The 56,518-nt window shown below is 70.4% G+C and carries 47 protein-coding genes, 8 tRNA genes and 1 riboswitch (2 of these 56 running past the window's edge); of the genes, 25 read left to right on the top strand and 30 right to left on the bottom strand.

Annotated features, from left to right (window positions below; genetic code table 11):
• Both ACFVXC_RS37610 and ACFVXC_RS37605 read right to left on the bottom strand, forming a co-directional pair.
• On the bottom strand, window positions 1-1,218 hold the start of the coding sequence (locus tag ACFVXC_RS37610) for a BTAD domain-containing putative transcriptional regulator (RefSeq protein WP_389915145.1). It extends 2,016 nt beyond the left edge of the window; only the first 1,218 of its 3,234 coding nucleotides appear in the window; the start codon lies at window positions 1,216-1,218; its stop codon lies off the left edge, out of view.
• Between the two features lie 79 nt (window positions 1,219-1,297).
• Entirely contained in the window at window positions 1,298-3,394 is a 2,097-nt protein-coding gene (locus ACFVXC_RS37605; RefSeq protein WP_389915142.1) for an asparagine synthase-related protein, read from the bottom strand.
• Between the two features lie 700 nt (window positions 3,395-4,094).
• On the opposite strand from ACFVXC_RS37605, the gene ACFVXC_RS37600 reads away from it, so the two are divergent.
• From ACFVXC_RS37600 to ACFVXC_RS37585, 4 genes are all read left to right on the top strand, one after another.
• Window positions 4,095-5,561 carry an MFS transporter gene (locus tag ACFVXC_RS37600; protein ID WP_389915139.1) on the top strand — a complete coding sequence of 489 codons (1,467 nt, stop codon included), beginning with the start codon at window positions 4,095-4,097 and terminating at the stop codon, window positions 5,559-5,561.
• A 174-nt stretch (window positions 5,562-5,735) separates the two neighbouring features.
• A complete protein-coding gene (gene lhgO / locus ACFVXC_RS37595; RefSeq protein WP_389915136.1) occupies window positions 5,736-6,938 on the top strand; it encodes an L-2-hydroxyglutarate oxidase in 1,203 nt (400 codons plus the stop codon).
• 262 nt (window positions 6,939-7,200) lie between these two features.
• Entirely contained in the window at window positions 7,201-8,022 is an 822-nt protein-coding gene (gene trmB / locus ACFVXC_RS37590; protein ID WP_389915133.1) for a tRNA (guanosine(46)-N7)-methyltransferase TrmB, read from the top strand.
• Between the two features lie 43 nt (window positions 8,023-8,065).
• Complete coding sequence (locus ACFVXC_RS37585) at window positions 8,066-9,451, top strand: PrsW family intramembrane metalloprotease (protein ID WP_389915130.1); 1,386 nt, start codon at window positions 8,066-8,068, stop codon at window positions 9,449-9,451.
• On the opposite strand, the gene ACFVXC_RS37580 is transcribed toward ACFVXC_RS37585, so the two are convergent.
• The 8 genes from ACFVXC_RS37580 to ACFVXC_RS37545 form a co-directional block, all read right to left on the bottom strand.
• Window positions 9,448-10,392 carry an aldo/keto reductase gene (locus ACFVXC_RS37580; protein WP_389915127.1) on the bottom strand — a complete coding sequence of 315 codons (945 nt, stop codon included), beginning with the start codon at window positions 10,390-10,392 and terminating at the stop codon, window positions 9,448-9,450. The two genes, ACFVXC_RS37585 and ACFVXC_RS37580, sit on opposite strands and share 4 nt — an antisense overlap.
• Before the next feature lie 173 nt (window positions 10,393-10,565).
• The gene (locus ACFVXC_RS37575) at window positions 10,566-11,657 is read right to left on the bottom strand and encodes a M23 family metallopeptidase (RefSeq protein WP_389915124.1); all 1,092 of its coding nucleotides are present in this window, start codon (window positions 11,655-11,657) and stop codon (window positions 10,566-10,568) included.
• 11 nt (window positions 11,658-11,668) lie between these two features.
• A riboswitch (cyclic di-AMP (ydaO/yuaA leader) is annotated at window positions 11,669-11,815 on the bottom strand.
• A 221-nt stretch (window positions 11,816-12,036) separates the two neighbouring features.
• Window positions 12,037-13,404, bottom strand: coding sequence for a PP2C family protein-serine/threonine phosphatase (locus ACFVXC_RS37570; protein WP_389915121.1), 1,368 nt, complete (start codon window positions 13,402-13,404; stop codon window positions 12,037-12,039).
• 163 nt (window positions 13,405-13,567) lie between these two features.
• The gene (locus ACFVXC_RS37565) at window positions 13,568-14,824 is read right to left on the bottom strand and encodes an MFS transporter (RefSeq protein ID WP_389915118.1); all 1,257 of its coding nucleotides are present in this window, start codon (window positions 14,822-14,824) and stop codon (window positions 13,568-13,570) included.
• Window positions 14,821-15,942, bottom strand: a complete 1,122-nt coding sequence (locus ACFVXC_RS37560) for a PLP-dependent cysteine synthase family protein (RefSeq protein ID WP_389915115.1) — start codon at window positions 15,940-15,942, stop codon at window positions 14,821-14,823. The genes ACFVXC_RS37565 and ACFVXC_RS37560 overlap by 4 nt, the downstream gene beginning before the upstream one ends.
• Window positions 15,943-16,004: 62 nt before the next feature.
• Window positions 16,005-16,373 (bottom strand): hypothetical protein, encoded by a 369-nt coding sequence (locus tag ACFVXC_RS37555; protein WP_389915113.1) that lies wholly within the window; start codon window positions 16,371-16,373, stop codon window positions 16,005-16,007.
• A gap of 91 nt (window positions 16,374-16,464) precedes the next feature.
• Window positions 16,465-16,538, bottom strand: a tRNA-Met gene (locus tag ACFVXC_RS37550).
• A gap of 78 nt (window positions 16,539-16,616) precedes the next feature.
• Window positions 16,617-17,840: an alginate lyase family protein gene (locus ACFVXC_RS37545; protein ID WP_389915110.1), complete on the bottom strand. Its 1,224-nt coding sequence runs from the start codon at window positions 17,838-17,840 to the stop codon at window positions 16,617-16,619.
• A 390-nt stretch (window positions 17,841-18,230) separates the two neighbouring features.
• Here ACFVXC_RS37545 and ACFVXC_RS37540 point away from each other — a divergent pair, with 390 nt between their 5' ends.
• Window positions 18,231-18,938 (top strand): hypothetical protein, encoded by a 708-nt coding sequence (locus ACFVXC_RS37540; protein WP_389915107.1) that lies wholly within the window; start codon window positions 18,231-18,233, stop codon window positions 18,936-18,938.
• 136 nt (window positions 18,939-19,074) lie between these two features.
• Here the strand turns inward: ACFVXC_RS37540 and ACFVXC_RS37535 are convergent.
• From ACFVXC_RS37535 to ACFVXC_RS37515, 5 genes are all read right to left on the bottom strand, one after another.
• A tRNA-Lys gene (locus ACFVXC_RS37535) sits at window positions 19,075-19,150 on the bottom strand.
• 110 nt (window positions 19,151-19,260) lie between these two features.
• A complete protein-coding gene (locus ACFVXC_RS37530) occupies window positions 19,261-20,784 on the bottom strand; it encodes an amino acid permease (RefSeq protein ID WP_389915104.1) in 1,524 nt (507 codons plus the stop codon).
• A gap of 115 nt (window positions 20,785-20,899) precedes the next feature.
• Complete coding sequence (locus tag ACFVXC_RS37525; RefSeq protein ID WP_389915101.1) at window positions 20,900-23,164, bottom strand: DEAD/DEAH box helicase; 2,265 nt, start codon at window positions 23,162-23,164, stop codon at window positions 20,900-20,902.
• Window positions 23,165-23,473: 309 nt separating this feature from the next.
• Window positions 23,474-24,049, bottom strand: coding sequence for a hypothetical protein (locus ACFVXC_RS37520; RefSeq protein WP_389915098.1), 576 nt, complete (start codon window positions 24,047-24,049; stop codon window positions 23,474-23,476).
• An 89-nt stretch (window positions 24,050-24,138) separates the two neighbouring features.
• Window positions 24,139-24,489 carry a metallopeptidase family protein gene (locus ACFVXC_RS37515; RefSeq protein ID WP_389915095.1) on the bottom strand — a complete coding sequence of 117 codons (351 nt, stop codon included), beginning with the start codon at window positions 24,487-24,489 and terminating at the stop codon, window positions 24,139-24,141.
• A gap of 59 nt (window positions 24,490-24,548) precedes the next feature.
• Between ACFVXC_RS37515 and ACFVXC_RS37510 the strand changes: the two genes are divergently transcribed.
• The 4 genes from ACFVXC_RS37510 (at window position 24,549) to ACFVXC_RS37495 (ending at window position 26,461) form a co-directional block, all read left to right on the top strand.
• Entirely contained in the window at window positions 24,549-26,099 is a 1,551-nt protein-coding gene (locus tag ACFVXC_RS37510; RefSeq protein WP_389915092.1) for a metallophosphoesterase, read from the top strand.
• 79 nt (window positions 26,100-26,178) lie between these two features.
• Window positions 26,179-26,251 (top strand) — tRNA-Glu (locus ACFVXC_RS37505).
• 39 nt (window positions 26,252-26,290) lie between these two features.
• A tRNA-Asp gene (locus tag ACFVXC_RS37500) sits at window positions 26,291-26,365 on the top strand.
• A 22-nt stretch (window positions 26,366-26,387) separates the two neighbouring features.
• Window positions 26,388-26,461, top strand: a tRNA-Phe gene (locus ACFVXC_RS37495).
• Between the two features lie 98 nt (window positions 26,462-26,559).
• On the opposite strand, the gene ACFVXC_RS37490 is transcribed toward ACFVXC_RS37495, so the two are convergent.
• From ACFVXC_RS37490 to ACFVXC_RS37475, 4 genes are all read right to left on the bottom strand, one after another.
• Window positions 26,560-27,681 (bottom strand): ABC transporter permease, encoded by a 1,122-nt coding sequence (locus ACFVXC_RS37490; protein WP_389915089.1) that lies wholly within the window; start codon window positions 27,679-27,681, stop codon window positions 26,560-26,562.
• Between the two features lie 97 nt (window positions 27,682-27,778).
• A complete protein-coding gene (locus ACFVXC_RS37485; protein ID WP_389915086.1) occupies window positions 27,779-28,627 on the bottom strand; it encodes a cytochrome c biogenesis CcdA family protein in 849 nt (282 codons plus the stop codon).
• Complete coding sequence (locus ACFVXC_RS37480; protein ID WP_389915084.1) at window positions 28,624-29,457, bottom strand: DsbA family protein; 834 nt, start codon at window positions 29,455-29,457, stop codon at window positions 28,624-28,626. The genes ACFVXC_RS37485 and ACFVXC_RS37480 overlap by 4 nt, the downstream gene beginning before the upstream one ends.
• A gap of 83 nt (window positions 29,458-29,540) precedes the next feature.
• Entirely contained in the window at window positions 29,541-29,915 is a 375-nt protein-coding gene (locus tag ACFVXC_RS37475; RefSeq protein WP_389915081.1) for a hypothetical protein, read from the bottom strand.
• Between the two features lie 83 nt (window positions 29,916-29,998).
• On the opposite strand from ACFVXC_RS37475, the gene hrpA reads away from it, so the two are divergent.
• The 3 genes from hrpA (at window position 29,999) to ACFVXC_RS37460 (ending at window position 34,724) form a co-directional block, all read left to right on the top strand.
• Window positions 29,999-33,985 carry an ATP-dependent RNA helicase HrpA gene (gene hrpA, locus ACFVXC_RS37470; protein ID WP_389915078.1) on the top strand — a complete coding sequence of 1,329 codons (3,987 nt, stop codon included), beginning with the start codon at window positions 29,999-30,001 and terminating at the stop codon, window positions 33,983-33,985.
• A gap of 95 nt (window positions 33,986-34,080) precedes the next feature.
• A tRNA-Asp gene (locus ACFVXC_RS37465) sits at window positions 34,081-34,155 on the top strand.
• Between the two features lie 359 nt (window positions 34,156-34,514).
• On the top strand, window positions 34,515-34,724 hold the full coding sequence (locus tag ACFVXC_RS37460) for a DUF6274 family protein (RefSeq protein WP_389915075.1): 210 nt from the start codon (window positions 34,515-34,517) through the stop codon (window positions 34,722-34,724).
• Window positions 34,725-35,304: 580 nt separating this feature from the next.
• On the opposite strand, the gene bldC is transcribed toward ACFVXC_RS37460, so the two are convergent.
• Window positions 35,305-35,511, bottom strand: a complete 207-nt coding sequence (gene bldC / locus ACFVXC_RS37455; protein ID WP_003949541.1) for a developmental transcriptional regulator BldC — start codon at window positions 35,509-35,511, stop codon at window positions 35,305-35,307.
• Window positions 35,512-36,011: 500 nt separating this feature from the next.
• Window positions 36,012-36,911 carry a hypothetical protein gene (locus ACFVXC_RS37450; RefSeq protein WP_389915073.1) on the bottom strand — a complete coding sequence of 300 codons (900 nt, stop codon included), beginning with the start codon at window positions 36,909-36,911 and terminating at the stop codon, window positions 36,012-36,014.
• Between the two features lie 208 nt (window positions 36,912-37,119).
• Between ACFVXC_RS37450 and ACFVXC_RS37445 the strand changes: the two genes are divergently transcribed.
• Together ACFVXC_RS37445 and ACFVXC_RS37440 are read left to right on the top strand one after the other, a co-directional pair.
• Window positions 37,120-38,202, top strand: coding sequence for a Leu/Phe/Val dehydrogenase (locus tag ACFVXC_RS37445; protein ID WP_389915071.1), 1,083 nt, complete (start codon window positions 37,120-37,122; stop codon window positions 38,200-38,202).
• A gap of 290 nt (window positions 38,203-38,492) precedes the next feature.
• Entirely contained in the window at window positions 38,493-38,753 is a 261-nt protein-coding gene (locus ACFVXC_RS37440; RefSeq protein ID WP_389915068.1) for a DUF3073 domain-containing protein, read from the top strand.
• A gap of 120 nt (window positions 38,754-38,873) precedes the next feature.
• On the opposite strand, the gene purM is transcribed toward ACFVXC_RS37440, so the two are convergent.
• A complete protein-coding gene (gene purM / locus ACFVXC_RS37435; RefSeq protein ID WP_389915065.1) occupies window positions 38,874-39,968 on the bottom strand; it encodes a phosphoribosylformylglycinamidine cyclo-ligase in 1,095 nt (364 codons plus the stop codon).
• Between the two features lie 37 nt (window positions 39,969-40,005).
• Window positions 40,006-41,532 carry an amidophosphoribosyltransferase gene (gene purF / locus ACFVXC_RS37430; protein ID WP_389915062.1) on the bottom strand — a complete coding sequence of 509 codons (1,527 nt, stop codon included), beginning with the start codon at window positions 41,530-41,532 and terminating at the stop codon, window positions 40,006-40,008.
• A gap of 198 nt (window positions 41,533-41,730) precedes the next feature.
• On the opposite strand from purF, the gene ACFVXC_RS37425 reads away from it, so the two are divergent.
• From ACFVXC_RS37425 to ACFVXC_RS37415, 3 genes are all read left to right on the top strand, one after another.
• Window positions 41,731-41,832 carry a putative leader peptide gene (locus ACFVXC_RS37425; protein ID WP_389915060.1) on the top strand — a complete coding sequence of 34 codons (102 nt, stop codon included), beginning with the start codon at window positions 41,731-41,733 and terminating at the stop codon, window positions 41,830-41,832.
• Between the two features lie 89 nt (window positions 41,833-41,921).
• Window positions 41,922-43,355: a sulfatase gene (locus ACFVXC_RS37420; protein ID WP_389915057.1), complete on the top strand. Its 1,434-nt coding sequence runs from the start codon at window positions 41,922-41,924 to the stop codon at window positions 43,353-43,355.
• Between the two features lie 171 nt (window positions 43,356-43,526).
• Window positions 43,527-44,894, top strand: coding sequence for an LPXTG cell wall anchor domain-containing protein (locus ACFVXC_RS37415; RefSeq protein ID WP_389915055.1), 1,368 nt, complete (start codon window positions 43,527-43,529; stop codon window positions 44,892-44,894).
• On the opposite strand, the gene ACFVXC_RS37410 is transcribed toward ACFVXC_RS37415, so the two are convergent.
• The 4 genes from ACFVXC_RS37410 to ACFVXC_RS37395 are packed head-to-tail and all read right to left on the bottom strand — an operon-like array spanning window position 44,845 to window position 48,032.
• Entirely contained in the window at window positions 44,845-45,684 is an 840-nt protein-coding gene (locus ACFVXC_RS37410) for an META domain-containing protein (protein ID WP_389915052.1), read from the bottom strand. The two genes, ACFVXC_RS37415 and ACFVXC_RS37410, sit on opposite strands and share 50 nt — an antisense overlap.
• A gap of 60 nt (window positions 45,685-45,744) precedes the next feature.
• Complete coding sequence (locus ACFVXC_RS37405) at window positions 45,745-46,539, bottom strand: sterol carrier family protein (protein WP_389915050.1); 795 nt, start codon at window positions 46,537-46,539, stop codon at window positions 45,745-45,747.
• A 9-nt stretch (window positions 46,540-46,548) separates the two neighbouring features.
• The gene (locus tag ACFVXC_RS37400) at window positions 46,549-47,187 is read right to left on the bottom strand and encodes a TetR/AcrR family transcriptional regulator (RefSeq protein ID WP_389915047.1); all 639 of its coding nucleotides are present in this window, start codon (window positions 47,185-47,187) and stop codon (window positions 46,549-46,551) included.
• A 5-nt stretch (window positions 47,188-47,192) separates the two neighbouring features.
• On the bottom strand, window positions 47,193-48,032 hold the full coding sequence (locus ACFVXC_RS37395) for a M23 family metallopeptidase (protein ID WP_389915045.1): 840 nt from the start codon (window positions 48,030-48,032) through the stop codon (window positions 47,193-47,195).
• A 93-nt stretch (window positions 48,033-48,125) separates the two neighbouring features.
• Between ACFVXC_RS37395 and ACFVXC_RS37390 the strand changes: the two genes are divergently transcribed.
• Entirely contained in the window at window positions 48,126-48,728 is a 603-nt protein-coding gene (locus tag ACFVXC_RS37390; RefSeq protein ID WP_389915042.1) for a Uma2 family endonuclease, read from the top strand.
• Between the two features lie 98 nt (window positions 48,729-48,826).
• On the opposite strand, the gene purL is transcribed toward ACFVXC_RS37390, so the two are convergent.
• From purL to purS, 3 genes are read right to left on the bottom strand one after another with little or no spacing between them, the layout of a single operon-like run.
• Window positions 48,827-51,076: a phosphoribosylformylglycinamidine synthase subunit PurL gene (gene purL, locus ACFVXC_RS37385; protein WP_389915039.1), complete on the bottom strand. Its 2,250-nt coding sequence runs from the start codon at window positions 51,074-51,076 to the stop codon at window positions 48,827-48,829.
• Window positions 51,076-51,780 carry a phosphoribosylformylglycinamidine synthase subunit PurQ gene (gene purQ / locus ACFVXC_RS37380; RefSeq protein WP_389915037.1) on the bottom strand — a complete coding sequence of 235 codons (705 nt, stop codon included), beginning with the start codon at window positions 51,778-51,780 and terminating at the stop codon, window positions 51,076-51,078. Before purQ ends, purL begins: the two co-directional genes overlap by 1 nt.
• Complete coding sequence (purS, locus tag ACFVXC_RS37375) at window positions 51,777-52,028, bottom strand: phosphoribosylformylglycinamidine synthase subunit PurS (protein WP_135332092.1); 252 nt, start codon at window positions 52,026-52,028, stop codon at window positions 51,777-51,779. The genes purQ and purS overlap by 4 nt, the downstream gene beginning before the upstream one ends.
• Before the next feature lie 345 nt (window positions 52,029-52,373).
• Here purS and ACFVXC_RS37370 point away from each other — a divergent pair, with 345 nt between their 5' ends.
• The 7 genes from ACFVXC_RS37370 to ACFVXC_RS37340 all read left to right on the top strand — a co-directional run.
• The gene (locus ACFVXC_RS37370) at window positions 52,374-52,691 is read left to right on the top strand and encodes an Lsr2 family protein (protein WP_389915034.1); all 318 of its coding nucleotides are present in this window, start codon (window positions 52,374-52,376) and stop codon (window positions 52,689-52,691) included.
• 124 nt (window positions 52,692-52,815) lie between these two features.
• Window positions 52,816-52,887: transfer RNA gene (locus ACFVXC_RS37365), tRNA-Gly, on the top strand.
• A gap of 79 nt (window positions 52,888-52,966) precedes the next feature.
• A tRNA-Gly gene (locus ACFVXC_RS37360) sits at window positions 52,967-53,042 on the top strand.
• 147 nt (window positions 53,043-53,189) lie between these two features.
• Window positions 53,190-54,161 carry an ABC transporter ATP-binding protein gene (locus tag ACFVXC_RS37355; RefSeq protein WP_389915032.1) on the top strand — a complete coding sequence of 324 codons (972 nt, stop codon included), beginning with the start codon at window positions 53,190-53,192 and terminating at the stop codon, window positions 54,159-54,161.
• Between the two features lie 5 nt (window positions 54,162-54,166).
• Window positions 54,167-54,970 (top strand): ABC transporter permease, encoded by an 804-nt coding sequence (locus tag ACFVXC_RS37350; RefSeq protein WP_389915168.1) that lies wholly within the window; start codon window positions 54,167-54,169, stop codon window positions 54,968-54,970.
• The gene (locus ACFVXC_RS37345; protein WP_389915029.1) at window positions 54,967-56,346 is read left to right on the top strand and encodes a sensor histidine kinase; all 1,380 of its coding nucleotides are present in this window, start codon (window positions 54,967-54,969) and stop codon (window positions 56,344-56,346) included. The genes ACFVXC_RS37350 and ACFVXC_RS37345 overlap by 4 nt, the downstream gene beginning before the upstream one ends.
• On the top strand, window positions 56,343-56,518 hold the start of the coding sequence (locus ACFVXC_RS37340; protein WP_249589031.1) for a response regulator transcription factor. 433 nt of this gene lie beyond the right edge of the window; 176 of the gene's 609 nt are visible here — the first part of the coding sequence; the start codon lies at window positions 56,343-56,345; its stop codon lies beyond the right edge, outside the window. Before ACFVXC_RS37345 ends, ACFVXC_RS37340 begins: the two co-directional genes overlap by 4 nt.

Below are 56,518 nucleotides of genomic sequence, written 5' to 3'. Positions count from 1 at the left end.
CACGCCCAGGGGTTCGCGGCTGGTGGCGACGACGGTGAGGCCGGGGCAGCGCGTGAGGAGGGTCTGGACGAGGTCGGCCGCGGCGCCGATGACATGCTCGCAGTTGTCAAGGAGCAGGAGCAGGCTGCGCGGGGCGCAGTACTCGACGAGCAGGGCGACCGGGTCGTCCTGCGGAACCGTCAACTCGCTGGTCATCAGCACGGTCTCGCGCAGACCGAGCGCGCTGACGACAGCGCCGGCGACCGCCTCGGGCCGATCGAGCGGGGCGAGCTCGGCCAGCCATGCCTGCGGATGCCCGACGGCGGCTTCCTCGGCGAGGCGGGTCTTTCCGGAGCCGCCGGGGCCGGTGAGGGTGACCAGGCGGGCTTGTCGCAGATCTGAACGGATGGCGGCGAGTTCGGGTTCCCGGCCGACGAAAGAGGTCAGGCGGGGGCGGAGGTTGCCTGCTCGCTGAGGCCGCTGAGGCCGCTCCTCAAGTCCCTCTCGTCCGTCGGCGGCCGGGTCGAGCAGTTGCGCGTGCAGCGCCCGGAGTTCCGGGCCCGGGTCGGCGCCGAGGGCGTCGGCGAGTGTGCGGCGCGCGCTCTCGTACGCGGCCAGGGCGTCGGCGCCGCGGCCCGCGTCGCGCAGGGCGCGGATCAGGAGGGCGTGCAGCGCTTCGTCGTACGGCTGAGCTGCGGTGAGCTCCCTCAGCTCCGGTACGACGTCACAGGCGCCGCCCAGGAGCAGATCCGCCTCCACGCGCGCGCGAGTGGCCTCGGCGAGCAGCGCTTCTGGGCGGGTGGCCGCGCCGCGGTCGGGCAGGTCGGCGAGGGCGGGGTCGCGCCACAGGGCGAGCGCTTCACGGAGGGTGCGGGCGGCCGACGCGGGGTCCTGACGGTCCAGGGCCGCCCTGCCCTCACGTACGAGGCGTTCGAAGCGGTGCAGGTCGACGTCTTCGGGGAGGGCGGTGAGGCGATAGCCGCCGAGTTCCGACGCGATGGCGTTCTTGCCGAGGGCTCGGCGCAGGCGGCCGATGAGGGCCTGGAGGGCGGCGGGGGCGTCGGCGGGGGGCTCGTCGTCCTGTGCCCACACCTCCGTGATGAGGGTTTCCACGGGGACGGTGCGGTCGGCGCGGAGCGCGAGGGTCGCCAGCAGGGCGCGGAGCCGTCGGCCGCCGACGGGCAGGGGTGCCCCTTGTTCGTCGTACGCCTCGGTGGCGCCCAGGATTCTGTACCGCACCGGGTCATTCTCGCTGGTATGGCGGGTCGGAGCGCGGGGGTTTCCTCTCCTCGGGCGCGCCAGACCTCCCCTGCCCCCGCTACCGCCCCGCCCCCAACGCTCCCCTCTCCGGCACCACACTCCCCGTAGGGACGGCCCGCTGCCGTGCGGGTGTGCCCGTCCAGCACGTTCCCCGGCGGGAGAGCAGGCGGCGCAGCCACAGTTCCGTGGCGACCAGGTCCGCCAGGCCGTCGAGGGGCAGTGGTTCGCCCTCCGCCGCCGCGCGCAGGGCCTTGCGGACCACGCGGGCCTCCACCAGGCCCGCCTGCGCGAGCAGGGGCGTGTCGAACAGGGACAGCAGGTCGTCGAGGGCCACCCGCAGGCCCGTACGCGCCGCCGCGGCGGACGACGCGTGGGACGGTGCGCCCCAGCCGGGCGGCAGTTCGGCCACTCCGGCGCCTTCCAGGACCGTACGCAGGATGGCCGCGCGGGCGCCCGGCTGGACGCGCAGGGCGACGGGGAGCGCGCGGCAGGCCCGGACCACCTGGTTGTCCAGGAACGGCGCGTGCAGGCGCTGGAAGCGGACCTCGGCCGCCTGCTCCAGGACGCGCAGGTCCGCCGCGTGCCGGGCGAGCGCCGCGCGGGCACGGAATTCGCCGGGGCGCTGGCCGGGTCCGGCGCCGGGGCGCCCGGTCGTGTCCTGGAGACGAACCGATACTTCAGCCAATGCCTCGCCCGTCAGCCAGCGCGCCGCGGGCCCCGGCCTGGCCCACGCGAGGGCGGCCATCGACGCACCCACCGCGCCGCCCGGTTCGTCGAAGCGGCGCTGAAGAAGACGGTCGGCGAGTGATTCGACGCCCGCGCGGTACGGCATCCGGGAGAGTTTGCGCGCGGCGCCGTACACGCGCGCGGGGACCATGACGGAGCCCGGGGAGCCGTCCGCCTTCGCCAACGCCGCGACGGGGCGCACCAGATGGCGCCGTCTGCGGTCCATCAGGAGGTCGGCGAGGCGGGCCGGATGGGCGTCGAGCACCTGTCGGGCGCCGTACCCCGTGAAGTGGTCCGCGCTGCCCGAGATGAGCCGCGCGCGGTGGCGCTGGGCCGTGACGAGGGCGGAGCTCGGCTCGTCCGTCAGAGGGCCTTCCAAGTCCGCGTAGGGAAGGGCCTCTTCGCCCGCGGTCACCACTACGTGGTGCAGGCGCGGGTTGGCCGCGATGGCGCCCGCCCGCTCCAGCTCGGCCTCGCGGCCGTTGCTCGCCAGGTCGTTGAAGGTGACGGCGAGGAGCCGCTCCCCCGCGCCCGTGCCGTGGCCGAGGACCGTTCCCGGCATCCCGGGGAGACCGGCGGCGAGCAGCGCGAGGGTGGCGGACGCGGGCCCTCCGGAGAGGTCGGCGCCGATGCCCGGCACCGGCATCCCGCGTGCCGCCCGCCGCTCGGCGGGCCCCATGCCGGGCACGGGACCCGGGTCGACGTCCGCTCCGGGGACGTGCCGCGGGGCGCCGAGTCGGGTGCGTACCGCCTCCACGAGGGCGTCACGGACGCCGTCCACCGCGGCGGTCGCGTCGGCGGCGGGTGCGGCGACCGCGAGGGACGCCACGTGTTCGTACCCGGCGATCTCCCGTGCGCCGGCGCGCAGGATCAGGGCGTGCCCCGGGGGCACGCGCCGCACGCCCTGGTAGGGCGTCGAGTCGTGCAGCGCCTCCGGCACGTCGGGCGCGGCGAGCAGCGCGGCGAGGTGGCCGATGTCCAGGTGGGCCTCGATGAGGTCGGCGAGAGGCAGCGCGGCCGTCGCGAAGGCCGTGCCGGAGGCCCAGGGGGTGTAGAAGACGGGGCGCGCCCCCGCGAGGTCACCGGCGACCATGACGCGGCGCCCGACCTGCACGACCGCGGTGTAGCTGCCGGACCACGCGGTCAGATGCCGCAGGGCGCCACCGCGGGCCGCGAACAGACCGACCCTGAGCTCCTCGTCGCTCGCACCGCAGGTACCGAGGACCGCGATGCGGGTCTGCTCGTCGGCCGTGACCGTGCGCACCTCGTCGGAGCGCCAGTCACCCACCGCCCAGAGCGGATCCGGGTCGCCCCAGAGGAGTTGGGAGCCCACCGGATGAACGGTCTCGCCGTTCTCACCGGTGGCCCCGGCCGAGCCCACCACCGAGGGTTTCGCGGCAGTGCTGCTCCACCCCACCAACCACCGCATTGTTGCCTCCACAGCCTGTGGACAACCAGCGCATCGAAGAACTGGGGTCCCATGCTGCCACGAAGGAGGCGCGCGGGAGTGCCTATGGGGGTGCTCGCGCTCCCCTTAATCCGCCCCGGGGGAGCAGTACTTGAAGGGCACGACCATGCCCTTTCGCTTGTTCGGGGGTGCAATACCCCCACCTCCGAAGAGGCGATTTTCAGCCAAATCAGCGGATGACGCTCGCGTGACGGAACCGTAAGTGGCAACACACAGTCCGGGAGGCGTTCGTTCGCCCCCCGGACTGGTCCGCCGCCCGCGGGGATGGAGGCGGCGGCGTCCCCCAGCCCGCTGACTCCAGCGCAGCGGGCCGACCCACGCACCATCTATGGAAGCGCTCCCCTTATGGCCGGAGAAGAGCGCACACGCAGGCGCACGGCCACACACCCGGAGCACACCCCGGCGCTCCCGCGCTTCGCCACCGGCAACAATCTCGCCATCCGGATCTGCGCCTCTTAACGCTTGGGATTCGGCGAACTACGCTGTGTGTGCTGATGTTTTCGCGGAGGCATATACCTGGGGGCTCGGCCAAATGCTCTTGCGGCCGAAGTTCCCAGCCACGGCGGTCGTAGTCGCGGACGCCGCTGTCCCTGGGGGAACGCAGCACGAATGCCGCGCGGTCAAGCCACCGCACGGCAGCCGTCTGTGTCGAGGGGTGGCCATGTCCAGGGAGCAACGCGGGCCGAACGAAAAGCTCGGCACCGTTCTCGCCCTCGCGGGAATCAGCAATGCGGGACTCGCGCGCAGGGTCAACGACCTCGGTGCCCAACGCGGGTTGACGCTTCGTTACGACAAGACGTCGGTGGCCCGGTGGGTGTCCAAGGGCATGGTGCCGCAGGGCGCCGCCCCGCATCTCATCGCCGCGGCCATCGGGCAGAAGCTCGGCCGCCCCGTGCCGCTGCACGAGATCGGGCTCGCGGACGCCGATCCAGCGCCTGAGGTGGGCCTGGCCTTCCCGCGCGACGTGGGCGCCGCGGTCAAGTCGGCCACCGAGCTCTACCGCCTCGATCTGGCGGGCAGGCGCGCGGGCAGCGGCGGCATCTGGCAGTCCCTCGCAGGCTCCTTCGCGGTGAGCGCGTACGCGACGCCCGCCTCGCGCTGGCTGATAACCCCGGCCGACAGCTCGGTCGCCCGTGACGTCGTCCTGGACGAGCCGCACGACGTGGGCCTCACCGATGACGGCACGAACAGCGCCCACAGCGGGCAGTCGATCAAGGTCGGCCACAGCGACGTGCTGAAACTGCGGGAGGCCGCCGAGGACGCCCGCCGCTGGGACTCCAAGTACGGCGGCGGCGACTGGCGTTCGTCGATGGTCCCCGAGTGCCTGCGGGTCGAGGCGGCGCCCCTGCTGCTCGGTTCGTACTCGGACGAGGTGGGCCGCTCGCTCTTCGGGGCGTCGGCCGAGCTGACGCGCCTGGCCGGCTGGATGGCGTTCGACACCGGCCAGCAGGAAGCGGCCCAGCGCTACTACATCCAGGCCCTGCGCCTGGCCCGCGCGGCCGCCGACGTGCCCTTAGGCGGGTACGTCCTCGCCTCCATGTCCCTCCAGGCGACCTACCGCGGCTTCGGCGACGAGGGCGTCGACCTCGCGCAGGCCGCCCTGGAGCGCAACCGCGGTCTGGCCACCGCACGCACGATGAGCTTCTTCCGCCTCGTCGAGGCACGCGCGCACGCACGCGCCAATGACGCGCAGGCCGCCGGGGCGGCGCTGCGGGCGGCCGAGGGATGGCTGGAGCGGGCCAGGGACGGTGACAACGACCCGTCGTGGCTCGGGTTCTACGGATACGACCGCTTCGCGGCGGACGCCGCCGAGTGCTACCGCGACCTGAAGGCGCCCCGCCAGGTGCGGCGCTTCACGGAGCAGGCGCTTTCGCGGCCGACGGAGGAGTTCGTGCGCTCGCACGGGTTGCGGCTCGTGGTCTCGGCGGTCGCCGAACTGGAGTCGGGGAATCTGGACGCGGCCTGCGAGCAGGGCACGCGCGCGCTCGAGGTCGCGGGGCGCATCTCGTCCGCGCGGACCACGGAGTACGTGAAGGACCTGCTGCACCGCCTGGAGCCGTACGGGGACGAGCCGAGGGTGGTGGAGCTGCGGGAGCGGGCGCGGCCACTGCTCATGGCTCCCGCGTAAGGGTTCGGGTAATGGTCGAGGGCCGCCCGAGATGTCCCGCATGCACCCACATAAGCCGCCATGCGCCGCCGAAACGGCAACAGCATTTCCGCGCCCTGTAACCCTGCGGTCCTCGCCGGGTTTGGGGGCGTTGTCAGTGGCGCAGTGCACTATCGGGGTGGGAGGTGATGCGGGATGGTCCGGGCCGTGACGTACGACTGTGATGTGCTGGTGATCGGTGGCGGGATCGTCGGCCTGTCGACGGCGTATGCCATCACGCGCGCCGCGCCGGGGACACGGGTCACCGTCCTGGAGAAGGAGTCGGGCCCCGCCCAACACCAGACGGGACGCAACAGCGGAGTGATCCACAGCGGGATCTATTACCGCCCCGGCTCCCTGAAGGCGCGGTACGCGGTGCGGGGCGCCGCCGAAATGGTCAAGTTCTGCGCGGAGTACGGCATCGCGCACGAGGTCACCGGCAAGCTGATCGTCGCCACGGAGCGCTCCGAGCTGCCCCGCCTGCACGGACTCGTCCAGCGCGGCAGGGAGAACGGCATTCCGGTGCGGGAGCTCGGCCCCGCACAGATCTCGGAGTACGAACCCGAGGTGCGGGGGCTCGCCGCCATCCAGGTCGGTTCCACGGGGATCTGTGACTACGGCTCGGTGGCGCAGGTGCTCGCGGACGCCTCGGGAGCGGACGTCCGGTACGGGGCGGACGTCGTCCGCATCGACCGGCGCGAGACGCTCGGTGTCGCCGTTCGCACGGCCGACGGTTCGGTGGTGCGGGGGAAGGTCCTCGTCAACTGCGCGGGTCTGCACTGCGACCGCGTGGCGATGCTCGCCGGTGACGACCCCGGGATGCGGATCGTGCCCTTCCGGGGGGAGTACTTCGATCTGGCGCGGCCCGAGCTGGTGCGGGGCCTGGTGTATCCGGTGCCGGATCCGGCCTTCCCCTTCCTGGGGGTGCATCTGACGCGGGGCATCGGGGGCGGGGTCCACGTGGGGCCCAACGCGGTCCCGGCGCTCGCCCGCGAGGGGTATGGATGGGGTGTGGTGCGGCCTCTGGAGCTCGCGGGGACGCTGGGCTGGCCGGGGGCCTGGCGGATGGCCGGGCGGCACTGGCGGTATGGGGCGGGAGAGCTTCGGCGGTCCCTGTCCAGGGGGGCGTTCACCACGGCGGTGCGCAGGCTGCTGCCTGCGGTGACCTCTGATGATCTTGTGCCGGTGGCCGCGGGAGTGCGGGCGCAGGCCGTTCTGCGGGACGGGACGCTCGTCGACGACTTCCTCATCCAGGAGGGGGCGCGGGCTGTGCATGTGCTCAACGCCCCCTCGCCCGCGGCTACGGCTTCGCTGCCGATCGGGCGGGAGGTCGCCCGGCGGGTGTTGCAGTTGCTGTAGGGGCTGGCCCTGCGGGGCTCTCCCCAATCCCGCCCCTTCCCGAAACCATGGGGCTCCGCCCCTGGGCCCCCGACAAGATGTCCTCAAGCGCCGGACGGGCTGAAATCTTTCAGCCCGTCCGGCGCTTGAGGACGAACTCGGCGAAGCCGGTGATGACGGCACGCGCAAGGCACAGGGCCCCCGCGCCAAGCGGCCCGCGGCGGAGCCGCAAGTTTCACAGCCGGGAAGGGGCGGGGTTGGGGACAGATAAAATCCCCCCACTGTGTCTGACTCACCCACCCACCCCAGCGCCCCCCGCTCCCCGCGCCCGAAGGGCGAGCCCCGGTTCCCGCAGGGCCCCGCCCCCGACCCCGCCGGGTCGCACTTCGAGCGCCGGATCCGCAGCTTCCAGCCCCGGCGGAGCCGAGTAACCGCAGGCCAGGCGGACGCGCTTCAGCGCCTGTGGCCCAAGTGGGGACTGGACATCGACGGGCAGCGCACCCTCGACCTCGCCGAGCTGTTCGGCGGTGAGCGACCCGTCGTACTCGAGATCGGGTTCGGCATGGGCGAGGCCACCGCCCAGATGGCGGCCGACGATCCGGACACCGGCATCCTCGCGGTCGACGTGCACACCCCGGGCCAGGGAAACCTCCTCGGCCTCGCCGAGCGGAACGGCCTTGACAACATCCGCGTCGCGAACGGCGACGCCGTCATCCTGCTCCGCGAAATGCTCCCGCCCGCCTCCCTCACCGGCCTCCGCGTCTACTTCCCCGACCCGTGGCCCAAGGCCCGCCACCACAAGCGCCGCATCATCCAGCCCGACTTCCTCGACCTCGCGGCGCCCCGCCTGAGGCCCGGCGCCGTGCTGCACTGCGCGACCGACTGGGAGCCGTACGCCGAGCAGATGCTGGAGGTGCTCACCGCGCACCCCGCCTTCGAGAACACCCGGGCCGACGGCGGCTACGCGCCACGCCCCTCCTTCCGCCCCCTCACCCGATTCGAGGGCCAGGGCCTGGACAAGGGACATGTGGTCCATGACCTGCTGTTCCGCCGTGCGTCCGGCCAGGAGGCCCGAGATACCGGAGATATCGGCCACGGGGCCTGAGACACCGTCGCGGCCCGCCCCCGTCCCTCGTTAGGGTCAAGGCGTGGCCACCAGTTCTCCGCACCCGCACCCGATGCCCCCCGCAGGGCCCGCCGGGCTGCGGCACGCGCGCTGGTGGCAGCGGCGGGCGATACGCGCGGCCGCCCTGGTCACGCTGCTCGCCCTGTCCGGCCTCGTGATCCTGGCCCTGGTCCGGGAACAGACCGGCACCCGGGGCTTCCTGGTCGGGCTCGGCCTCGCGACGCTGCCCGTGCCGCTCCTGGTGGCCGCATTCCGCTGGCTGCAACGGGTCCAGCCGGGCCCCTGGCGGAACCTGCTCTTCGCCTTCGCCTGGGGCGCCTGCGCCGCGGCCCTCATAGCGATCGTCGCCAACAGCTTCGCGACCCGCTGGATAGCCACCGCCACGGCCGACCCCACCAGCGCGGACAACCTCGGGGCGACGGTCATAGCGCCGATCGTCGAAGAGAGCGCGAAAGCCGCGGCCGTCCTGCTCGTCTTCCTCTTCCGCAGACGCGAGTTCACCGGCATCGTCGACGGCGTGGTGATCGCCGGAGTGACCGCCACCGGCTTCGCGTTCACCGAGAACATCCTCTATCTCGGCAGCGCCTTCGGCACCGACCAGCTCAACGGCGGGACCGGGCTCGCGTCCGTGACCGCGGCGACCTTCTTCGTACGCGTCGTGATGTCGCCCTTCGCGCACCCGCTCTTCACCGTGCTCACCGGCATCGGCTTCGGCGTCGCCGCGCTCAGCGCCGACCGGCAGAACTGGCGCCGCGTCCTGCTCCCGGTCGGCGGACTCCTCCTGGCGATGGGCCTGCACGCCCTGTGGAACGGCTCGGCGAGCTTCGGGGACTACGGCTTCTTCGCCGTGTATGCGCTCTTCATGCTGCCGTCGTTCGGCCTGCTCACCTGGCTGGTGATCTGGATCAGGCAGCGCGGCCTGCGCGTCGTGCGCGCGGAACTGCCCGCGTACGCGCTCGCGGGCTGGCTCACCGCGCCCGAGCCGTACGCGCTGGGCACGATGCGCGCCCGCACGCTCGCCCGCGACTACGCCTCGTACACGCAGGGCAAGGCCGCGGCGCGCGCGGTCGCCCAGTACGAGACGTACGCGACCTCCCTCGCGCTCCTGCGGCACCGGGGTCGGAGGGGCCGCGCGGGCGCCGACTTCGTCGTACGGGAGCGGGAGCTGCTGCACGCGCTGTGGGAGCGCCGCGAGGCGGCACGGCCCGCACTCGCCTACGCCGCGCGCGCGACGGCACCGGTGCTCGTACCGATGCCGCAGCCGTACGGGTACCCGCAGCACCCGCAGCCGTACGGGTACCCGCAGCCGTACCCGCAGTCATACGCGCGGCCGTACCAACCGCCCTACGGATATCCGTACGCCCAGCCCGCCATGCCCTACCCCGCGTACAACCCCTACCGCGGCTAGGCGGAAGCCACCGTGAGCGTCGCCACCTCGGCCTCCGTCAGTTCGAGCTCCCCCACCGCGAGCAGCGCGGGCAGCTGCTCGACCGTACGGGCCGACGCGATCGGCGCCGCCACCGTCGGCTGAGCCGCGAGCCATGCCAGGGCCACGGTCGCGACCTCGGCGCCGCGGGCCTGAGCGACCTCGTCGAGCGCGGCGAGCACCCGTCGGCCCCGCTCGGTCTCCAGGTACTTGCCGGCGCCCGCGGCCCGCGCGCTCTCGACCTGCGTGCCCGGACGGTACTTGCCGGTCAGGAAGCCGGAGGCGAGCGCGTAGTACGGGACGGCGGCCAGGCCGGAGCGCGATGCGACCTCCTGGAGCGAGCCCTCGTACGTGTCGCGCGAGACGAGGTTGTAGTGCGGCTGCAAGGCCGCGTAGCGCGCGAGGCCCTCGCGGTCGGAGAAGTCGAGGAACTCCTGGAGCCGCTCCGCGGTCACGTTGGAGGCGGCGATGGCGCGGACCTTGCCGGATGTCACCAGGTCGTCGAGCGCGCCGATGATCTCCTCCACGGAGACGGTCGGGTCGTCGTAGTGCGTGTAGTAGAGGTCGATGTAGTCCGTGCGCAGGCGGCGCAGCGACTCCTCGGCACCGGACTTGATGGTGTCCGCGGACAGACCCTTGAAATCGGGGTGGGCGCCGACCTTCGTGGCGAGCACGACATCGGAACGGTTGCCGCGTGCGGCGAGCCAGTCGCCGATGACGTGCTCGGACTCGCCGCCCTTGTTGCCGGTCACCCAGGCCGAGTAGACGTCGGAGGTGTCGATGAAGTTGCCGCCGGCGGCTGTGTAGGCGTCGAGCACGGAGAAGGACCGCGCCTCGTCGGCCGTCCAGCCGAAGACGTTGCCGCCCAGGGCGAGCGGGAAGACATCGAGGTCGGACGAGCCGAGTCTGCGGAGAGAAGTCATGAGGGAGACAACGCCCTTACAGAGCGTCGCATTCCGTACAGCGGCACGAGATCGGAGCGGAGCGGGCACGCCGAACCGGCAGCCCTGACGTCGGGGGGTTGTCGCCAGGACCGCCGGAGTTCGGAGGCTGCTTCAGAGTGACCGGATCAGAGCGGTGGATCAGAACGACCGGATCAGAGCGACTGGCCCTTGCCGCGCAGCCACGCCGCCGGGTCCACTCCGGTCGAGTCGCCGCCCGGGTGGACCTCCAGGTGGAGGTGGGCCCCCGTCACGTTGCCGGTCGCGCCGACGCGGCCGATGACCTCGCCGGTGGTGACCTTCTGGCCGACGCTGACGCTCATCGACGACTGGTGGCAGAACCACAGCTCGGTGCCGTCGTCGAGCTCCAGGACCGTGCGGTAGCCGTACGCCCCCGCCCAGCCGGCCTCCTTGATGGTGCCGGAGTGGATGGCCTTGATCGGCGTACCCGTCGGAGCCGCGAAGTCCAGGCCTGTGTGGTAGCCGGAGGACCACATGGAGCCGGGCTGACCGAAGGTGCCGGTGAGCGTGTACGAGCCGACGGGCAGTGTGTAGCTCTTCGCGAGCTTGGCCAGGCGCTCCGCCTCGGCCTTCTTCTTGGCCTCCGCCTCGGCCTTCTTCTTCGCGGCGGCCTTCTCGGCGGCGATCTTCTTCTCGGCCGCGGTCTGCTTGGCGGCGGCCTGTGCGGCCGCCTGCTTGACGGCGGCTTCCTCGGCCGCCTTCTGGACCGCGTCGTCCGCCTGGTCCTGCTGGTTCTCGGCCTGCTCCATGATGCGGGCCCGCAGCGCCTCGCCCGCGTCCGTGGAGCCCTGCTCGGTGTCGGCGGTGCTGAGACCGGCGGCGCTCAGCGGCGCGGCGGCCACCGCGACGCCGTTCTCCGCGGCGGCCGAGTCGGAGGAATCGGAACCGTCGGATATCAAAGACCCCACGCCCGGGAGCGACTTGGCCTCCGGCAGCGAGTCCGTGACGGCCGAGAGGTCCGGCATCTCTATGGAGACCGGGGGCTTGCCGCCCTGCGCGGTGGCGATGCCGCCCGCGCCGACAGCGGCGATGACGCCTACGCCGAGAACCGTGGAGCTGCGGGCGAGCCCGCCACCGCCCCGCTTGTGGACGCGGTGCCTGCCGCGAACCGGGCGGACGGACTCCTCGGTGGGATTCCATTCCTCCCAGGAATTGTCGTCGTACCCGCCGAAATCATCATCATTCGGTACATAAGTGCCTTGGGGGGCAGGGCGGTTGGACGCCACCGGGGCGCACTCCTTTCCTTCCTTCTCGCCTACCGGGTTAGCTGACGGGTTCGGAGCAGGAAGGTCTCCTACGAGCATCTGGCACGGATGCACAGATGACCGATTCACCCCAATTAGTGGTTCCCCGGCTCCCTTGCGGGATTAGGCGCGTGCGCGCGGAGCCGACTCGAGTGTCGGTTGGGACGACCGCGCTGCGTTATCGAACGTTAATAGACAGCGGGGTCGTATTCCAAGCTGTTCCAGTTGATCGTTAACGGATCTGGCCGGTACTTACCGGGACACTGGTGGCCGGAACGGGGCGAGTTGACCCCACTTCTTCACACACCGGAGCTTCACATCTCCTTGACGGTACGTCAGTTGTTATGCGGAGTGGTGCCCTTCAGTCACGGCGTGTGACATCGGGCCCTGTGGCATCGGTCCCTGTGCCGTCGGTCCCTGTGGCATCGGTTCTCGTGGCATCGGCTCTCGTGGCATCAGTTCCGGCGTCACCCGTCGCCAACGGCCGCCGCACCGCGAGCAGCGCCATGTCGTCGGTCGTCCCGCCCCCGGTGTGCCGCCGCACCTCCTCGGTCAGCGTGGCGAGGAGCGTGTCCGGGCCGTTGGGTCCCGGGAAGATCCGGCCGCCGAGCCGGGCGGCGGGATCGTAGAACTCGCCCCGGCTGTCACGCGCCTCGGAGAGCCCGTCGGTGTGGAGCAGGAGCATCGCCCCCGGCGGGAACTCCGTCTCGTCCGCGCGGTCCGGCCAGGCACCCAGTTCGCCCATCCCGAGCGGCAGCGCGGGCTCGGTCGCCGACAGGACGCACAGCCGCCCGTCGCCGCGCAGGAGCAGTGGCCCCGGGTGCCCGCGGTTGATGAGGCGTACGAGACCGTCGCTGTGCGGGATCTCCGCGAGGATGGCGGTGGTGAACCCCTCGAAGTCGTCGAGCCCGTCGCGCCGCGTGCCCTCACGCGCGAGCGCACGCTCAAGGCGCTGCGCCACCGCCTCCAGCGTGGTCTCCTGCTCGGCGGCCTCCCGGAACGCCCCGATGACGACGGCGACGGCCGCCACCGCGCCCATTCCCTTGCCCCGTACGTCGCCGACGATGACGCGTACGCCGTGCGGGGTGTCCTGAACGGCGTACAGATCACCCCCGATGAACGCGTCGGCCTCCGCGGCCTCGTACCGCGCCGCGACATCGAGCCCGCCGATCCGGGGATCCGGCTGCGGCAGTACGGCGCGCTGGGCGGCCTCGGCGATGGAACGGGCGGAGGCGAGCTGTTCGTCGCCGCGGCGCACGACGCGGTTGATGAGGACGGCGAGCACGGCGACGGTCACCACGGTGAACACCTCGGTGACGGCATCGACTTCGGAGCCGGTGTCGGCCTTGAAGTGCAGGCCGAGCACGGCGACGGAGGCACAGAGGCCGATGACGGTGGTGCTGAGCAGCGAGTAGAAGGGAGCGGCGATGAGCGGGGCGGCGGTGAAGAGGGGCGCGGCGGTGAATTCGGGCGGGGTCGAGATGTCGTAGACGACCCCTACGACGATGAGCAGCAGGGGAAGCGCCCGTACGAACGCCCGCTCGCGCCGGACAGTGGGGCTCTTGCCTGAAGCCCCGCGCGGCCGATTGCCGGGACCTCGACCGCCTGGACCTCGGCTGCCGGGACCTCGACCGCCGGGACCCTGGCTGCCGGGACCTCGGCCCGCGGACTCGCCGCCCGCACGCTTCCCTCCGCTCGTGCCCGCACTCGCGCCCACTCCCGACCCCATGCCCGCCACCCCCTCCCCTCGGCCGCCGCTTCCTCCTCGCTGCCCCACCGGTCTTCTCCTGCCGAATCCCGCGGCCAGGACCAGATCCATGACCACGCTCGTCCAGGGTTCCCGGAGCGACGGCGCGGGGCGACCGGTGTTGGGCCGACCGGGTTAGCCCGGGTCAGGGCGCCCCGGCCGGCTGCGGGGCGAGGCGGCCCGTCCGGGAGAGGCCGCGCAGGGCGAGCGCGCAGGTGGCGCCCAGGGCGGCGAGGCCGAGCCACAGCACAGCGGGCGCGGACCGGGTGGCGCCGAGGAGCGCGCCGGTCGCGAGGTTCCCCACGGTGATGCCGATGCCGCACACCGTGTTGTAGAGGCCGTAGTGCGTGGCCACCCACCGGCCGCCGGACAGCGCGACGACCGTCTCCATCTCGAACGGGTAGAGCACGGCCGTCGCCCCGGCGAGTCCCGCCGCGCACACCAGCAGCCCCGCGACCCCGACGTACCCCGATCCGCCGAGCGCGGGCGGCAGGAACGACGCCCCGAGGAGCCCGAGCCCCGCGACCAGACACTGCTGCCGCGTCCACGTACGCCGGCACAGGTCCGTGATCCTCAGCTGCCCGGCAAGCGCGACGAGCCCCGAGACCACGAACAGCGCACTCGTCGCGACGGTTCCCGCGGTGCCGTCCCCCACCAGGCGCGCCACCTCCAAGGGCAGCGCGAGATAGACCTGGAAGGACAGGACGTACGACCCGGTCATGGCGAGCGAGAAGAGCCAGAAGGACCGGTTGCCGAGCACCACCCGCCACTGCCCTCGCTCCTGCTCCTGTCCCTGCCCCTGCGCCTCCACGACGGCAGCCCGGTGCCGTACGGGAAGCCGCAGCACCTGCACCGCCGACAGCACGGCGAACAGCGCCGCCGCGACCGCGCACGTCACCCGGAAGTCGATCCCCGTGAGCGCGAGCCCGACGAGCGGGCCGAGCAGGATTCCGCCCTGGTAGAAGACGTTGAACAGGGCGAACGCCTCGACGCGCCGCTCCTCGTTCCCGGCATCGGCGGCGACGTACGCCCGTACCGCCGGATTGAACAGCGCCCCCGCGAGCCCGGTCGCCACCGACGCGGCGATCAGGACGGGCAGCGTCTGTGCGAAGGCGAGCGCGCCGAAGCCGATGGTGCGCAGGGCGCAGCCCGCGACGATCAGGGGCTTGTAGCCGAGGCGGTCGGCCAGCGCGCCGCCGACCAGGAACATGCCCTGCTGGGAGAGGTTGCGCACGCCGAGCACCAGTCCGACCGCCCAGGCGGCGAGCCCGAGGCCGCCCGACAGATGCGCCGCCAGGTAGGGCATCAGCATGTAGAAGCCGAGGTTGATGGTGAACTGATTGACGAAGAGGAGCCGCACGGCCGGATCGAACGCACGCGCCCGGCGCCAGACGTGACTCACTGGACGCCACCCGTCTCCCTCTCGACCCCGCCCACCAGCGCGCACCGGGACCGCCGCCGCGGACACCACCGCGACCACCCGGTCACCCACTCCCCCGGCCCGGCCACCTCCTGCGGGGCTGAGGGCACCGCACCCACCGCACCCCCTCCCAACAGGCCGTGCCCCGCGCAGAACTCATCGCTGAACACCGTGTCGAAGTACCGCTGCGGCCCGTCGGGAAAGACCGCGGCGATCCGTGTCCCGCGCGGTCGCGTCCGGGCCAGCCAGCCGGCCACGAGCGCCACCGCCCCCACGCTCCAGCCCCCGGTGGCGAACTGCCGGGCCGCGAGCCGCCGGGCCGCGTGCACGGCTTCGGCAGGACCGACCCAGTGGACCTCGTCGAAGGCGTCGTGGTCGACGTTCCCCGGATGGATGGAGGAGCCGAGCCCCCGCATGAGCCGCGGCCCCGCGGCGAGCCCGAAGATCGTGGAGGCGACGCTGTCCACGCCCACCAGCTCAAGACCCGGCAGGGCCCCGCCCCGCAGCGCCCGCGCGATCCCGCCCGAGTGCCCGCCGGTCCCGACCGCGCAGACGAGCACGTCGAACTGGCCCAGCTGCTCGACGAGTTCAGCGGCCAGCCCGCCGTAAGCGGCCGGATTGTCCGGGTTGTTGTACTGATCCGGACACCACGCCCCACCCGTCTCGGCGGCCCCCTCCCCCAGGACCGCCATCAGCTCGCCGACCCGGTCCACCCGCGCCTGCTGCCACCCGCCCTCGCCACAGGGTTCGCGTACGACATGCACCCGAGCCCCATGCGCGGCCAGCATCCGCTCCACGATGGGTTCGAGGCCCGGGTCGGTGACGATGTGCACGGGATGCCCCCATCGCACCCCGGCGAGCGCGAGACCGAGCCCGAGCGTGCCGGACGTCGACTCGACGATGGGCGCGCCGGGCCGCAGCTCGCCGCGCGCCCGTGCCCGTTCGACCATGTGGAGGGCGGCGCGGTCCTTGATCCCGCCGAAGTTGAAGCCCTCCAGCTTGGCCCAGTAGCCGCGCCCGCCGTCGGGGGACGGCTCGTCGATCCAGAGCACGGGTGTGTTCCCCACGGCGGCTGCCGCGGGCTGAAGCTTGCTGATCATGTACGTGATGCCCTTCGGGCTCTCGGGTACTCGGTACGGGGGACGCGCGCACTGCGCACCCGTCAGTTCCGGTCCACCCCGATGGCGACGAGAAGCCGCTGCCCCGCGAGCGGCGGCCCGGCCCGCGTCCGCGCGCACTCCGCCCGTCCGCTCGCCCCGCCGCTCTGCCACCCGCTCCACCGCACGAACGGCCACGCCGCCGTCCGTCCGCCGCTCCCGCGCTCGCCCCGCTTCCGCTCGGCCGACGCCCCAGCGGCCTGCCGCCCGGCACCCGCGTGCTCGGCGTGCCCCGCTCCCGGACAGACGTGGTGGGCCGGAGCGACCACGCTGGTTCCCGCAGGGGCGAGACCGTGGGGGCCGTGGCACGCGCCGACGAACAGCGCACAGGCGGCGAGCAGCACCACCGACAGCACGATTCGCAGACGACTCATAGTGACCATGAAACTACGCACCGCACGCACACTTACGCAAAAAACACCGAAGGCCCGGATCCAGTAATGGATCCGGGCCTTCGGTCTTTAGTAGCGGGGACAGGATTTGAACCTGCGACCTCTGGGTTATGAGCCCAGCGAGCTACCGAGCTGCTCCACCCCGCGCCGTTGAATGCAACTCTACGCCATCGGGGGCGGTGAAAGCGAACCGGCTGAGAACCACCGGCGAACGGAGCCCACCGCTCACGCGTTCTCGGCATGCGTCAGCGTCTCCCAGGCCACGAACAGATCGTCCGTCCCCTCGGGCCGCCCCTTCCGCGTGAGCTTCTCCGTCTCCGGCAGGTCAAGCTTCAGCCGGTCCCGCAGGTGGTTGAGGCCGACCTCGGTGTCGGGCCCCATGTCGCGCTGCACCTTGCCGCCGCACAGCCACTGGGGTGCCTTGGCGCCCAGCTGGTACTTGGAGTGGAACTCAAAGGCGGCCCGCAGCCGCTCCTTGACCTCGCCGTACAGGTCCACGCCCTGGTGCCAGGCGGTCTCGGCGATGTGCGCGGTGGCCGCGAGCGAGTAGCTGGCGTGCTTGAAGTTGCGGCAGGTCTCCTGGGAGAGCCCGTCGGCGAAGGTCTGCTGCCCGAACCAGTACTTCTGGAGCTTCTCCGGAGTGTTGATGCCACTGCCCGCGGGCGAGACGGGCAGCGGTCCGTCCGACTTCAGATAGAAGTAGGCGGGCACGCGGGCCCTGAAGTGCGTCACCGCCTTCTCGAAGGACTCGTGGTCGTTGAGGAAGACGGCCATACTGATGGTCGCGTCGGCCATCAGGAGATCCCAGTTGCCGTTGAAATCGGCCGCTCCGTCGCGCACTTGCGGCAGATAGGCGTTGCGCAGCATCCGCTCGAAGCGCAGGAGTTCGCCGTCGCTCCAGCCGTCGTAGGTGTAGCGCACGGCCTCGGCGGCGCGTGCCCACGATGAGGCGGCCCAGGCCGTCTGGAGGCCCGCGTTGGCCTCCGTGTGCCGGGTGATCACCTCCGACCAGGCGTCCATGATCTGCACGGCCTTCTTCGCGTGCGCGCGCTCGCCGGTGATGTTCCAGAGGAGGGCCTGGGTGTACGCGGCGATGGCGTCCTCGCGCTCCTCCACGCAGCCCTGTCCGGGGCGGGTGTCGGGCGGGCACTCGACGACGGCGTACGGCTTGGCCTTGTAGTCGGCGGCGCCGTACTTACTGTCCCGCATCCGCTCGAACGCCGTCAGCCAGGGCTGCTCGCGCGCCTCGACGTGGGCGCGCACGCGCTTCAGCTGCGCCTCGCTGACGAGCACGCCGGGGTGCTCGAAGCCCTGCTCGGCGGGCCGCGCCCGCTCGGTCGCCCCGTCACTGCCGCCCCCGGGCCCTCCGCAGGCCGCCGAGACCCCGACCAGCAGCGGCACGAGCGCCAACACGAGAGCCCGTCGTACGGAACCCATTCGGGAACCCATGCTGCACCTCCGGATCGGCCACGTGGCAGGCCCAGCGTCACCCGGGGGGCGCGGGGGCGCAGGCGCGGCGGGGCCGTTCGGGCGAGGGGCCGCCGGGTGACGTACCGGTCGACCACGCGGCGCGGGCCCTGCCCCCGCCGCACTGAGCGCCACTCGCCCGAACCCGCCCGCTTCACGCGACGGCCCCGGGTCAGAAGCTGTCTCACCCGGTCCCGAGCCGCGGACCGTGCGGGTCCTCGGCAACTGGGGCCGGGCACCCAACGCCGCTTCGTGCAAGCGTGGTTGCTGAGACAGAACGCGGACATTCCCAGGACCACTTGAGGATCAAGGCGGCCCTAATGTCGAGGTGTCAGCAGGAGACACCGCCACCGACAGCCCCTGGAGAACCTCATGCGCTCGCGTCGTACCGCCCGGTCCACCCGCCTCATCCTGGCTGCGGCGGCCGTGACGGCTCTCGCCGCCACCGCCACCGCGTGCGGCCCCGACGACACCGCGAGCGCCGACACCTCCACGGCCTCCTCCACCGCCGACAGCGGCAAGACCGAGAGCCCCGCCAAGGACAGCTCGTCCAGCGGCTCCGACGCAGACGCCGGCTCCGGCTCCGGCTCTGGCTCTGGCTCTGGCTCTGGCTCCAGCGACGCCAAGGACAAGACCGGCTCCGGGACCGGCGACGACAAGAAGGGCGGCTACGGACAGGCCTGCGGCACCAACGACGTGACCTTCACGCTCACCGAGGAATCCCAGGCCGGCGGCTACTACCTCGTCGCCGCCAAGGCCAAGTCCGGCATCAGCTGCTACCTGGACGTCAACACCCCCAGCGTGTCCTTCGGCTCGGGCGCCGAAGGCGCCGCCTCCCCGGTCGGGCAGGGCGGCGAAGACCCCATCGAGCTCACCGGATCCGCCGTCGCCTACACCGGCATCAGCCCCAAGACCACCAAGAGTGACGGCGGCATCCAGTTCGAGAGCGTCATCGTCTCCCTCACCGACGACGACCCCAACCCGGCCGAACTCAAGCTCCCCGAGCCCGCCGACGTCGACAAGCCCATCGTCACCAACTGGTCCACCGACCGCGGCGAGACCGTCCCCGTCATCGCCTGATCAACCAGCCCATCGAACGCTTTCGCTCGGGCCAGGAGAGGGCCAGCAGCGGGCCGACAGCGGGCCAGCACATGATCACCAGGAACGGGTCGGGCCCTGACCTGCGGCTAAAGCCGCAGGTCAGGGCCCGATTTTCTGGTAGACCGTGTGGGACTCGAACCCACAACCAATGGATTAAAAGTCCACTGCTCTGCCAATTGAGCTAACGGTCCGTGCGGACGCACCCCCCGAGCATAGCCGGACAGGCCGCGCCGTCCGATCGGGTATCGCCTCCCTGGCCCGTCGCGGGTTCCGCGACGGGCCGCTGACGGCCTCGGCGCCGTCAGGGATCGGTCGGTTCCGGGGCCCCGCGCCGGGCCGCCTCGCGGGCCGCCGTGCGCTCGTGGTCCGGGTTGAGGAACCAGTGCCTGGCCGACGCGAGCCACCAGGTCGCGGCGAAGCCGAGGACGGCCAGGACCGCGATCGGGGCGTAGTTGAAGGTCTTCCAGGTGATCGGCGAGACCTGCGGCAGCATGAAGAGGACCGTGATCACGCCGACCCAGGCCACCGCCACGATGCCGATCGGACGTGACCAGCGGCCCAAGTGCCACGGCCCGCGATCGAATTCCTCACCCTTGCGGAGCCGGAGCAGGGTCGGGATGACGTAGGCGATGTAGAGGCCGATGACGGCGATGGACGTCACCGCCGCGTACGCCGTGACGTTGATCAGGTAGGGCAGGCCGAGGACGAGCGCGCCGATGGCCGCGAGCCAGACCGCCGCGACGGGTGTGCGCGTACGCGGGTTGACCGAGTGCCAGACGTGCGAGAACGGCAGCGCTCCGTCCCGCGAGAAGGCGTAGATCATCCGGGAGTTGGCGGTCACGGACGCCATGCCGCAGAACAGCTGTGCGCCGATGACGACGAGGAGGAGCAGCTTGCCCGTGGTCGCGCCGAGCGCGTCGAGGAGGATCTGGGCGGGTGGCGCCCCCGTCGCCGATGCGCGGGCGCCGTCGTACGACTGGATGGCGAAGGTGAAGCCCAGGAGCAGTACGAAGCCTGCGATCCAGGACGTCCAGATGGAGCGGACGATGCCCTTGGGCCCGGCGGTGGACGCGTCGTGCGTCTCCTCGGTCATGTGCGCGGAGGCGTCGTAGCCGGTGAAGGTGTACTGGGCCATCAGCAGCCCGATGAGGGCCACGTACAGCCCGCTGCCCCACCCCGTGTTGTTCACGAACTCGGTGAAGACGAAGGACGCCGACTGGTGCGAGTCCGGTGAGAAGGCGAGCGCGCCGACGATGACGGCGACCCCGAAGACGTGCCACCAGACGCTGACGCTGTTCAGCAGCCCGACGATGCGCACGCCGAAGGTGTTGAGCAGGCCGTGCAGTACGAGGATCGCGGCGAAGAGCAGGATCGTACGGCCCTCGGTGATCTGGAAGTCGAACTGCAGATTCAGGTAGGCGCCCAGGAACGAGGCCGCGCCGAAGTCGATCCCGGCGGTGACGGCGACCTGCCCGAGCACGTTGAACCACCCCGTGAACCACGCCCAGGCGGCGGCGCTCCGCGAGGGCGCGAGGCGGTGCGCCCAGAAGTAGAGCCCGGCCGATGTCGGGTAGGCGGAACAGATCTCCGCCATCGCGAGCCCGACGAACAGCGTCATGAGGCCGACCCCGACCCAGCCCCAGGTGATCAGGGCGGGGCCGCCGGTGTTCATGCCGAACAGGTACATGGTGAGGCAGCCGGACAGGACCGAGATGATCGTGAACGAGACCGCGTAGTTGGAGAACGCGGACATGCGGCGGGCCAGGACCTGGGTGTAGCCGAGCTGGGCGAGGCGTTCCTCGTCGGAGCCTGGTGGTGGTTTCATGCACGAGCGTTGCCCACGGCAGGGACATGACACACGTCACGTTTGGCATACGACAGCGGGCCCGCCCCCGAAGGGACGGGCCCGCTGCCTCAGTTCACTCGCTCAAGCGTCAGCGTCAGCTGTTGCGCTTCCAGCGCGGCTTGTCGTCGCGGCGGCCGAAGGAGCCGGTGCCGGTGCCGGAGCGGTCGCGGTTGAACGCCGGGCGGTCGTGGCCGCCGGAGCGGGCGCCACCGGCGGGACGGTCGTCACGACGGTCACGGTTGAACGGACGGTCGCTGCCGCGGTGGGCGCCGGAGGGACGGTCGTCGCGACGGAAGCCGGAGCCGCCACCACGGTTGTCGTCACGACGCTCGCCGCCACGGAAGCCGCCACCCGAGGGACGGTCGCCGCCGCGGAAGCCGGAGCCACCGCCACGGTTGTCGTCACGACGCTCGCCCCCACGGAAGCCGCCACCCGAGGGACGGTCGCCGCCGCGGAAGCCGGAGCCGCCACCGCGGTTGTCGTCACGACGGTCGCGGTTGAAGCCGCCGCGGTCGCCGCCCTCGCGACGGTCGCCGCCACGGAAGCCGGAGCCACCGCCACGGTTGTCGTCACGACGCTCGAAGGAACGGCCACCGCGGTCGTCACGGCGCTCACGCTCGTAGTTGCCACGGTCGTCGCGCTGCGGACGGCGCTCCTCGCGGGCGGCGGCGACGGGCTGCTCCGGGACGGAGACAGCCGCCTCGACGACGGCCTCGGCGGCGGCGGTGGCCTCGGCGACCGCGGTCTCCGGGTCGTCGCCACGCTCGCGGGCGGCACGCGCGGTGAGGCGCGAGGCCTCCTCGCGCAGCTCGGTCGCGCGGCGGGTCGCGCGCTCCAGCTCCTTGGTGAGGTCCTTGACCTCACGCTCGGCCTGGGTCGCGGCGTTGCCCGCGGAGTCGGCCTGCACCTCGGTCATCGAACGGGCGCCGGTGATCTCGGCGACCTCCGGGTCGAAGGTGCCGCCGCCGTTGATGATGTGACGCCCGGCGTCGACGCCCGCGTCCTCCATCAGACGGAAGATCTGGCGGCGCTGGTGCGGCAGCGAGAGGGACACGACCGTGCCGGAGCGGCCCGCGCGAGCGGTACGCCCTGAACGGTGCAGGTAGTCCTTGTGGTCGCCGGCCGGGTCCACGTTCAGGACCAGGTCGATGCCGTCGACGTGGATGCCTCGGGCGGCGACGTCGGTGGCGACGAGCGCGTTGACGTAGCCCTTCTTGAAGTCCTCAAGAACGCGCGTACGAGCGCCCTGCGTCATGCCGCCGTGCAGCGCGTCGGCCTTCACACCGGACTCGCAGAGCTGCTCGGCGATGCGGTCGGCGCCCAGCTGGGTGCGGACGAAGATGATCGTGCGGCCCTTGCGCGCGGCGATGGCGGCCGTGACGGGCGCCTTGTCGCGGGGCTTCACGATCAGGATGTGGTGCGACATGGTCGTGACGTTGCCCTGGGCGCTGTCGACCTCGTGCGTCACCGGGTTGGTCAGGTAGCGCTTGACCAGCGAGGAGATCTCGTTCTCCATCGTGGCCGAGAACAGCATGCGCTGGCCGCCGGAGGGAACCTGGTCGAGCAGCTCGGTGACCTCGGGCAGGAAGCCCAGGTCGGACATCTGGTCGGCCTCGTCGAGCACCGCGATCTGGGTGTTCTCCAGCGAGCAGGCGCCGCGGCTGATGATGTCGCGCAGACGGCCCGGGGTGGCGACGAGGATGTCGACGCCGCGCTCGAGGGCGTAGATCTGGTTGCCCATGGACGTACCGCCGCAGACGACCTTCATCTTCAGGCCGAGCACGTCGCCGTACGGCTGGAGCGCGTCCGCGACCTGCATCGCGAGCTCACGGGTCGGGGTCAGGATGACGCCGCGGGGCTTCTTCTTCTCGGTGCGGCCCTCGGCGGCCAGCGTCGTGAGCATCGGCAGACCGAAGGAGAGGGTCTTGCCGGAGCCCGTACGGCCGCGGCCGAGGATGTCCTTGCCTGCCAGGGCGTCCGGGATGGTCGCGGCCTGGATCGGGAAGGGGGCGGTCACGCCGTTCTGGGCGAGCTTGCGGACGATGCCCTCGGGCAGACCGAGGTCACCGAAGGTGGGGCCGGTCTCGGTGTCTTCGTCGGCCGCTTCGGCCTTGGTGTCGGCCTCGTCGGCGTTGGTGTCGGCCTCGTCGGCGTTGGTGTCGGCCTCGTCGGCCTTGGTGTCGGCCTTGACGGCCTCCGCAGCAGCCTCGGTCTCGACTACGACCTGCTCGGCGGCTTCCACGACGTCTGCGGCCTGGACGGTCTCGACTGCCTCGACGGTGGGCTCGACCGTCAGCTCGTCGGTGTCGGTCGTCTCGTTCTCGGGCAGGACGGCGTGGTCAGAATGAGAAATGGACATGCGAAATGCGAAACCTTCCGGAGTCTCGGCACGCGCCCGTCAACTCCGTGATTTCGCAATGGACCGCCTCTATGCGGTCAGCCACGGCAAGGGAGAGTACGCGCCACGCGGCGCTCTTCTTTTTCGGCGCCGGGCAAATGGGATCAAACGATCTACCACCATACGCACCCAACCCCCCGGAAGGCAAACCACACCCTCCAGGGCACCTTGGGTTCCGCACCCCGCAGCTCGTCTCACCTGCGACGAAGCGGGTTTCGGACTGGGGCCGGACCGTTCTCTGCAAGGGAGTGTTCCCAGTCCTGCCGGGTCTTAAGCGGGCCCGGCCTGCGGTGAAGGCTCCCGCGCCCTGAGTTCGCGCGACCGCTCCCCCAGCTGCGCCCCCGGGTTCGGCTCCTCGTGCGCCGACGACGAGGGCTCCGGAGTGGGCTCGGGAGTCGGGGTCGGCTTCGGGGGATCGGGCGTCGGCGTGGGGCGCGGCGGGTCGGGCCTGGTCCGCGTGGGCGAGGGCCGCCCGCCCTTCGTCGGCGGGGCCGGGTCGCCGCCGCCGGACGCGGACGCCGAGGCCTGTGAGGCATCGGAACCGGACTCGCCCGAGTCGTCCGACCGCCCCTTGCCCTTCCCTCCGCCCTTGCCTCCGCCCTTGCCCTTGCTCTTGCCGTGCTTGCCACCCTTGGCGTCGCCGTGGTTGGCGTCGCCGCCGGCGGCCGATTCGCCGCCCGCGGTGCCACCGCGGCCGTCCGGGGCGGCTGCCGCGCTGCGCCCGCCGGGGGAGTGCGCGGGGCCGGGGCCGCCGCCCCCGTCGTCACCGACGCTCATGCAGCCCGCGGTCGCCAGGACGGCCACGGCCGCCGCGGTCCACCGGACAGGAACGTACAACTGGCGCACGGCCGAGCACCTCCGAGGCGCTGAGAAGCGGGGACGTACTACCCAACTCCCTTGCCGTGCAAGAGGACACGCACCGTGACGCCCGACCGTCAGCCGTATCCCAGGGCGTGCAGGCGCTCGTCGTCGATCCCGAAGTGATGTGCGACTTCGTGCACCACCGTGATCTCGGTCTCCGCGACGACCTCCTCGCGCGAGGCGCACATGCGCAGCGTCGGCCCCCGGTAGACCGTGATCCGGTCGGGCAGCACGCCCGCGTACCACTCGCCCCGGTCCGTCAGCGGAGTCCCTTCATAGAGCCCGAGCAGCTCGGGATCCTCGGCGGGAGGTTCGTCCTCCACGAACACCGCCACGTTGTCCATCAACCGCGTCAACTCGGGAGGAATCCGGTCGAGCGCCTCGGCGACCAGTTCCTCGAACTCTTCCCGCGTCATCTCCAGCACACCCCCATTGTCGGCCACCGCCCCGCATAGCCGCCTCTCCCCCTGGGCATACCGGACCAATGGCCCGCGACTTCCGTGCGCTCGCCGCCCTCGTACGCCACTATCGATCCCGCCACCCCCACCCGGTCGGCGAGCTCGTCAGCCCTCCCCATCCGTACGGCCGCGCCGCGGGCCTGGTCGCGGTCGTCCTGTTCGGCGCCTGGCTCGGCCTCCTGATCGTGGGCAGCGTGCACGCGCCGGTCGGCCCGATGGACACCCGGATGACGCTGCGCCCCTCGCTCACCGGCGGCACGAAGATCAACGTCTCGCCGCTCGGCGACCTCGAACTGCGCTCGCACATCGCCCCCATCCGCCTCGACGTGGACGTGAACCGCCTGGACCCGGTCCGCTCCCAGGCCCTGGTCGACCACCCCGAGCGGCTCTCCGGCCTCCAGGACGAGGTGGCCAAGGACGTCGGACACGGCACGCTCGACCTGGCCGTACGCTCCTGCGCGGCCGTCGTCGCGGGCGCCACGGGCCTTGGCCTCGCGGTCTACCGGCGTCCGCGCCGGGCCATGGCGGCGGGCGGACTCGCCCTGGCGCTGCTCGCCGCGTCGGGCGCGGCGGCGTACGCGACGTGGAACCCCAAGTCGGTCCTCGAACCGAAGTTCTCCGGCCTCCTCAGCAGCGCGCCGTCGGTGGTCGGCAACGCCCGCAACATCGTCAGCGAATTCGACGTGTACCAGCAGGAACTGGCGCGCCTTGTCACCAACGTGACGAAGCTGTACGACGTGACGTCGACGCTTCCCGCGTACCAGCCGGACCCGTCCACGATCCGCGTCCTGCACGTCTCTGACATCCACCTCAATCCGGCGAGCTGGAAGATCATCGCCTCGCTCGTCGAGCAGTACGACATCAACGCCATCGTCGATTCCGGCGACACGATGGACCACGGCAGCGCGGCCGAGAACGCGTTCCTCGACCCGATCGAGGACCTGGGCGCCCCGTACGTCTGGGTCCGGGGCAACCACGACTCGGCCACCACCCAGCGCTATCTGCAGCGGATGCGGAACGTCCACGTCCTGGACGAGGGCAGTGCGGTGTCGGTCGCGGGGCTGCGGTTCGCGGGGACGGGCGATCCGCAGTACACCCCGGACCGCTCGGTGCGGGCGGAGGGCGAACCCGTCGAGAAGATGGCGGGCATCCGGCTCGCCTCCGCCCTGCGCGACCAGCAGGCGGCCGGTACTCCCGTCGACATCGCCGTCGCCCACAACCCGGACGCGGCGCGGGAGACCGACGGCGAGGTGCCGCTGGTCCTCGCCGGGCATGTGCACCACCAGGAGATGGAGGTCATGAAGCGGGGTACGCGGCTGCGGGTCGAGGGGTCCACGGGAGGGAGCGGACTGCGCGCGGTGGAGGGCAAGTACCCCGACCCGGTCGAGGCGTCCGTCCTCTACCTGGACCGGGACACCCGGCGCCTCCAGGCGTGGGACGAGATCAAACTGGGCGGCCTCGGACTGACGAAGGCGGAGGTCAGCCGCCATCTGCCGGAGGAGAACCAGCCCGGCGCGACGCCCTCGCCGGCCCCTCCGAGCCGGTCATCGGGGAGCGGTACCCCGACCCCCGGATAACCGTTTTGGCGATAGCTCCCCGCATCCCATATGCTTCTCACGTCCCCGACGCGCTGCAAAGCGCCCAGGTGGGCCCTTAGCCCTCATCGTCTAGTGGCCCAGGACGCCGCCCTTTCAAGGCGGTAGCACGGGTTCGAATCCCGTTGGGGGCACGCAACACCTTGTGCGAGACTAGTGCTCGCACAATGCTTGGTCCTGTGGAGCAGTTTGGAGTGCTCGCCACCCTGTCAAGGTGGAGGCCGCGGGTTCAAATCCCGTCAGGACCGCTTGCGATTCCTTGAATCGCGTGGCTGGGTAGCTCAGTTGGTACGAGCGATCGCCTGAAAAGCGATAGGTCGCCGGTTCGATCCCGGCCCCAGCCACCTCTCCGAAGGCCCCGTCCCACTGGACGGGGCCTTCGCCGTTCCCCATGCGCCTGAAAGGCGATGGGCCGCCGGTTCGGTCACAGCGCGTCAGCCGCTCACCCCGCCGCCGGAACCGCCGCGTGCGCCGCCGCCTTCTCCCTGCCCCCGGGATGCCGGTGGCGCCATACCCAGAACACCGCGCTCGCGAGCACCGCCCACCCCGCGAGCACCAGGAACGGAAACGCGTGCTGGTGGCCGCCGAAGTACACCGCCGTGTGCTGCGCGTTCACCGATGCCCCCGGTGGCAGCCAGCGGCCGATGTGGCCGAGCACCGAAGGCAGCAGCGGCCACGAGACCGCCCCGCCCGACGACGGGTTGCCGAGCAGCACCATCAGGCCCCACGTGGGAATCATCGCCCAGCGCCCGAACAACGTGTTGAACATCGAGAACACCATGCCCGACGTGAACATCGTCAGCGCCAGGATCAGCCACGACTCCACGAACGGCAGATCCACCGCCCCCAGCCACCAGTCCACCACCGCCGCGATCACGAACCCGCCGAGCAGCGCGTAGAGCACCGTGAAGCCGATCCGCTCCGCGGGATTGAGGCCCCGCGCGTGCACGCTCAGCTGGATCGCCCCGACGAAGCCGATGATCACCGCGGCCAGCGAGATGTAGAAGATCGCGAGCCCCCGCGGGTCACCCTCCTGGAGCGGCTTGATGTCCTTCACCGTCACCGGCACCCCGACCTTCTCGCCCACCTTCGGCGCGGTCTCCGCGAGCACCTGGGCGACCGACGCCCCGGAGGCCCCCGAGACATCGAAGGTCACCTTGCTGCCGGACTCCCCGCCGCCCGGGGACACCGCGAGGATCGCGAAGACCTTCTGCTCCTCCACGGCGTCACGCGCCGCGGCGACGCTGTCGTACTCGTGGATCTCAAGGGAAGCGTTCAGCGCCTTCTCCATGCCGCCGAGAAACGCCTTCCCCCGCGTCGCGTCCTGCGCCCCCACCACCGCCGTGGGAACGCGGTGCGGGGTCGGGTCCGCCATGGAGTACGTGTACGAGCCCGCGAAGAGCCCCGCCGCAGCGGCCAGGATGAACACCAGCACGATCGCCGGCAGGAACGGCGACTGCTTGAACGCCTGCCACCGCTCGCCCCGGGTGGGAGCCCGCCCGTGGGCGCCGTGCTGGTGCTCTTCGCGCTCGGGCCGGTCGGGCTCCTGCTGAGGGTGAGACATATAAGTACGCTAAACCACTCAAAGCGGACTCACCCTCGCTCACCCTCGCTCACCCTCACTCGGCTTCACTCAGCCCGCTCAGCCCGCTCAGCCCTTCTCAGCCCTTCTCAGCCTCCACAGGGCTACGCCCCCTCCGCCGCCACCCCCGCACCGCAAGCCCCACGCCCACCAGCGCCACCACCCCGACAAGGAGCACCGAGTCCGGCACGGCCCGGCCCACACCTCCCGCCCACCGCTCCACGGCGAACGAGTCATCGACATCGAGCAGCCCCGGCAGCGCGGTGGTCCCGTCGTACGCGAGGAAGAGCGCACCGAGAGCCACGAAGAAGAGGCCCGACAGGAGCGAGGTCGTGTGCAGTTCGAAGCGGCCGATCCAAAAGGCGCGCCCCCGCAGCCAGCGCCGCCGCCCGAGATCGAAGCGCTCCCAGAGCAGCGCGAGCACGAACAGCGGCACCGCCATCCCCAGCGCGTAGACGGCGAGCAGCAGCCCACCGTAGACAGGGCTGCCGCTCACCGCCGCCACGGTCAGCACACTCCCGAGGATCGGCCCCGCGCAGAAGCCCGCGAGCCCGTACACCGCCCCCAGCGCGTACACGGAGACCGCGGTCGTCGGCCGGATGCGCCCCGACAGCTCGGCCATCTTCCGCGAGGCGAACCCCATGCCCACGACCTGCAGCACCCCGAGCGCGATGATCAGCCACCCGGCGACGAGGACCAGCTGGTCCCGGTGCCCGAAGAAGAACCGCCCGGCGACCGAGCCCGCCGCGCCGAGCGGCACGAGGGTCGTCGCGAGACCGGCGTAGAAGATGCCGGTCCGGGCGAGCAGGCGCGAGGTCGAGTCGATCGAGTACGCGAAGAAGGCGGGGAGGAGCAGTGCGCTGCACGGGCTCACCAGGGCGAGAAGACCACCCAGGAAGGCCGCGAAGTACCCCACATCGGCGGTCACTTCTTCCCACCCTTGCCCGCGCTCCCAGCCGCCTGCTCGATCGCCTGGTCGAAGACCTCATCCGGCTGCGCACCGGAGATGGGCCGCCCGTTGACCAGGAAGGACGGGGTCGACGTGGCCCCCAGGCCGTACGCCTCCTCCTGGTCCTTCTTCACCGCCGCCTTGGCGCCGGCGCTTCCCGCGTCGTCCGAGAAGCGGCCGACGTCCTTGACCCCGGCCTCCTTCGCGAGCTCCTTCAGCCGCTCGCCCCCGAACCCCTTCTCCTTGGATCCCTGCGCGTACGCCGCCTCGTGGAACTGCCAGAAGCGCCCCTGCCGGCCGGCGGCCCACGCGCCCCGCGCGGCCGACTCGGAGTCCGCGCCGAAGATCGGGAAGTTGCGCCACTCGATGCGCAGGGTGCCCTCGTCGACGTACTTCTTCACCAGGCCGGGCTCGGTGTCGCGGGCGAACTTGCCGCAGTAGCCGCACTTGAAGTCGGCGTACTCGATGAGCACGACCGGCGCGTTCGCGCGCCCCTGCGCGAGCGGGTCCTTGGCGTCGCGCCTGGCGAGCTTGGCCAGCTCCGGGTAGACCCCGGCCTGCGGATCGGCGGAGACGTCGGCTGCGGGCTCCTCCTTCGCGGTGACAGAGGAGGGCTCGTCGGGCTTGGTGGCGCTGTAGGAGGCGGCGCCGAGCAGCAGGGCGGCGACGGCCACTCCGGCTCCGATGGCGACGTTCTTCTTGCCGGACTTGCTGGGCCTGCCGGACTTGCTGGACTTGCCGGGCGTGCTGGGCGTGCTGGGCGTGCTGGACTTGCCGGGTGTGCTGGGCGTGCTGGGCTTCTTGGACATGGCTGTGCGCTTCTCCTGTTGCGTACGTCGTTGATCAAGGGACCGCTGGCCGAGACAGCTGGAACAGCTGCGACAGGGGTCTCCTAGACGCGCAGAACGGAGAGTTCTATCGGCGACGGCGGCGCGAGCGCGGGTGGCGCGCGGCCCGGCGTGACGGCGAGCACGGCCTGGTCGGCGCCCCAGGTGCCGGTCGCCGCGTGGGCCTCGTACAGCGCGGGGAGCAGTTCATGTGCCGAACTGGGGCGCGGTGGCGCCGCCGGACGGCCCCCGTCGTCCCGCTGCCCGCCCTTGCCGCAGCCGGGCACGCTGTCGGCCTCGTGAACGGACGACGTCACCGCAGCTCGCGGCTGCTGCGCCGAGGCGGTGGACGCGATGGCGGCGGGCGCGCAGAACGCCCCGAGCACGACGAGCAGCACCCCGAGCAAGGGGCACCACGACAGACGCGCACGCGACAACATGCCCGGAATCGTACGTCCCTGGGCGCCCCGCCGGATAAATCGGTTCGCCACCTCCGAGCGGCGGGTGAGATCCTGGACGCCGTATGTCTACGCAGCCTGCCCTCACCCTCGACGCCCTCGCCCCCCGTCTGTCCGAGCTGTCGCTGCGCGACGAGCACCGGATCGGCCGCCGGCTCGAGGGTGCGCGCCGGATCCGCAAGCCCGATGCCCGGGCCACCGTCCTCGCCGAAATCGCGGCGGACGTGGACAAGGCAGCGGCGCGGATGGCCGAGCGGGGCAGCCGTCTGCCCAAGATCACGTATCCCGAACAGCTCCCGGTCAGCCAGAAGAAGGACGACATCGCCGAGGCGATCCGCGACCACCAGGTCGTGATCGTCGCGGGCGAGACGGGCTCCGGCAAGACGACGCAGATCCCCAAGATCTGCATGGAGCTCGGCCGCGGCCTGCGGGGCATGATCGGCCATACGCAGCCCCGCCGTATCGCGGCCCGCACGGTCGCCGAGCGCGTGGCCGACGAGCTGAACACCCCGCTCGGCGAGGCCGTCGGCTGGAAGGTCCGCTTCACGGACCAGGTGGGCGCCGACACGTACGTGAAGCTGATGACGGACGGCATCCTGCTGGCCGAGATCCAGACGGACCGCGAGCTGCGCGCGTACGACACGATCATCATCGACGAGGCCCACGAGCGGTCGCTGAACATCGACTTCCTGCTCGGGTATCTCGCCCAGCTCCTCCCCAAGCGCCCGGACCTGAAGGTCGTCATCACCTCGGCGACCATCGACCCCGAGCGGTTCTCCAGACACTTCGGGGACGCCCCGATCGTCGAGGTCAGCGGCCGTACGTATCCCGTCGAGGTGCGTTACCGCCCGCTCCTCGAAGAGGATTCGCAAGACAGTGACCGCGACCAGATCACCGCGATCACGGAGGCCGTCGAGGAGCTCCAGGGCGAGGGCAAGGGCGACATCCTCGTCTTCCTCTCCGGAGAGCGCGAGATCCGGGACACGGCGGACGCGCTGAACAAGAAGAACTACCGCTTCACCGAGGTTCTCCCGCTCTACGCACGCCTCTCGCACGCCGAGCAGCACCGCGTCTTCCAGCGGCCCGACGCAGGAACAGCAAGACGCGTCGTCCTCGCCACGAACGTCGCCGAGACGTCCCTGACCGTCCCGGGCATCAAGTACGTCATCGACCCGGGCACGGCCCGCATCTCCCGCTACAGCCACCGTACGAAGGTGCAGCGGCTGCCCATCGAGGCGATCAGCCAGGCCAGCGCCAACCAGCGCAAGGGCCGCTGCGGCCGTACGTCGGACGGCATCTGCATCCGCCTCTACTCGGAGGACGACTTCGTCTCCCGCGACGAGTTCACGGACGCGGAGATCCTGCGCACCAACCTCGCGTCGGTCATCCTCCAGATGACGGCGGCCGGGCTCGGCGAGATCGAGAAGTTCCCCTTCATCGACCCGCCGGACCACCGCAACATCCGCGACGGCGTGCAGCTCCTCCAGGAACTGGGCGCGCTCGACCCCACGCAGAAGGACCCGAAGAAGCGCCTCACCCCGCAGGGCCGCAAGCTGGCCCAGCTCCCGGTGGACCCGCGCCTGGCCCGCATGGTCCTGGAGGCCGACAAGAACGGCTGCGTGCGCGAGGTCATGGTGATCGCCGCCGCGCTCTCCATCCAGGACCCGCGCGAGCGCCCCGCCGAGAAGCAGACGCAGGCCGACCAGCAGCACGCGCGCTTCAAGGACGAGACCTCCGACTTCCTGGCCTACCTCAACATGTGGCGGTACATCCGCGAGCAGCAGAAGGAGCGCGGCTCGTCCTCGTTCCGCCGGATGTGCAAGTCGGAGTACCTGAACTTCCTGCGGATCCGCGAGTGGCAGGACATCTACACGCAGCTGCGTACGGTCGCCAAGCAGATGGGGATCAACCTCAACGAGGACGACGCCCCCGAGCAGCAGGTCCACATCTCGCTCCTGGCCGGACTCCTCTCCCACATCGGGATGAAGGACGTGAAGGAGTCGAAGGACAGCGATCCCAAGCAGCGCGGCGGGCGCAACGAATATCTGGGCGCCCGTAATGCCAAGTTCGCGGTCTTCCCCGGCTCGGCCCTCTTCAAGAAACCCCCGCGCTTCATCATGTCCGCCGAGCTGGTGGAGACGTCCCGGCTGTGGGCCCGCGTCAACGCGCGCATCGAGCCCGAGTGGGTCGAGCCGCTCGCCCAGCACCTCCTGAAGCGCACGTACAGCGAGCCCCACTGGGAGAAGGACCAGGCCGCGGTGATGGCGGTCGAGAAGGTGACGCTGTACGGCATCCCGCTCGTCACCGATCGCAAGGTGAACTACGGCCGCATCGACGCCGAGGTCTCCCGCGACCTGTTCATCCGCAACGCGCTCGTCGAGGGCGACTGGCGCACGCACCACAAGTTCTTCGCCGCCAACCGCCGCCTCCTGACCGAGGTGGAGGAGCTGGAGCACCGGGCTCGGCGCCGCGACATCCTCGTCGACGACGAGACGCTCTTCGACTTCTACGACCAGCGGGTGCCCCAGGACGTCGTCTCCGGGGCGCACTTCGACTCCTGGTGGAAGAAGAAGCACCGGGAAGAGCCCGAGCTGCTCGACTTCGAGCGCTCCATGCTCATCAACGAGCGTGCGGGGGACGTGTCGAAGGACGACTATCCCGATACGTGGCGGCAGGGGCCGCTCAAGTTCAAGGTGACGTACCAGTTCGAGCCGGGCGCGGACGCGGACGGCGTCACGGTCCACATCCCGCTCCAGGTCCTGAACCAGGTCACGGCGGACGGCTTCGACTGGCAGATCCCGGGTCTGCGCGAGGAGGTCGTGATCGAGCTGATCCGCTCCCTGCCCAAGCCGATCCGCCGGCACTACGTCCCCGCGCCCAACTACGCGAAGGCGTTCCTGGAGCGCGCGGTCCCGCTCCAGGAGCCGCTGCACGTGACGCTCGCCCGTGAGCTCCAGCGGATGGTGGGCGTACCCGTCTCGCCGGACGACTTCGATCTCTCGCGCGTACCGGACCACCTGAAGATCACGTTCCGGATCACCGACGAGCGGCGCAAGAACCTCTCCGAGGACAAGGACCTGGAGGCGCTCAAGCTCCAGCTCCGCCCGAAGGCGCGCAAGGCCCTCTCCCAGGCGGCTGCCGCCACGGCCGAGCGCAGTGGCGGCGCGGCCGTCGAACGCGCCGGGCTCACGGACTGGTCCATCGGCTCCCTCAGCCGCGTCTTCGAGACGCGCCGCGCGGGTCAGCCGGTGAAGGCGTATCCCGCCCTCGTGGACGACGGCTCCGCAGCGAACACCGTCTCCGTACGCCTCTTCGACACGGAGGCCGAGCAGCAGCAGGCGATGTGGAAGGGCACGCGCCGCCTCATTCTGCGCAACATCCCCGTGAATCCGGCCAAGTTCGCGTCGGACAAGCTGACCAACGCCCAGAAGATCGCCCTGTCCGCGAACCCGCACGGCTCCATCCAGGCGCTCTTCGCCGACTGCGCCATGGCCGCCGCGGACAAGCTCATCGGCGACTTCGGCGGTCCCGCCTGGGACGAGGAGTCGTACCGCAAGCTGTACGAGAAGGTGCGCGCCGAGATCGTCGACACGACGGTCCGCACGGTGAACCAGGTCCAGCAGGTCCTCGCCGCCTGGCAGGCCTGCGAGCGCCGCCTGAAGTCGACGAAGAGCCCGACGCTCCTGGCCAACCTCACGGACGTACGGGCGCAGTTGGACGCCCTCGTCGGCCCCGGCTTCGTCACGGCCACGGGGATCCGCCGCCTGGCGGACCTGATGCGCTACATGGTGGCCGCCGACCGGCGCCTCCAGCAGATGCCGACGAACGTCCAGCGGGACACGTCACGCATGGAGAAGGTCCACGAGATGCAGGACGAGTACGCCTGGCTCCTGGAACAGCTCCCGCGGGGCCGCCCCGTCCCCCAGGAGGTCCTGGACATCCGCTGGATGCTGGAGGAGCTCCGCGTCAGCTACTTCGCCCACGCGCTGGGCACGGCGTACCCCGTCTCCGACAAGCGGATCGTGAAGGCGATCGACGCCGCCGCACCGTGATCACCCCGGCACCCTGGGTGAGTTCGACCGCCGGGCCTGCGCTGCTGTAGAGTCCTGTCTCGCAGCGCAACGCAGCAACCAGCGCCGCAAAGCAAGGTCCTGTGGAGCAGTTTGGAGTGCTCGCCACCCTGTCAAGGTGGAGGCCGCGGGTTCAAATCCCGTCAGGACCGCAGTAGGGAGAGGGCCCGCATCCGTCAAGGATGCGGGCCCTCTTCACGTGCACCATCACACCCCGCACCCCACGCCCCGCACCCCACCCCGTCGAGGCGGAGGCCGCGCCCGCGGCGCAGCCGCAATCAGACACAGCAAATCCCGTCAGGACCGCAGTAGGAAGAGGGCCCACATCCGACAAGGATGCGGGCCCTCTTCACGTGCACCATCACACCCCAGGACCGCAGCAGAAGAAGGGCCGTACTCGCTTGGCGAGTACGGCCCTTCTTGCGTGCGCACACCTTGACTGCGTCACATTCCGCCGGTACCTAGACATCAGGGAGCGGGGCGGGACCGGTTCCCCATCTGGAGGTGTCGCATGACGGCTTCGGCGGCGTCCGCACGGCACGAGACACGCGCTCTGCTGCGTGCCCACCTGTCCGCTGCGATGAGCTATCGGCACGCGACCCGGCACTGCCCGATCTGCCACCGGCTCGAACGCCTCGCCCTGGAGGCCCCTTCGGCCGCTCAAGGCGACTGCGAGGGCACCTCGGAGCCGGGCGAGGACGAAAGTCCCCCGAACGCGTGACCAAAGCCGACCCGCGACCCACTCCGGTGGTGGGAGGGTGAGGGGGAGGACGTCGGGCGCGCGGAACCAACTCCCCTGCGCGGACCGGGATCTCCTCTAGCTCAGAGGCATCGCGGGCAACAAGGCTCTCGTCGTGTGACGGGTGTCACCGAACTTGTTTTGGAAACCCTCGAACTTACACCCGTCTTACAACCAGTCAATTTAATATGTGCAATTGCACCGCCCCGCGGCCACCTCACGCGGCACCCGCCAGACGCCCGCCCGGGCGCCGCAAGGGCGACGGGAGTCGGCACGGCCTGCGGCGCCACAGCCTCCCCACAGCGCGGCACCAGCACCCCTCAGAGACCAACAAGCCCGCTCACAGCGGTGCTCACCAGGGCCCCTCTGGCGCACAAAAAAGATCGCGCTGGACCCGGCGGAGTCCAGCGCGATCGATGACGACTCACCCATGAGGCTCAGGCGTGGGACCCGTTGGGGCGGGACCCGCGTCGCGTGTAGCTAAAAGTCGGACGTTGCGGCTGGATTGGGGGACCCAGCAGCGGTCGTACTCTTCGTCCGGGTACTGCGGTTATGCGGCAAATCAGGCCTCGCTGCGCTGCTGCGGGATACCCGCGAGCAGTGCGCGAACCTCGGCCTCGCGGTAACGGCGATGGCCGCCGAGCGTGCGAATCGACGTGAGCTTGCCAGCCTTGGCCCAGCGCGTCACCGTCTTGGGGTCGACGCGGAACATCGTGGCAACCTCAGCCGGGGTCAGCAGCGGCTCGGCATCAGGGGTGCGAGCGGTCATGAGCGGCCTCCTCGGAGAACCGAACCTTCTCGGTTCATTCCTCTAAATTCTGCACCTTGACCCGCGTTGCCCGAAATGGCGGACGCGGGTCGAGTCGGTTATAGGACGAACGGCTTGTCTTCGGCACTACAACTACACCATCCGTCCAGCCACGTCGGCCAAACCGATGGAATTGCCCTCCCAGGTGTCTATCAGCGACGGAAGCCGATGGACCATGCCATAGCGGACAGTCACGCCACAGTGACGATCAGTCACAGAGTGATCAGGAGACAACAGACTTCCCATAGCGTGCAATACCGAGTAATCCGCCCTTACATGGACGGAAGGAGCCCTCCCCGGACTCCTTGTCCTATTTTGGCACGAGGAGGGGTGATGGGCGCAAGGGGGCAGTAAGTGCGGTCCGTCACGCTTGAGACAAAAGCCCGGATCAGGACCTACGTCCCGTGTAGGCGCCGCGTAGGAACGCCCCGTAGGGGTGACCTACGAACGCCCGGCTGACGTCAGTTCGAGAACTGGCGGTCCCGGACCGCCCTCCATCGCTCCATGAGCCTCGCATACGCCTCGCCGGCCCCCTCGCCGTCGCCGTCGCGCAGCGCCTCGATCCCCTCCGCCACATCCGCCGCCGAGTGGTCCTCGTCGAGCTGGTCCCCGGAGAGGGCGTGCACGAGCCCGCCGTAGTCGAGCTCGACCAGGGAGCGCGGATGGAACTCCTCCAGCCACCGGCCCACGTCCATGAGCCCGTCGACGAGCGGCCCCTCCTCGATCGTGTCCCGCAGCGTCCTGAGCCCGCGGGCCACCCGGCGCCGGGCCTGCACCATCGGCGTCCGGTAGCGCAGGACGGGCGCACGGGCCGCCACCTCGCCCTCCTCGCGCCCCTCGCGCCCCTCTTCGTACCCCTCGTATCCCTCGTACCCCTTCTCGAACTGACGCTCCTCGTCCGAGACGAGTACGAACCAGTTCAGCGGCACCTGCCATGTGGACGTACGGATCCAGGGCCGCGCGTCGGGGTTGCGGGCAAGCCATTGTTCGTAGTCCGCGGCCGTCTGGCGGCGCACCACCGGCGGCAGGGCCGCGTCGAGGACCGGCGGGGGCAGCTGCCCGGCCGCCAGGTCCCCCAGGGCCTGCCAGCCGCGGAGCCGGGTGCGCCAGGGGCAGACGCACACCACCCCGTCGGCCTCCACCACGAACGCGTCGCTGCTCTCGTGCACCGGTACCGGGACCGGCGGCGTGGGCAGCAAATCGGCCAGGGAGCGGCGGAGTTCGTCCTGGTACGAGGGGCGGTCGGCGCGGCGCGCGTACTGCGCCCAGTGGCCGCGCTCGGGCTCCGGGAAGGCTGCGAGAGGCTCATAAACACGCAAGTAGGACGCGTACGGGACGATCAACGAAGAGACCTTGGGCACGGCTGCTCCCTCCCCCGCGTACCGGCTGGAAAACACTGCAAATCGTGCCATGGCCGAACTCCACCGTGCTTCCGGCGCGACAGGAGAGGGTGATCCTCGGCACTGCGCGGTCAGCGGGTTCTCACAGGCTCTAGTCTCATGCCCATCGGACCCCGCCACCCGCACGGGCGCCCGCCCAACCGCCGCCACTTGACCGGGAGTCACCACAGTGACCGAAGCTGACAACGGCGTCCTGCACACCCTGTTCCACTCGGACCAGGGGGGCCATGAGCAAGTAGTGCTCTGCCAGGACCGTGCCAGCGGCCTCAAGGCCGTCATCGCCATCCACTCCACCGCCCTGGGCCCGGCCCTCGGCGGCACCCGCTTCTACCCGTACGCGAGCGAGGAAGCCGCCGTCGCGGACGCGCTGAACCTCGCGCGCGGGATGTCGTACAAGAACGCCATGGCCGGTCTCGACCACGGCGGCGGCAAGGCCGTGATCATCGGCGACCCGGAGCAGATCAAGAGCGACGAGCTGCTCCTCGCCTATGGCCGCTTCGTGGCCTCGCTCGGCGGCCGCTACGTGACGGCGTGCGATGTCGGTACGTACGTCGCCGACATGGACGTCGTCGCGCGCGAGTGCCGCTGGACGACCGGCCGCTCCCCGGAGAACGGCGGCGCCGGCGACTCCTCCGTGCTCACCGCCTTCGGTGTCTTCCAGGGCATGCGCGCATCGGCCGACCACCTGTGGGGCGACCCGTCGCTGCGTGGCCGCAAGGTCGGTGTCGCGGGCGTCGGCAAGGTCGGCCACCACCTGGTGGAGCACCTCCTGGCGGACGGCGCCGAGGTAGTGATCACGGATGTACGGGAGGAGTCCGTGCGCCGCGTCACCCACAAGCACCCGTCCGTGACGGCCGTCGCCGACACCGATGCGCTGATCCGGGTCGAGGGCCTCGACGTGTACGCCCCCTGCGCGCTCGGCGGCGCCCTGAGCGACGAATCCGTGCCGGTGCTCACCGCGAAGGTGGTCTGCGGCGCGGCCAACAACCAGCTCGCGCACCCCGGTGTGGAGAAGGACCTGGCCGACCGCGGAATCCTCTACGCGCCCGACTACGTGGTGAACGCGGGCGGCGTGATCCAGGTCGCCGACGAGCTGCACGGCTTCGACTTCGACCGGTGCAGGGCGAAGGCGGCAAAGATCTTCGATACCACTCTTGCCATATTCGCTCGCGCAAAGGTGGACGGTATTCCTCCGGCCGCGGCGGCCGACAGGATCGCCGAGCAGCGGATGGCGGAGGCCCGCCGCCCCTGACCCCGGGAGCACCGTGAAAGGGCCCCGCCGACGTGCGCGAGAGACAAGACTCACCCCCGTCGGCGGGTCGCCCGACAAGAAGAGGTTAAAATCGCAGTTGACCAGCGAGGACGGGGCTCCTCGCGGGTTCTGCGCCGAGGCGCGTCCTGCGGGCGACGTACCGTATGGCCGCAGGAGCAGGTACCGTGGAAGCCCTACGGACCGGCCTCTCCACGGAGAGCCCGTTCCTGATCATGAACGCGTGTCAAGACTCTGGGGTCACCAAGCCCCATATCCGAGGGGGTCGAGCCATGGGGCGCGGCCGGGCAAAGGCCAAGCAGACGAAGGTCGCCCGCCAGCTGAAGTACAGCAGCGGCGGGACTGACCTCTCGCGCCTGGCCAATGAGCTGGGCGCTTCGACTTCGCAACAGCCGCCGAATGGCGAGCCGTTCGAGGACGACGACGACGAGGAAGACGACCCGTACGCCCAGTACGCGGATCTGTATAACGACGACGAGGACGAGGACTCCGCCGACGAGTCCGGTCCTTCGTCGCAGCGCCGCGGCGCTTGACCTCGTTGCATTCGCAGCACCTGCAGTTCTCGTAGCAACTGCGCTTCACCCGGTCCGGGGTGGTCGACACACCGGACCGGGTTTTGTGCTGCCCTTCCGGGCTGCTGCTTCGCGGCGCATTTACTTTGAATACGTACCGATCAGTGCCGCGCCGTCCGCGTGGTCGCCGCGCTCGGTGATCTCACCGGCGATCCAGGCGTCCACACCGCGGTCCGCGAGGGTCGCCAGGGCCGCGTCGGCGGACTCCTCGGGGACGATCGCCATCATGCCGACGCCCATGTTCAGCGTCTTCTCCAGCTCCAGGCGCTCGACCTGTCCTGCCTTGCCGACCACGTCGAAGACGGCGCCGGGCGTCCAGGTCCCGCGGTCGACGATCGCGTGCAGACCGTCCGGGATGACCCGGCCCAGGTTCGCCGCGAGGCCGCCGCCCGTGATGTGGCTGAAGGCGTGGACGTCCGTGGTGCGGGTGAGCGCGAGACAGTCCAGGGAGTAGATCTTGGTGGGCTCCAGGAGCTCTTCGCCGAGCGTGCGGCCGAACTCCTCGATCCTGCGGTCAAGGGACCATCCCGCGCGGTCGAAGACCACGTGCCGGACAAGCGAGTACCCGTTCGAGTGAAGCCCGGAGGACGCCATGGCGATCACCGCGTCACCCTGACGAATGCGATCGGGACCGAGCACCCGGTCGGCCTCCACCGCGCCCGTACCCGCGCCCGCCACGTCGAAGTCGTCCGGACCCAGGAGACCCGGGTGCTCGGCCGTCTCGCCGCCGATGAGGGCGCAGCCCGCGAGCACACAGCCCTCGGCGATGCCCTTCACGATGGCGGCGACACGCTCGGGGTGGACCTTGCCGACGCAGATGTAGTCGGTCATGAAGAGCGGCTCGGCACCGCACACCACGATGTCGTCCATGACCATCGCGACCAGGTCGTGCCCGATGGTGTCGTACACGCCGAGCTGGCGGGCGAGGTCGACCTTCGTGCCGACACCGTCGGTGGCGGAGGCGAGCAGGGGGCGCTCGAAACGCTTGAGGGCGGAGGCGTCGAAGAGTCCGGCGAAGCCGCCGATGCCACCGAGGACCTCGGGGCGCTTCGTCTTCTTCACCCACTCCTTCATCAGCTCGACGGCACGGTCGCCCGCCTCAATGTCGACGCCCGCGGAGGCGTAGCTGGCACCGGTGCCCGTGTGCGGAGCACGCTCAAAAGGCTCAGTAGGCATGGGGGATGAGAGCTTTCGTGTCGTTACTACGGGTGGCTTACGGGCGACGGATCGCGTCGGCCGCAGCGGTGGACGCCGGACCGGCGGCCAGCTCCGTCTCCAGGAGCTGCTTGCCGAGCAGCTCGGGGTCGGGAAGATCCATCGGGTACACGCCGTCGAAGCAGGCGCGGCAGAGGTCCGGCTTGTCGATGGTCGTGGCCTCGATCATGCCGTCGATGGAGATGTACGAGAGGGAGTCGGCGCCCATGGAGGTGGCGATCTCGTCGATCGTCATTCCGTTGGCGATGAGCTCGGCGCGGGTCGCGAAGTCGATGCCGAAGAAGCAGGGCCACTTCACGGGCGGCGATGAGATCCGGATGTGGATCTCGGCGGCTCCGGCCTCGCGGAGCATCTTGACCAGGGCGCGCTGGGTGTTGCCGCGCACGATCGAGTCGTCGACGACGACAAGACGCTTGCCCTTGATGACTTCCTTGAGGGGGTTCAGCTTCAGACGGATGCCGAGCTGGCGGATCGTCTGCGAGGGCTGGATGAAGGTCCGGCCCACGTAGGCGTTCTTCACAAGGCCGACGCCGAAGGGGATTCCGGAGGCTTCCGCGTAACCGACCGCGGCGGGCGTTCCTGACTCCGGAGTCGCTATGACGAGGTCCGCGTCGGCCGGAGCCTCCTCGGCGAGTTTTCTCCCCATCTCGACACGCGAGAGGTAGACGTTCCGGCCGGCGATGTCGGTGTCGGGGCGCGCCAGATAGACGTACTCGAAGACACAGCCCTTGGGCTTCGCTTCCGCGAATCGGGACGTTCGCAGTCCGTTCTCGTCGACCGCGATGAACTCGCCGGGCTCGACCTCGCGGACGTAGTTCGCGCCGCAGATGTCGAGCGCCGCGGACTCCGACGCGATGACCCAGCCGCGCTCCAGGCGGCCAAGGACCAGCGGGCGGATGCCCTGCGGGTCGCGTGCCGCGTACAGCGTGCCCTCGTCCATGAAGACGAGGGAGAAGGCACCCTGAACGTCCGGGAGGACCTTCATGGCGGCGTCTTCGATGCTCAGCGGCTTGCCGTCGCCGTCCGTCTGACCCGCGAGGAGAGCCGTCACCAGGTCGGTGTCGTTGGTCGCCGCGACCTGGGTCGCGCGGCCGTTCTCCTTGGGCAGTTCGGCGACGAGCTCGGCGAGCTGGGCCGTGTTGACGAGGTTGCCGTTGTGCCCGAGCGCGATGGAGCCGTGCGCGGTGGCACGGAACGTCGGCTGGGCGTTCTCCCAGACGGAGGCCCCGGTGGTCGAGTAGCGGGCGTGACCGACCGCGATATGACCCCGGAGCGAGCTGAGAGAGGTTTCGTCAAAGACCTGGGAAACGAGCCCCATGTCCTTGAAGACAAGGATCTGGGAGCCGTTGCTGACCGCGATTCCCGCGGACTCCTGGCCTCGATGCTGGAGGGCGTACAGCCCGAAGTAAGTGAGCTTGGCGACCTCTTCACCCGGAGCCCAGACACCGAAGACGCCGCAAGCGTCCTGGGGGCCCTTCTCGCCGGGGAGCAGATCATGATTGAGTCGACCGTCACCACGTGGCACGACGTCGAGTGTAGGCGAGATCGACCACTGGTCCGAATTGGGGATACGGACCCCGCACGGAGCGTGATGACGGCGCCGATGCGTACGCCGGTACGTGCCCGATGCGTACGCCGGTACGTACGCGGAGTACGAAGCCCGTGTGAACAGGTGGGCGCGAGCGTTGACAGGGGCGAGCGGGTCCCGTGAAGCTCCTGGTCCATGCCCCAGCAGCCCCTCAATGACCCGACGGTCATCCTTGTGGATCGCCGCCACGTAGACCTGGTCCGTGTCGCGAGCGCGATCTGTCGCAGCGCTGCCTGAGCTCACCCTCAGCTCACTCTCCGTCTCACTTTTCCCGACTTCGGGTACGTGCCGCCCTGCCGCGCCACGCCCCGTTCAGGAGCGCAGCCATGTCCTCGAACGACCAGTCCGCCCTGTTCCGGAAGCCGGCTCTGTCCCGACGTGCCTTCGCCGGCGCCGTGGGAGCCGGTGCCGCGTCCGCCGTGGGGCTGCCCGCCGCCGCCGAGGCGCGGGAGCGGCCCTTCCGTGCCGCCCCCCGCCGCGGCGCCAAGCGGCCGAACATCCTCTTCATCCTCGGCGACGACCTGGGCTGGGCCGACCTCTCCTCCTACGGGGCGCCGCACATCAAGACCCCGAACCTTGACCGTCTCGCGCGTCAGGGCGTGCGGTTCACCGACGCCTACTCCGGCTCGGCGACCTGCTCGCCGACCCGTTTCAGCCTCTACACGGGGCGCTTGCCGGGACGTACGAAGGGCGGGCTCGCGGAGCCGATCGCGGACAGGTCCGTGGGACTTGAGCCGACGCATCCGACGCTGGCCTCGCTGCTCAAGGACGCCGGGTACGCGACCGCGCTCATCGGCAAGTGGCACTGCGGCTACCTGCCGGAGTACTCGCCCACCAAGTCGGGCTGGGACGAGTTCTTCGGGAACTTCGGCGGGGCCCTGGAGTACTACTCGAAACTGGGGCTCGGCGGTGAGTACGACCTCTACGAGGGCGATGTCCGGGAGGGCGACGCCGAGTACAAGGACCTGCGCTACTACACGCGGATCCTGACCGAGCGGGCGAGCGAGTACGTCCGGCGGGACCACGGGGACAAGCCCTGGCTGCTCAATCTGAACTTCACCACCCCGCACTGGCCGTGGATAGCGGACGGGGACACGCAGGAGAGCGCCGAGATCGTACGGAGGATCAAGGCGGGCGACAAGGGCGCGCTCCGGCACCAGGACGGCGGCTCCGTCGAGAAGTACACGGAGCTGGTGCAGGACCTGGACCGGTCGGTCGGTGAGGTCCTCAAGGCCCTGAAGAAGTCCGGGCAGGAGGAGGACACCCTGGTCTTCTTCGCCTCCGACAACGGCGGTGAGCGCTTCTCGTACAACTGGCCCCTGTCGGGCAACAAGTCCTCTCTCCAGGAGGGCGGTATCCGCGTGCCGACCATCGTGCGCTGGCCCGCGCGGCTCGACGGCGGGCAGGTCAGCCATGAGCCCGTGTTCACCCCGGACTGGACCGCGACGCTCCTGGAGATCGGCGGGGCGCGGCCGAACCCCGCGTACGAGCTCGACGGGACCAGCCTCGCGCCCTATCTCCTGAAGGGCGAGGAGCTCGCCGAGCGGGAGCTGTTCTGGCGGGTGCGCGGGGAGCGTGCGCTGCGGCGCGGGGAGTGGAAGTACTACCGGGGCAAGGGCGGCGACGACCAGCTCTTCAACCTCGCAGCGGACCAGCGGGAGCAGGCCGACCGGGCCGCGGACGAGCCGAAGCGGCTCGCGGAGCTGAAGGCGGCGTGGGAGAGGACGGACAAGGGGCTGCTGCCGTACCCCGCCGCTTGAGCCGCTCGGCCGTCTTGGCCGAACCCGTGCCCCGCTGCCTGAACTGAGCCTTAAGCGCGGCCTAAGAAGCCATCCGAGGGGTTCGCGCGGGCCGATGTGATCGCTAGCGTGCCTCGCGCGCGCCCAAGTTGATCTACAGGTCCGCGCGAACCCCCACTCGGAAGGTCCCCCATGAAGCCGTCCCCGCGCCTCTGCCTCATACCGGCCGCCGTGGCCGCAGCCCTCACCGCTGCCGCCGCCGCTCCCGCGCCCGCCGCCGAGGAGCCGGAGCGGCGCGTCCAGGTCGCCATGGTCAACTTCACGGACAGCCGGATCCCGGACGCTGGCAAGCTCGAAACCGCCCTGAAGGACAACTACTTCGGCGCCGAAGGATCCCTCACCTCGTACTACAACGAGGTCACCGGCGGCGCGACCACCTTCAAGGCCGCCGAGGGCGACGGGGTCACAGGGCCCGTCGACATCGACCTCGCGGCCACCGGCTGCGACACCGGCAAGATCAACGACCTGACGCGCGAGGCGCTCGCCGCGAAGGGCGTCCCCGAGGACAGCTACGACCATCTGTCGCTCGTCTTCCCCTCGGAGAAGGCCGGCTGCGACTGGCTCGCGCTCGGCACCGTCGGCGGTGGCACCACCTGGATGCCCGTCGGCGCCGACGGCGAGATGTCGATGACGGCCCTGGTCCACGAGTTCGGCCACAACTTCGGCTACAGCCACCACATGCGCCTTCGCTGCCCCGACGGCGACCTGGGCGAGGGCTGCGAGGAGGACGGCACCAGCCACAAGACCCCCATGGGCGGCGGCGGTTGGGAGGCCGGGCTCACCTCGCCCGAGCTCCTGCACAACAAGTGGCTGACGGGCGGCGAGGTGGCGAAGGTCGGCAAGTCGGCGACGTACACGCTGCGTCCGCTGTACGGGAGCGGCAGCGGGGTCCGTGCGCTGGACATTCCGCTGGGCGACGACCGTCTCGTGGTGGAGCTGCGGCACAGGTCCGGCACCCTCGACGGCGAGATCCAGGGCGTGCACGCCTACCGGGTGCCGGACGGGAAGTACGCCGAGTCGGCCCTCGTGGACCCGACCCCGGACGCCGACGAGTCCACCGGCGGCGACGCCCCGGCCGACGCGGACGCGCTCAAGGCGGGCACGAAGCTGACGGACAAGGCCCGGAAGGTGGAGGTAGAGGTCGTGAAGGCGGGGGCGGACGCGGCCACCGTGAAGGTGAGCCTGGACGGGGTGGCCGCGCCCGCGGCCCCGGCGAAGGCCGCCGAGCCCGCGCAGGACGAGCCCACGCAGGGCGCGCCCGCGCAAGACGAGCCCGTACAGGACGAGCCCGCCGCGGCCCCCAACGACGCGCGCCCCGAGGGCGGCTCCACCGAACTCGCCGAGACCGGCGGCGACTCCGACACCAACCTCGCCTACTCCATCGGCGGCGGCCTGATGCTCGCCCTCGGCGGCGCGTTCCTGCTGAAGTCCCGCTCCCGCCGGACGGTCGCTACTTCTGCTTCTCCTGCTTCTCCTGCTTCAGGTCGGCATTCGCGCTGACGACCGTGCCGTCGGCGGCGGTGAGCGAGAGCCCGCCGTGGGTCAGCTTGTAGCTGACCTCGCCGCCGAAGAGCTTCAGGAGCTTCTTCTCGGTGTCGGCCGCGGCGCCCTGGCACATCATCCGGGTGCTCCGGGGAGCCCCCAGGGTGATGCTGTCGCCCTTCACCTCGGCCTTGGCGGTGACGTTGTTGCAGCCGAGCTTGCCGCGGACGGTGCCGTCCTTGCCGAAGGTCAGATGGGCCTTGCCGTCCACTTCCTTCGGCAGGGACGCCGAGGCCTTGCCGTCGCCGATGGCGTTCACGTTCCACTTGGTGCCCGTCAGCGGGACATCCGGCTCCGGCTCCGAGGTGAGGGCCACGCGGTCTCCCTTGTCAGTGGTGAGCGTCAGCTTGTCACCGTCGACGGCGGCCTTCAGGTCGCCCTTGGCGAGGGCCGACTTGAAGGTCTCCTCGAAGTCCTGCTTGTCGCAGGCCCTCTTGGTGGAGACGGCGTTGGCGAAGCCGACGGTGTCGCCGTCCATCGACACGTCCGCGGAGAAGCCGTTGCAGCCGTAATTGCCCTCGGCCTTGCCCTTGTCGTCGATCGTGACGTGAGCGTCGCCCGGGGCCTGCTGTTTCTTGCCGTTCACGGTGAGGCTCTCGACGTTCCAGTGGACGCCGGTGATGGCCGGTTCGGACCCGACGGACCCGCCGTCAGAGCCGCTGCCCGAGCCGGTTTGCGTACCGCACGCGGTGAGCAGCCCCGCGGCGGCCAGGGCCATGACGGTCGGAGTCAGTCGTTGATTTTGCATGCACCTGTGACGGGACAAGTGGGTGATCCGGTTCCCCTCGCCCTGTCGAGCCGCCCCCGGCTAGCTCATGACCGGAAGCAGCGCCGCCAGATCCGCCCGCTCTCCGCTCGCGCTGACCTTCGCCCCGTCCAGTGCCGTCTTCCATTCCGTACGCCCGGTCGCGAGGCGGATCCAGGTGAGCGGGTCGGTCTCGACGACGTTCGGCGGGGTGCCGCGGGTGTGCCGGGGGCCTTCCACGCACTGGACCACGGCGAACGGCGGGATCCTGACCTCGACGGCACCGCCGGGAGCCTTCACCGCGAGGGCGTCGGCGAGCAGCCGGGTGCAGGCGGCGAGGGCCTGACGGTCGTAGGGGACGTCGAGGTTCGGCACGGCGTCGTTCAAGTCGTCGGTGTGGACGATGAGTTCGACCGTGCGGGTGACCAGGAAGTCGTCGAGGGTCATCGCGCCGAACCGGGTGGGCGTGAGGCGGCCCTGCGTGACATCGGGCAGCGCGGCCTCGAAATCGGCGAGGGTGCGCGCGTACAGCCCGCTGAGATCCTCCTGCACGGCGAACGCCCGCACCGCCTCGTCCACTTGCGCCGCGGCCGACGCGGTAGCGAACGGCCAGTCGAGCAGGGCCACTTCGCGCGCCGGTGGCTGAGGCATGGCCAGGAAGCGGGTGGCGCCGCCCAGCGCCATCGTGAGGTGCGCGGCCAGCTCCCGTACGGTCCAGCCGCCGAGCCGGGTCGGCAGGGCGAGCTGCTCGGGCTCCAGGGCGCCGACCGCTTCCCGTACGTTCTCGAACTGGGCGAGCACCGCGGTGCGGATCTTGGCGGGGTCGTACGAACGTGTGCGCTTCTTGGCCGGTGGCATGGGGCGAGCCTAATTCTTCCCGGGGTACCCCTGGAGGCCCTTTTCCACCTGGCCGAAGACCCGCTCGGTGGCCGGCGCGCAGTCCTCGGCGATCTCGTCCATCGGGTCACCGTCGAGCGTGCGCCGGTGGTTCTCCATGATGAGCGCGTTGCGGGCGCCGATCAGCTGCGAGGCGGCGACGCGGGCGAGGAGCGTGTCGCCCGTCTCCTCGGCGAGCGCGTCCGTGAGGAGTTGGACGCTGCTCATGTGGAAGCCGACCATGCGGTGCGCGAGGGTCGGTGTATCGCCGATGAGCTGGCGCACCTTGAGGGCGCGGGGGTCGCCGCTGAGGCCGATCGAGGGGTCGCGCCCGGTGATCTGCTCAAGGAACTGCCCGCGCATCGCGTCGACCGCGGACTGCCCCGGCCGCCGCTCGCGCACCGCGCGGGCCGGGTCGCCGACGTGCTCCTCCATCGGGCTGACGATCACGCCTTCCTTGGTGCCGAAGTAGTTGAAGACGGTCATCTTCGACACCTCGGCGGCCTCGGCGATCTCCGCCACGGAGACATGGTCGAAGCCCCGCTCCGAGCAGAGATCCACCGCCGCCCGCCAGATACGTGAGGCCGTCTGCTTCTTCTTGCGCGCACGCAGCCCCAGCTCGTCAGTCATGCAGGTCACGGTACCGGGACGGCTTCTTCCCCCACCGTGAACGTCTCGCCGCCGGCGGGCACCCCGACGCCGCTCCAGCGGAACGGCACACCCCGGGCGGTGCCCAGGTCGGGGCCGTCCATCAGCTGGAAGTGCACATGGGGTTCGGTGGAGTTTCCGGAGTTGCCGCAGCGGGCCATGACCTGCCCTGCCTCGACCCTGTCCCCGGCGCGGACGGCGAGCGAACCCCGCTGGACATGGGCGTACATGGCGTACGTTCCCCCGCCGAGGTCGAGCACGATGTGGTTGCCGACGATGCGGTGGGCTCCGCCCAGGCTCCGGACGGCGCTCTCGATGACCATCAAATAGACGAGCGCGGCGAGGGAGTTGCGGCTGAGGTGGTCGCGCTGGCTGTCCTCGGTGTGCACGACGGTCGCGTCGGAGACGGCCAGGAGCGGGGCCCCGAAGGCGGGGAAGGCCTTGTTGCGCCGGGCGATCGGCCACAGCCAGGCGAAGGCGGGCCGCTTCGGCCCCTCCTCCGGCTCGGCCACGATGTCGATGGCGTAGGTCTGCCCGAGGCTGTGCGTGCCGTGGCTCGGGACCTTGTCGGCGGGGCTGTTCAGCGCGGACCAGCGGCCGGTGACGGGCGGTTCGATCTCGACGGGGGCCGGGGGCTCGGTGCGGGCCCTGTGGCTCAGGTCCCTGTGGAGCGCCAAACTGATCCCTATCGCACCGAGCAGCGGGATCCAGCCGGCCCAGAGCGGATAGGGCAGGTCCACGAGGAACCCGGCGACGACATCGGCGAAAAAGATCAGCCACAGCAGGTACTGAAGCCCTCTGGCAAGCCTGCGTTGACGTATGGACATGGCGCTTCCCCCCGTACGGGTGAGCGGGGGCCGAACACCCCCGGCACTGCTGGTCAGTGGCAACACTGGCCGTTGCCCAGGGAGGAGTGCAACATGACGGTCATGGCAGAGCGCACGCCGCAGGTCCAGATGTCGGTCGAGGAGTTCGAACACCTCGCCCGCCTCACCGGCAAACAGCTCGAGGGCGTCAGGTTGGAGTTCATCAACGGGCGGATCGGGGTCAAGAACGGGCCGGACGGCGACCACGTCGAGATCATCACGTGGCTGACAAAACGCTGCATGCAGCACAGGCCTGACCTGTGGATGTACAGCGCGGAACATGGGCTGACGATCGAGACGTACCGCAAGGGTCGCGCCCGCCCGGACGGATCGCTCGCGCCGGAGGGCTATTTCAAGGGCCAACGCGACTGGGCCGACGCCAGCGGTGTCCTCATGACGGTGGAGGTCACCTCGTACGACTCCGACACGCATGCACGGGACCGCGAGGAAAAGCCCGCGGCCTATGCGGCAGCCGGCATTCCGGTGTATCTGCTCATCGACCGCGAGCTCGGCAAAGCCGTGGTCCACAGCGATCCCGATGCCGAGACCGGCCGCTATACCGACGTCCACGAGATGCGGCTGGGAGCCACTGTGGACCTCCCGGACCCGGTCGGCTTCAAGATCGACACCGCCGAGCTGCTCGACTACCTCGGCTGACGAGTACCCAGCCTGCCGAGTACCTCGCCCGACGCGCACTGAAGGCCCCTCCCGATCTCCCTCGGGTGGGGCCTTCAGCCATGTACGCACTGGACCGGTCAGGCGAAGAGCCCCGGAAGAGTCCCCTCGTGCGCCTCGCGGATCTCGCCGAGCGTCAGCGTGAACTCGCCCTGCAGCTCGACGGCGTCGCCGTCGACCACACCGACGCGCGTCACGGGAAGGCCCCGCGCCCCGCACATGTCGGTGAAGCGCAGCTCCTCGGAGCGCGGGACGGAGACGACCGCCCGCCCCGCCGACTCGCTGAACAGCAGGGTGAACGCGTCCAGGCCGTCCGGGACGACGAGGCGCGCGCCCTTCCCGCCGCGGAGGCAGGACTCGGCGACGGCCTGCGCGAGGCCGCCGTCGGAGAGGTCGTGCGCCGCGTCGATCATGCCGTCGCGCGAGGCCGAGATCAGGATCTCGGCGAGCAGCCGCTCGCGCTCCAGATCGACCTTCGGGGGAAGCCCGCCGAGATGGTCGTGGATGACCTGCGACCAGGCCGAGCCACCGAACTCCTCGGTGGTGTCACCGAGGAGGTAGAGCAGCTGGCCCTCCTCGGCGAAGGCGATCGGCGTGCGCCGTGCGACGTCGTCGATCACGCCGAGCACCGAGACGACCGGGGTCGGGTGGATGGCCGCCTCGCCCGTCTGGTTGTAGAGCGATACGTTGCCGCCGGTCACCGGGGTGCCCAGGATCTGGCAGGCGTCCGCGAGGCCACGGGTGGTCTCGGCGAACTGCCACATGACGTCCGGGTCCTCGGGCGAACCGAAGTTCAGACAGTCCGACACGGCGAGCGGGCGGGCGCCCGTCGCGGCGACGTTGCGGTACGCCTCCGAGAGGGCGAGCTGCGCGCCGGCGTACGGGTCGAGCTTCGAGTAGCGGCCGTTGCCGTCGTTGGCGAGGGCGACACCGAGGCCGGACTCCTCGTCGATGCGGACCATGCCGGAGTCCTCGGGCTGCGCGAGCACCGTGTTGCCCTGCACGAAACGGTCGTACTGATCCGTCACCCACGCCTTGGAGGCCTGGTTCGGCGACGCGACGACCGCGAGCACCTGGTCGCGCAGTTCCTTCGGACTCGCCGGGCGCGCGAGCTTGTTGGCGTCGTCGGCCTGGAGTGCGTCCTGCCACTTCGGCCGGGCGTAGGGGCGCTCGTAGACCGGGCCGTCGTGGGCGACGGTGCGCGGGTCGAGGTCGACGATCTTCTCGCCGTGCCAGAAGATCTCAAGCCGGTCGCCGTCCGTCACTTCACCGACGACGGTGGCGATGACGTCCCACTTCTCGCAGATCGCGAGGAAGCGCTCGACCTTCTCGGGCTCGACGACCGCGCACATCCGCTCCTGCGACTCACTCATGAGGATCTCCTCGGGAGTGAGCGTGGAGTCGCGAAGGGGTACGTCGTCGAGCTCGACGCGCATGCCGCCGGAGCCGTTGGACGCAAGCTCCGAGGTCGCGCAGGAGAGTCCGGCGGCGCCCAGGTCCTGGATGCCGACGACGAGCTTCTCGGCGAAGGCCTCCAGGGTGCACTCGATGAGGAGCTTCTCCTGGAAGGGGTCGCCGACCTGGACGGCCGGACGCTTCGACGGCTTGGTGTCGTCGAAGGTCTCGGAGGCCAGGATCGACGCGCCGCCGATGCCGTCGCCGCCGGTGCGGGCCCCGTAGAGGATGACCTTGTTGCCGGGGCCCGATGCCTTCGCGAGGTGGATGTCCTCGTGCCGCATGACACCGATGGCACCGGCGTTGACCAGCGGGTTGCCCTGGTAGCAGGCGTCGAAGACGAGCTCGCCGCCGATGTTCGGCAGGCCCAGGCAGTTGCCGTAGCCGCCGATGCCCGCGACGACGCCCGGCAGGACGCGCCTGGTGTCGGGGTGGTCGGCGGCGCCCATCCGCAGCGGGTCCACGACCGCGACCGGGCGCGCGCCCATCGCGATGATGTCGCGGACGATGCCGCCGACACCGGTGGCCGCGCCCTGGTAGGGCTCGACGTACGAGGGGTGGTTGTGCGACTCGACCTTGAAGGTGACGGCATAGCCGTTGCCGACGTCCACGACACCGGCGTTCTCGCCGATGCCGACGAGCATCGCGTCGTTGTCGGGGGCCTTCTCGCCGAACTGGCGCAGGTGGACCTTGCTGCTCTTGTACGAGCAGTGCTCGGACCACATGACGGAGTACATGGCGAGCTCGGCGCCGGTGGGACGGCGGCCCAGGATCTCGCGTACGCGGGCGTACTCGTCTTCCTTCAGGCCCAGTTCGGCCCAGGGCAGCTTGACCTCGGGGGTCTCGGCGGCGTGCTTGACGGTGTCCAGAGTCATCAGACGTTGACCAGCTTCTTCAGGATCGAGGTGAAGAATCCCAGGCCGTCCGTGCCACCGGTCCCGACCAGCGGCTCGACGGCGTGCTCGGGGTGCGGCATGAGGCCCACGACGTTGCCCGCGGCGTTCGAGACACCGGCGATGTCGCGCAGCGACCCGTTGGGATTTCCGTATCCACCAGCGGCTTCACCGCGGGTCAGGTAGCGGAAGACGACCCGCCCCTCGGCCTCCAGCATGTCCAGGGTCCGCTCATCGGCGACGTAACGGCCGTCGATGTTCTTCAGCGGTACGGAGATCTCCTGGCCGACCTCGTAGTCGGCGGTCCAGGCGGTGTCGGACGTCTCCACGCGCAGCTTCTGGTCGCGGCAGATGAAGTGCAGGTGGTTGTTCTTCAGCATCGCGCCGGGCAGCAGGTGGGACTCGGTGAGCACCTGGAAGCCGTTGCAGATACCGAGAACCGGCATTCCGGCCTTCGCCTGCTCGATGACCGTCTCCATCACCGGCGAGAAACGCGAGATGGCTCCGGCGCGGAGATAGTCGCCGTACGAGAATCCGCCGGGAAGCACCACGGCGTCGACCTGCTTCAGGTCCTTGTCCCGGTGCCAGAGCGGCACGGCTTCGGCACCGGCGACGCGGACGGCGCGCTGGGTGTCGCGGTCGTCGAGGGTTCCGGGGAAAGTGACGACTCCGATTCGAGCAGTCACTTCTCTTCCTCCACCTTTACGAAGAAGTCTTCGATCACGGTGTTGGCGAGGAAGGTTTCCGCCATCTCGTGGATACGGGCGAGGGCCGCGTCATCGACGGGCCCGTCCACCTCGAGTTCGAAGCGCTTTCCCTGACGTACGTCGGCGATCCCCTTGAAACCGAGGCGCGGAAGTGCACGCTGCACCGCCTGGCCCTGGGGGTCGAGGATCTCCGGCTTGAGCATGACGTCGACTACGACGCGTGCCACTGGCACTCCCGGTGTTGTGGTGCTGGCTGAGCGGTCCCTTCAGACTACCCGCACAAAAATTCTACTCGCGTAGATTCGTAGAAACCTACGTGAGGACGGTCACGTTCCTGCTCATAGCCACGTATCGAACAGGGCACCTTCGCGAAAAATCCCGGAAAAGATCACGCATCCCCATTGCGTCCGGACACGCGGGCGGATTTAGTCGGGCTTCACAATGCATTGCCAGGCACTGTACAAAGGAAATGGCATTAGCCGATGCTTTGCACATAACAGTGCCCATAACAGCCGGACAGTCGGCATCACCGCACGTCAACGCGGTCGAGCCGCACGAAGGGACCGATATTCGTGGCGCAGCGTGTCGTAGTCACTCTCTCTGACGACATCGACGGCGGGGATGCGGCCGAGACGATCGCCTTCGGTCTTGACGGCAAGTCGTACGAGATCGACCTCAATCAAACCAATGCCAAGAAACTGCGCATGGCACTTGCCCCGTACCTGGACGCGGCCCGCAAGCAGTCGAAGTCCGGCAAGGCCTACAAGCACACGACGGTAGCCGCGAACCCGGCGGCGGTGCGCGCCTGGGCCCGCTCGCACCAGATGGACGTGCCGCCGCGCGGCCGCATCCCCAAGAAGGTCTACGAGGCCTTCGAGGCGGCCAACTGACCTCGGCCGACACCCGGCCAGGAGGGCCCCTCGGCAACCGACTTGACCTGCACCCCCGCTGGTCGGCTAGAGTTTGGAACACGCCGAGGGGCAAGGCCGAAAGGCCCGAACCTCACGGAGTCTTGCGGGTGTAGTTCAGTAGTAGAACATCCCCCTTCCAGGGGGAAGGCGCAGTGTGCAATTCCTGTCACCCGCTCTGCATCGCCGATCAGGCACTCTTTCGAGTGCGGTAGGCTGGTGCTCGCGCCGATCAGTGAGAGCTGGTCGGAGGCAATGCGAACGTAGCTCAGTTGGTAGAGCGCAACCTTGCCAAGGTTGAGGTCGCGAGTTCGAACCTCGTCGTTCGCTCCAGATAAGAAGGCCCCGGTCATCGCGACCGGGGCCTTCTTCGTGTGTGCCTTCTCGCCCTGTGCGGGTCCGACCGCTTCTGACATTTGTCATGCGAGCCCGTGACAGCGCGCACTGCTCCGGCGCCCGTGGCCGGGGGACGCTCTACTCATGACTGACCAGGTGATCGACGTGACCGATCTACGGCGCGTGTACGGGGGCGGTTTCGAGGCGGTCCGGGGAGTCTCGTTCTCCGTCGGACGAGGTGAGCTCTTCGCGCTGCTCGGGACGAACGGCGCGGGCAAGACCTCGACCCTCGAACTGCTCGAAGGACTCGCCGCACCCGCCGGGGGGCGGGTGCGGGTGCTCGGCCACGATCCGTACGCCGAACGCGGCGCCGTGCGCCACCGGATCGGCGTGATGCTCCAGGAGGGCGGTTTTCCCTCGGAGCTGACGGTGGCGGAGACCGTGCAGATGTGGGCGGGGTGCACCAGCGGCGCCCGCCCTGCCGCGGAAGCCCTGGAGATCGTGGGGCTCGGCAAGCGGTCCGGCGTCCGCGTGAAGATGCTGTCCGGCGGTGAGAAGCGGCGGCTCGATCTCGCGACGGCGCTCATCGGGCAGCCCGAAGTGCTCTTCCTCGACGAACCGACGACCGGGCTCGACGCCGAAGGGCGCCGCGAGACCTGGGAGTTGGTGCGGGCCCTGCGCGACAACGGCACGACCGTGCTGCTCACCACGCACTACCTCGAAGAGGCCGAGAACCTCGCCGACCGGCTCGCGATCATGCACGAGGGACGGATCGCCGCCGAAGGGCGGGTCGCCGACGTGGTGGCCGAGCAGCCGTCGCAGGTCTCCTTCGAACTGCCCAGCGGCTACTTCGTAGGGGATCTGCCGCCGCTCGCCGAGCTCGGGGTGAGCGAGCACGAGGTGGTCGGAAGGCGGGTCCGGCTGCGTACGCACGAGTTGCAGCGGGCGGCCACGGGGCTGCTGCTGTGGGCGCGGGACGCCGACGTCTCACTCGGCCGGCTCGACGTGCGCGCGGCTTCGCTGGAGGAGGCGTTCCTGCGTATCGCGCGGGACGCGGAGGGTGCGGCGGCGGCAGCTGGTACCGCGGGTGTGACGCGTAAGGAGACGGTGGCATGAGTGGCATGAGTGGCATCAGTACGGCGGCGGTGGCCACGTCGGCGACGACGACTGCCGCGGGGCGGATGGGGGCGCTCGCGCGGGCCGAGCTGACCTTGCTGGGGCGCAGCAAGGGCACCTTGTTCGCGGCCCTCTTCGTGCCGCTCGCGATGCCGTTCAGCCTGCGCCAGATCGCGGGCGGCATGGATCTGAAGGCCAACGGTCTCTCGATCGGAGCCGTCGTGGTGCCGGGCGCCATCGGCATCTCCCTGCTCTTCGCCGTCTACTCGGCGCTGACCACGGTCTTCGCCGCCCGCCGCGAGGAACTCGTCCTCAAGCGGCTGCGCACCGGAGAGCTGCGGGACCCGGAGATCCTCGCCGGGGCCGCGCTGCCCTCGGTCGCCATCGGCCTGACGCAGTGCGTCGTCCTCGCGATCGGCTGTGCGGCGCTCCTCGACGCGGGGGCGCCCAGCGCACCCCAGCTCGCCGTGATCGGGGTACTGCTCGGTCTGGTGATGTTCACCGCCCTCGCCGCGGTCACCGCCAGCTTCAGCAGGTCCGTGGAGTCCGCGCAGGTCATGGGCATGCCTCTGACGTTCGCGTCGATGTTCGGCTCGGGTCTCTTCATCCCCTTCGAGGTCATGCCCGACAAGGTCGCCTCGATCTGTGAGTTCCTTCCGCTCTCGCCGGTGATCGAGCTGGTGCGCGGCGGCTGGACCGGGGACCTCTCCGGGGGCCAGACCCTGGGCGCCCTCGCCACCGCGGTGGCCTGGACCGTGGTCTCGGTGTTTGCTGTACGCCGGTGGTTCCGCTGGGAGCCGCGGCGTTGAGGAAGTTGCGGAAGGGGTCAGGCGTGGTCGGCGGCCGGGTGCGGGGGTGGCAGCGGAAGTGGCGTGAGGGGAGCAAGATCGAGAAGGTCGAGCTCCAGAGCATGACCACGTGGCACGCCGTGCCGTGGATCTTCTTCCTCAGCTGGGGCTCACTGCCGCTGGGCGTGAGCCTGCGGCACGAGACCATGCCGCTGATCCTTGGCTGGACGCTGATCGCGGTGGCCGCCATGCAGTCCGTGCACGTCAACCGCTCGCTGCGACGGTCGGTCGACCACTACCTGAAGCGCGCGGAGATGCCGCGCCGCGATCTGGCCGTGGCCCGTGCCCTCATGGGCGTCGCGGTGGCTCTCGCCGTCGCCCTGACGGCGATCGACGGCGCCAAGGAGGGGATGCTCAGCTTCGCGACGCTGTTCCTCGCCGTCCCGTACGGCCAGTCACTCGCCTTCGCCGTGCCGGTCCGCTCCTTCCTCGCCCACTTCGCCGTCCTCGACGTCGTGGTCGTGGGGGCGTACGCCGCCGCCGGGATGCGCGGCGGGCAGCTCGTCGCGCTCGCCCTGATGATCGTCCTCGCCGCCCTCCTGACCCTGGTCTCCTCGCGCTGCGGCGCCTGGACGCTCTCCGTGATGTGGGAGTCCGTACGGGCCCGCGAGGTCGAGGCGCGGCTCGCGGTGGCCGAGGAGCGGCTGCGGTTCGGGCGGGACCTGCACGACGTGATGGGGCGCAATCTCGCGGTCATCGCGCTGAAGAGCGAGTTGGCGGTGCAGTTGGCCAGGCGGGGGCGGCCCGAGGCGGTCGACCAGATGGTCGAGGTGCAGCGGATCGCGCAGGAGTCGCAGCGGGAGGTGCGGGAAGTGGTCCGGGGGTATCGGGAGGCCGACCTCGCGGTCGAACTCGCCGGTGCGCAAGGGGTCCTTGAGGCGGCGGGTATCGACTGCCGGGTGGCAGGTTCGTCCGCCGGGCTTCCGGTCCCGGTGCAGTCGGCGCTGGGGTGGGTCGTACGGGAGGCGACCACCAATGTGCTGCGGCACGGGGACGCGCAGCGGTGCGACATCACCCTGACGATCGCTGATGAACGTACGTCCCTCGTCGTCGAGAACGACGGGGTGCCCGAGGCCGCGCCGGAGGGCAGGAAGGGCTCCGGCCTCGCCGGACTCCGTGAGCGGCTCGCGGCGGTGGACGGGACGCTGGACTTCGCGTCCGGCGACGGCCGCTTCCGCCTTGCCGCGGAGGTGCCGCTGACCAGGCTGCGCGGCGACGCCCGACAGGACGACCGTCGACAGGACCACCGTCGACAGGACGGCCCCCGGCAGGTCGGCCCCCAGCAGGTCAGCCACCAGCAGGTCAGCCACCAGGAAGCTGAAAGGGCCACTCCATGAGCCTGCGTGTGCTGCTCGCCGACGACGAGCACCTCATCCGCGGCGCTCTCGCCGCGCTCCTCGCGCTTGAGGACGATCTTGTCGTGGTCGCCGAGGCCGCGTCGGGGCCCGAGGCCCTCGCCATGGCGCGGGCGCACCGGCCCGATGTGGCCGTGCTCGATCTGGAGATGCC

This window comes from Streptomyces sp. NPDC058257 (assembly GCF_042881845.1).
In the GTDB taxonomy this organism is placed as follows: domain Bacteria; phylum Actinomycetota; class Actinomycetes; order Streptomycetales; family Streptomycetaceae; genus Streptomyces.
This window is presented reverse-complemented; position numbering and strand designations above follow the sequence as displayed.

Excerpts from the sequence above, each read along its gene's own strand:
- purL (WP_389915039.1), bottom strand. The coding sequence starts at position 51,076 with ATGACTCTGGACACCGTCAAGCACGCCGCCGAGACCCCCGAGGTCAAG.
- purM (WP_389915065.1), bottom strand. The coding sequence starts at position 39,968 with ATGCCTACTGAGCCTTTTGAGCGTGCTCCGCACACGGGCACCGGTGCC.
- ACFVXC_RS37415 (WP_389915055.1), top strand. The coding sequence starts at position 43,527 with ATGAAGCCGTCCCCGCGCCTCTGCCTCATACCGGCCGCCGTGGCCGCA.
- ACFVXC_RS37400 (WP_389915047.1), bottom strand. The coding sequence starts at position 47,187 with ATGACTGACGAGCTGGGGCTGCGTGCGCGCAAGAAGAAGCAGACGGCC.
- ACFVXC_RS37420 (WP_389915057.1), top strand. The coding sequence starts at position 41,922 with ATGTCCTCGAACGACCAGTCCGCCCTGTTCCGGAAGCCGGCTCTGTCC.
- ACFVXC_RS37580 (WP_389915127.1), bottom strand. The coding sequence starts at position 10,392 with ATGACTTCTCTCCGCAGACTCGGCTCGTCCGACCTCGATGTCTTCCCG.
- ACFVXC_RS37480 (WP_389915084.1), bottom strand. The coding sequence starts at position 29,457 with ATGTCCAAGAAGCCCAGCACGCCCAGCACACCCGGCAAGTCCAGCACG.
- ACFVXC_RS37555 (WP_389915113.1), bottom strand. The coding sequence starts at position 16,373 with ATGAGTCGTCTGCGAATCGTGCTGTCGGTGGTGCTGCTCGCCGCCTGT.
- ACFVXC_RS37600 (WP_389915139.1), top strand. The coding sequence starts at position 4,095 with ATGTCCAGGGAGCAACGCGGGCCGAACGAAAAGCTCGGCACCGTTCTC.
- ACFVXC_RS37425 (WP_389915060.1), top strand. The coding sequence starts at position 41,731 with ATGCCCCAGCAGCCCCTCAATGACCCGACGGTCATCCTTGTGGATCGC.
- lhgO (WP_389915136.1), top strand. The coding sequence starts at position 5,736 with ATGGTCCGGGCCGTGACGTACGACTGTGATGTGCTGGTGATCGGTGGC.
- bldC (WP_003949541.1), bottom strand. The coding sequence starts at position 35,511 with ATGACCGCTCGCACCCCTGATGCCGAGCCGCTGCTGACCCCGGCTGAG.
- hrpA (WP_389915078.1), top strand. The coding sequence starts at position 29,999 with ATGTCTACGCAGCCTGCCCTCACCCTCGACGCCCTCGCCCCCCGTCTG.
- ACFVXC_RS37390 (WP_389915042.1), top strand. The coding sequence starts at position 48,126 with ATGACGGTCATGGCAGAGCGCACGCCGCAGGTCCAGATGTCGGTCGAG.
- ACFVXC_RS37510 (WP_389915092.1), top strand. The coding sequence starts at position 24,549 with ATGGCCCGCGACTTCCGTGCGCTCGCCGCCCTCGTACGCCACTATCGA.
- ACFVXC_RS37545 (WP_389915110.1), bottom strand. The coding sequence starts at position 17,840 with ATGGGTTCCCGAATGGGTTCCGTACGACGGGCTCTCGTGTTGGCGCTC.
- ACFVXC_RS37605 (WP_389915142.1), bottom strand. The coding sequence starts at position 3,394 with ATGCGGTGGTTGGTGGGGTGGAGCAGCACTGCCGCGAAACCCTCGGTG.
- ACFVXC_RS37490 (WP_389915089.1), bottom strand. The coding sequence starts at position 27,681 with ATGTCTCACCCTCAGCAGGAGCCCGACCGGCCCGAGCGCGAAGAGCAC.
- ACFVXC_RS37460 (WP_389915075.1), top strand. The coding sequence starts at position 34,515 with ATGACGGCTTCGGCGGCGTCCGCACGGCACGAGACACGCGCTCTGCTG.
- ACFVXC_RS37395 (WP_389915045.1), bottom strand. The coding sequence starts at position 48,032 with ATGTCCATACGTCAACGCAGGCTTGCCAGAGGGCTTCAGTACCTGCTG.
- ACFVXC_RS37475 (WP_389915081.1), bottom strand. The coding sequence starts at position 29,915 with ATGTTGTCGCGTGCGCGTCTGTCGTGGTGCCCCTTGCTCGGGGTGCTG.
- ACFVXC_RS37355 (WP_389915032.1), top strand. The coding sequence starts at position 53,190 with ATGACTGACCAGGTGATCGACGTGACCGATCTACGGCGCGTGTACGGG.
- ACFVXC_RS37410 (WP_389915052.1), bottom strand. The coding sequence starts at position 45,684 with ATGCAAAATCAACGACTGACTCCGACCGTCATGGCCCTGGCCGCCGCG.
- ACFVXC_RS37350 (WP_389915168.1), top strand. The coding sequence starts at position 54,167 with ATGAGTGGCATCAGTACGGCGGCGGTGGCCACGTCGGCGACGACGACT.
- ACFVXC_RS37405 (WP_389915050.1), bottom strand. The coding sequence starts at position 46,539 with ATGCCACCGGCCAAGAAGCGCACACGTTCGTACGACCCCGCCAAGATC.
- ACFVXC_RS37570 (WP_389915121.1), bottom strand. The coding sequence starts at position 13,404 with ATGGGGTCGGGAGTGGGCGCGAGTGCGGGCACGAGCGGAGGGAAGCGT.
- ACFVXC_RS37530 (WP_389915104.1), bottom strand. The coding sequence starts at position 20,784 with ATGAAACCACCACCAGGCTCCGACGAGGAACGCCTCGCCCAGCTCGGC.
- ACFVXC_RS37440 (WP_389915068.1), top strand. The coding sequence starts at position 38,493 with ATGGGGCGCGGCCGGGCAAAGGCCAAGCAGACGAAGGTCGCCCGCCAG.
- ACFVXC_RS37560 (WP_389915115.1), bottom strand. The coding sequence starts at position 15,942 with ATGATCAGCAAGCTTCAGCCCGCGGCAGCCGCCGTGGGGAACACACCC.
- ACFVXC_RS37540 (WP_389915107.1), top strand. The coding sequence starts at position 18,231 with ATGCGCTCGCGTCGTACCGCCCGGTCCACCCGCCTCATCCTGGCTGCG.
- ACFVXC_RS37525 (WP_389915101.1), bottom strand. The coding sequence starts at position 23,164 with ATGTCCATTTCTCATTCTGACCACGCCGTCCTGCCCGAGAACGAGACG.